We start from the raw sequence: 57,671 nt of genomic DNA, 5'->3' as shown, positions 1-57,671 counted from the left end.
ATGAGCAACTGGCCCTGGTTGAGCCATTGGCGATTGGAGCACATGCTGTATCACGAGCTCAAATCACGGCTGGTGAGCGCGTGCTGGTGATCGGCGCCGGTCCCATCGGTCTGGCAGTCGTGCAATTTGCCCTGCTCGCTGAGGCTAAAATATTTGTCGTTGATATCAGTCCCAGCCGTCTGGCCTTTTGCCAGAGCCAGTGGCCTGACATCACCTGCCTGGATGGTTCTGCTGATCCACTTGCGGCCCTGCAAAGCATCGTCGGGGATGATCTTCCGACGGCAGTTTTTGATGCCACTGGCAATCCCCATTCGATGCGCAATGCCTTCAACTATGTCGCTTATGGTGGACGTCTGATCTTTGTCGGGCTGTTTCAAGGCGATCTCTCATTTCATGATCCGACCTTCCACAGTCATGAGATGACCTTATTGAGTAGCCGCAACGCTACAAGCGCGGACTTTCAGCGTATTATCCACTATCTGGAAGAGGGTCGTATCAATCTGGACCCCTGGATTACGCATCGTGCTACTGCAGAAACAGTCGTTGAAGAATTTCCTGGCTGGTTCGACAAGAACAGTGGCATTATTAAAGCGGTTATAAACTTCGCTTAAAATTGCAAATATTACGATATATAGACCTGCCTCCACATGCGTGGTGACAGGAAAAGTTCTATAGCAAAGCAGCTAGCTTCCATAGCAGATAGAGGATTGATTATGGCAAGTTATCACAATGATGTAACGCTTCCACCTTTGCCTGGCTTTGATATCTATCCATCATCGATTGTGCAGCAGGACAACATCAGCTACTTTCTGGTCGGGAGGGAGGATGGATCACGCCAGCTAGCCATTAACGCACCGATAGGAGCATCCCAGTTAGCGCAATTTGAAGGCACATCCACTCCCAGTGAGGATGGACAAACGACGCTCCTGCTTGGTCCTTTAAACGCTCACAATGCGCAGGCGCTCCGCAATAGCTTCGACTGGCTTCGTCCCAGCGTGCAGGGACTACGTACGGGGATTGGATTGGGAGATCGTCTGGGATTAGCGACACCTGGACACCTGCGCGCAGTCCGCGAAGTTGGACATGGATTGGTTCCTTTTCCAGCTCAGCAATCCATTCGCGAGATGAGCCGCACCAGCCGTACCGCGCAGCAGGTCATGGATGATGCACTGTGGGGAATCTTTGCCGAAGGCTGGCGCGCTGGCTTCGGAGCGGACGCAGATCACCTGAAAACACCACAGGATATCGATACCTGCCTGGCAGCCGGTTATACTTTCTATACCTTTGATCCCGGCGAATATGTCGATGATCGGGCTATACAAGCATCTCTGGACGAACTCAAACAACTGGCCGATCAGTTGCCCTGGCAGCATCTCGAAGATACAGTGACAGAGCTGGCGGCACGCTATCTTGCGCAGCCCGTCCAATGTGAAGACTACACGATCAGCTTCGATGAAACCAGCTTGCTACGCGCCGCCGCCAAATATGGTCGAGCGGTCTCCCATGTCGCCCGCATGTATCGTCATCTTGCACAGGTAGGCACGGCTGGAAACTGGGAGGTAGAGATATCGGTTGACGAGACCACGGAGCCCACCACCCACGCTGAACATGTCTATATCGCCAGCGAACTGCGACGCCTGGGAGTACAGTGGATCAGCCTTGCGCCACGCTTTGTAGGCCAATTTGAAAAAGGTGTTGACTATATCGGCGACATTGCGGCCTTTGAGGATGATATCCGTGTCCATGCCGCCATTGCCCGCACGCTCGGTCCTTATAAGATCAGCCTGCACTCAGGCTCGGATAAATTCAGCATCTACGCGCCAGCCGCTCGTCAGACACGAGGAGTTGTCCACCTCAAAACCGCTGGCACCAGCTATCTTGAAGCCCTGCGCACTATCGCCACGCTTGATCCCGAACTTTTAAAAGAGATCTATGCGTTCGCCCGGCAACGCTACACCACAGATCGAACCAGCTATCACGTCTCAGCCAGCCTGGAGCGCGCTCCTGAACTTGAAAGTTTAAACAACGAAACGCTCCCTGAACTCTTAGAACAGTTTGACGCCCGCGAGATTCTCCATGTCACCTTCGGCTCGGTACTCACCGAGAAAAAAGCCGACGGAACCTACCTGTTCTATAATCGTCTCATGCATAATCTGCGCAGCAATCCTCAAGCTTACGCCGCAGATCTCAAAGCACATTTCCTGCGCCATATACGCCCATTTATACAGGAGTAATTTGTTCGCGTAACACCTATGGATTGAAGTATATGAGAATACATCCTGTTCTTCAATCCATAGACGCTACTCCAGAAGATTGCAAAACACCCCTCGACCAATATTTATTATTTCACAATAACAGTCAGATTCATGCCAGGATGAACGGTACAGTAAAGGTGAAAGGTGCCATCAGTATTAAAAGGACCGATGAGATGCTGAGTACCATCCGTAACACTTAAATCTACAGATGGTGCACCGGGCTCTAGTTTTGGGCGCGGCTCACCGTTGGACCAGATGCCATTTTGAATGGTATGAATGATCTGACCGTTATCGTTGACTAGAATAATAGAATCACCTTTCTTCATCGTGATGGAAGACTGGTCAAAATTGGTTTCACCCATATGTACCACATTGGCATTTGTCGTACCACAGGCAGTAAATAATATACTGAACAATCCCATACAATACAGTATTAAGATTACTTGTTGATACCGTTGATAACCTGTTTTATGCACAACGCGTTCCTTCTTAACGTTCCTTCTTAAACAGAATTGTTTGTATAAAGACACAGCTCTTTATAGCTTGCTTCTCTACTATTTATCGGAAGCTGAGATCTTCTCGGTCAGGCAGGTAGCCATTTTCCTCTTTTGATTATAACGCATGTATTTAACTATACCTATTTTACGGCTATACTCAACCTCCCCGGCCCCAAAAACAGCTACCCTTATTTATCTCCTTCTTGTTCCGATCGTAAGCAATAAGAGCTACTCGCGGCTACCAGTAGCAAAAGGCAACACATGACTACCTGGCATAATTTGCTGCAAAACCTTAGGAGAAAAATAGGGATGTATCCCGATAGACAGATGCCGACAAAGGACGTATGCTATTGACAGCAGATTCTATCAGTAACATGGTTTGCTTGCCTATGGTACGCCCCATACGGTTATAACTTTCAAAGTAGAGAAAGGAATGAGCGCTTATTATGGCTTTATCACAGCAACGTTTCCGCCTGCTGGGCGCAGTAATATTCAGCCTGGGACTATTTTTCGCCCTGGCCGGGACATCGATGGCGCAATCATTGCACGCGATTGTTCATCAATCCAATCCAGCGATTAATTCGGTCATTGCCAAAGCTCCCACGACCATCACCGTGACGGCTCTCGAAAATATGAAGCCAGGGGCCGCAAATAGTAATCTCCAGGTCTATGGCCCGGATGGGAAGCTGGTTAACGATGGCAACGCCAAAGTCAGCCTGAACAATCCTATGCAGATGTCTGTCGCCATCAAGCCAGAAAAGGCAAATGGCACCTATATCGTGCGTTGGACAACCGTCTCGTCTGATGATGGCGATCCCGCTCAGGGCGCGTTTGTCTTTACCGTTGGCACATCCGCAGCGGGCGCCAGCTCAACGCAGACCCAGCCAACAGCTACCCCCAAACCTGCCAGCACCTCCACAACCACTACTACCAGCAACGGCACACCGCTCTGGGTCACTATTGCTACCGGTGTTGTCGCCTTACTGGTAGGAGCTGGAGCAGGATTCGGCGCCAGAGGTGCCCGCAAAACAACCACACCGGTAGCCGAGCCAACCAGGACACCTGTTAGCTAGGTCGGATCATAATAATGTACGCATTCCGGCTCATCCAGCTCATGTACAGCCATAGGTCATGGATCTCGATTGATGGGTTAAAGAGAAACGTGACACGAGAGAATATGCTATAGTAGCAATGAAGCGGCGTTATTAATAGCGCTTGCCAGCTCTATCGTTAGCTGATAAACACGCTCAAGACACGTTGTGAGAGAAAAGGATGAGCCGATGTCAACGACCGTTGATTGTACACATCTTAACCAGATTAAAGATGTCACGCCAAAGACAGAAGGCTGTGAGGAATGTTTGAAGTCAGGCGATAGCTGGGTTCACCTGCGTGCCTGCCTCACCTGTGGACATGTGGGCTGTTGTGATTCATCGAAAAACAAGCATGCAACGAAACATTTTCATGCCACCCAACATCCCATTATAAGCTCATTTGAGCCGGGCGAGGATTGGGGCTGGTGCTATATTGATGAGGTTGAACTCGATTTTAGCTAGCCAGGCCCAAAAACTGCTTTCATTTCCTCATAAGCCTACCGAACATTCACCATATCCTCACTGGCTTGCCACTGGTAATGTGCTACAATAGTGAGGATATAGTTTGTTCGTCATTCACTGCATTCACTGCACTTGAATTCGTTAAGATACTATTATTGCCTTTTTCTGTTTGATCATGCACGATGCCAGATTATTTTCTACTCGAATAATGCCACAGGAGGTGCGCAATGTCCACAAACAAGCCAGCAACTCAGCCCAGGAAGAAGGGCAATCGTCTGCAACATTACTTCACGGAACTTCATGTCGGTCTCTATCGCCGTACGGGTGGGGCAATTGGTGGACGAATGGGTGGAAGGAACTTGTTGATCTTAACAACTATCGGTCGCAAAAGTGGGCAGGAACGCCATACCCCGCTTCTGTATATACAGGATGGAGAACAATATGTCCTGGTCGCATCCAATGGCGGCGCGCCCAGTGATCCACAGTGGTTTCGCAACATTGAAGCTCATCCCGAAGCCAGAATCCAGGTTGGCAAACAAATTATCGTAGTGACCGCTCACAAAGCAAATCCAGAAGAGCGTAGCCGCATCTGGCCTATCATTACAGGTCATTTCCAGAATTTTGCCGACTATCAAGCACGCACCACACGTGAAATACCAGTGGTACTTCTGACGCCAGTCGCTGCATCCTGACCCACAATAGCCATAGGTATCAATCTTCCTGACTGGTCTGGGATTGCGCTACTGAAGCTTGGAGTTTTGGGATCGGAGCAGTGGCGCGCTCCAGATTGGTGATCAGGATGAGCGCTTCCGACGCGGATTGTCCACAGGTCTCTACACTGGCCTGGAATGCCCGGCAGACCTGTGGACGTTCAGGCCGGCCAAAAATCTGGCAACGATTATCACTGCTCAAATGAACACAACGTACACCGGCTGGCTTGCCATGCGGCATACCAGGAATGGCAGATGAAATTGAAGGGGCGATACAACAAGCGCCACAACCAACGCGACAATCCATCACACAGTCTCTTCTTTCATGGATATATCCATGAACATCAATACATACATGAGATGGTTATTGTATCACGAATTTAGTTACAAAGTGTTTGATTCCTATGCCCTCCATGATCTCTGTACATGAGTTTTCGCACCTACGGTGCACCATACAATAAAAAGGGCGCAGGGGTGCAAGCACCGTAATACTCTGTCAAGCTTCATTTGAAGGGCAGGGGTGCAGGGGATGCAATCCCCTGACTGGGTTCCAGGGCTGCGCCCTGGCCTCTTCCCCCCACCTGCCCGCGTAGCGGGCAACCCATCAAATGAAGGATGACAGAGTAGTAGGTGCGAAACTTCATGCACAAAGAGAGACCACGGGAGGCTGAGCCTCTCTTATAGAGACACATATGGAGCTTCCATAGTTTCCATGGCATGCTTGTATGTTTCGACCGTGATAATCGATGCTTCGTCATTGCCTACCAGCGTTTCAAGCTGGCTCTGGCAGTCAGCAATGACAGCATAATGATGGGTGATAACCTCGTGTTTCGCGACTGCCGCAAAGTCATGCATCAGACGTTGCATAGCTTCGCATTCCAGAGCAATCTGTCGACGCAGTTGTTCTACTTCACTCATCTCCGATATCCTTATTATCCATTCCTTGCCTGCTTATATCTACCAGCTCTTTTCAGCATCTTTCCAGACTGGCTTATAACGACAGAAAGGAAGCATACCAACGGCCACTATCTTTGATAGTGCGTTTCTGGGTAGCATAATCAACATACACGAGGCCAAAGCGTTTGTTATAGCCTTCGGCCCATTCAAAATTATCCATTAATGACCAGGCGCAATAGCCGATTACAGGTGCGCTGGTTCCCTGGGTCAGACTGCGTCCGATGGCCGCAATATGTCCCTGTAGATACTGGGTGCGTTGTGTATCTGCGACATGTCCATTCTCATCCAACTCATCATTGAAAGCAGAACCGTTCTCTGTAATGAGTATAGCAGGGACCTCGGCATAGTTTTGTTTCAACCAGGCAAAGAGATCTGATAAGCCCTGGGGATACACCTCCCAGTTCATCTCGGTGATGACGGCATCGGAAGGATTCGGTAAAATATCACTGATGATCTGTGGCTCACCCTGTGCATTTTCTGTCTGCACCACACCAACACGGACAGGATTGTAGTAGTTAATACCCAGGAAATCGATCGGAGCGCTGATCAAAGCCAGATCCCCTTCCCGGATATCGGGTGCCTGACATTTCATATTGGCAAAGAAGTGCTCTGGATAATGTCCTTTGAAGAGAGGATCCAGGAACCAGCGGTTTCTGAAATCTAACTCATGCTCAACCCTGGCTGCTGTCTCAGGGGCCTCATCCATGGCGTAGGTCGGGAAAAGATTGGGGGCGATACCAATTTTAGCGCTATCCTTGAGAACCGAGCGCAGACGTGGCAGCGCCAGGCCATGGGATAAGAGCAGATTGTGTCCCGCATTAATGGCGGACTGCTCATCCTTGATACCCGGAGCGTGGAGGCCGTTGCCATAGCCCAGATAGGCCGCGCACCAGGGTTCGTTATGAGTGATCCAATGCTCGACGCGATCACCCAGATGGCGCGCCACAATCTCAGCATAATCGGCAAATGCATATGCGGTCTCACGATTCAACCAGCCACCACGATCTTCCAGGGCGGTCGGCAGGTCCCAGTGATACAGAGTCACCAGAGGCCGAATATTCTTTGCCAGCAGGTTATCCACCAGACGGCTATAAAAATCGAGTCCACGTTGATTGACGGTACCAGTACCAGTCGGCAAGATACGAGGCCAGGAGATAGAAAAACGATACGCTTTTAAGCCCAACTCCGCCATCAAGGCAACATCTTGTTCCATCAAATGATAGTGATCGACCGCGATATCGCCGGTATCCCCCTGATAGATTTTACCCGGCGTGGCCGCAAAACGATCCCAGATCGAAGGGCCACGCCCATCTTCCCGAGTTGCACCCTCAATTTGATAGGATGAAGTCGCTGCCCCCCAGAGAAAATCTGTCGGGAACTGGGCTGCCAGCGCCTCATCTGTACTCACTTGCGTATTTCCAATAATTAAGTCGCTCATTTGGCCTCTTCTTTTTGTAGAGCTTTTGCATTATGGATGGCATCAGCTTGAATAAAGGAAGCAGGTTTCCTATCTGCTTCGGATTGATCATACAAGAAACAGTTTGTCCAATGGCCTGGAGCTACCTCAGTGCGGCCTGGAACCTTCTCTTTACAAATCGCCATCGCATGTGGACAGCGAGGATGGAAACGACATCCTTGCGGGGGTCGAATTAAACTCGGGATCTCACCACGTGCCGGAACAGCATCATTGGCCCCCTCATTCATTACTTGCTCAACACGCTGTGGATCAGGTGCGACAGAAAGCAAGAGCTGAGTATAGGGATGCTTCGGCGCCTGGATGACATCATCGCTAAGTCCGCCTTCAACCATTTGACCAGCATACATCACCAGGATATCTTCAGCAAAATAGCGTGCGCTGGCAATATCATGAGTGATGAACAGGAAAGCCAGGCGTTCCTCAATCTTCAGCCGCTCCATCAGATTCAGGATATCCAGACGGATCGAGACATCCAGCATCGAAACAGGCTCATCAGCCAGTACAACTTCAGGACGGGCCGCCAGAGCACGCGCAATTGCGACGCGCTGGCGCTGACCGCCACTCAATTGGTGCGGATACTTCGTGATAAACTGTTCGGCAGGTGTCAGGCTAACCTTATTTAATAGTTCTATCACTTGTTCAGTCACTTCGCGCTCATTTTTTGCATGGCCGAAGACACGCAGCGGACGACTGAGATGATAGCGCACATTATGTACTGGATTTAAAGAAGAGAAGGGATCCTGGAAGACCAATTGGATGTGGCGTCGATAGTCTCGCAACGCCGCTCCACGCTTCTTGTAGTTCACATCGTTCCCACGGAAACGGATCTCGCCAGAGGTCGGATCGTAGACCCGCGCCAGCATACGTGCGACCGTCGTTTTACCACTGCCGCTCTCACCCACCAGGGCCGTGGCCCGACCAGGATAGAGTGCCAGCGTCGTATCCTCTACCGCATGCACTGAGGCGGAACGGCTACCAAGCTTCATTTGATTGATCGGAAATTCTTTATGCAGATGCACTGCTTCTAGCACCGGCTGTTGCTCATGATCCATGAAATTGTTCATCGAACAACACTCCTTTCTGGTTTCACCTCGAATCCCTTTGCCAGGTCAGCAGGCTGGGGAATATTCCTACTCCCAATTATGGTCGGATCATAGAGATGGCAAGCGGCAACTTGCTCTGGAATATCGGCCACAATCGTACGCAATTCCGGCACTATCTTCCGGCAGGCATCAAAGGCCATGGGACAACGCTGGGCAAAAGGACATCCAGCAGGCACATTCCGCAAATCCGGGGGAGTGCCAGGGATACCAATCATCTTGATGCGTGGACCATGCAAGGTAGGGAAAGAGTGCATCAGGCCATAGCTATAGGGATGCCGTGGATGTTGATAGAACGCATTACGTCCCGCCACTTCAATCAATTTTCCAGCATACATCACAGCCACCCGGTCAACCAGCTCCAACAGGAGCGAGAGGTCGTGGGTGATGAAGATCAAAGCCGTGCCTGTTTCTTTACATAATGAGCTGATTAGATCGAGAATCTCGCGCTGCACCACCACATCCAAAGCGGTTGTCGGCTCATCCATGATGATCAGATCCGGCTGAAGGGCCAGCGCAATCGCAATGGTCACCCTCTGCCGCATCCCACCACTCAACTCATGGGGATAGCTGCTTAAGCGATCAGGGGCGATACCAACCATCTTCAAAAGGTCCTGGGCGCGTTCGTGGCGCTCCTTAGCACTTTTCTCAGGCTGATGCGCCGCCAGGACATCCATAATCTGCTTGCCGATATTCATCACCGGATTCAACGCATTCATGGCGCTCTGGAAGACCACCGAGAGCTCATTCCAGCGGAAGAGACGTAACTGGGTGGGGGTCAAACCAAAGACATTGATGCCATCTTCCGGCACTATCTCCGTTGCATTCTTTGCCTGATGGGATGCATCCTTTAATTTTACTTTTTGCATCAAGGATGTGAACTGGCCAGTTCTAGCGGCATCGGGATAGTAGAGAACCTGTCCGCCGATAATTTCGGCAGGTGGGCGAAGCAAACGTGCAATCGCAAAGGCCAGCGTCGATTTGCCGCTGCCACTTTCGCCCGCCAGGCCCATGATCTCACCACGTTTCAGCTGAAAGCTGACATCGCGCACCGCATGCACGGCCCCACTGCCTGCCAGATAATCAACGTTGACGTGCCGCACGTCCAGCAACGTCTCCGTATGAGGAGCTACCATTATGCCACCACTTCCTTCTTACGACGCGCAAGCTTCCGTTTGGATTCCACGCGCAAACGAGGATTTGCCACTTCATCAATACCGTTATTCAAAAAGGCCAATCCTGCGCACAACAAGCTCACACAGACGCCAGGGGGAATGAACCACCACCAGCCGCCTGCCAGCATGGCCTGCTGACTCTGAGCCCAGAAGAGCATCGTCCCCCAGGTCGACTGGGATACATTTCCCAGGCCCAGGAATTCAAAGGCCACATCAGCGCCAATAGTATAGACGAAGGTGCCCACGAAGCTCGAAGCGACCACTGAAATAATATTGGGCAAAATCTCAAAGAAGATAATGCGCAACGGCCACTCACCCGAGGAACGCGCAGACTCTACAAAGTCTCGTGAGCGCATTGAGAGCGTCTGTGCTCGCAGCACCCGCGCTCCATAACTCCAGGAGGTGAACGTCAACAGGATGGTAATCAGGATAGGACCTTTGATATTATTAGGCGCGAAAGATGCAATCGCGATACCCAGCGGAAGGCCAGGCAAGATCAGGAAGACATTGATCACAAATGAGAGGATATTATCTACCAGCCCACCAAAGTAACCAGAGAGTAATCCAAACAGGATTTGGAGGATCGTCGAACCAATGGCGGCGATAAAGCCAACCAGCAGTGAGATACGCGCCCCATACACCAGTTGTGCGAAGATGTCCTCGCCCTTGGAAGTGGTGCCTAACCAGTGCGCAGCCGAAGGTGGCTGAAATAGATCATTGGAAAAAGCGGTCGGAGACATATGCGCTAATAAGGGACCGAAGATTGCCATCAAGATGAAAAAGACCAGGATGCAAGTGCCCGTCGTCATTTTCCAGTTCGAGGTCAACCATTTCAATATATTGTGCACGATAGTAATTCCCGCCACAGGATTTTGCTGCTCGGGAGTAACAGGTTGCAGAGCAGTTGCCATTATTTATGCCTCCCCTTGCCGTACTCGTGGATCAAGCAAGTTATAAACGACATCGGCAATCAGGTTGGCAGCCAGCACAGCCAGGGCGATTATTAAGAAACAACCTTCAACCAGGCTATAATCCAGATTATTTACGGCATTATAAAACACATAACCAATGCCAGGATAGTTGAACACCATTTCCGTCAGCAGTGAACCACCCACGACCTGGGCCAACGAGATCGAGAAGCTGGTAATACTGGGTAAAATCGCATTCCGTGCGGCATAGGTCATGATCACCCGACGATACGACAGACCCTTGGCCTGCGCCATCAATACATAATCTTCTGAAAGGGTTGTTACCATCGTATTACGCATCACCAGCACCCAGCCGGAGAGCGAACCCAGAATAATCGTCACAGCCGGTAAGGTTCCGTAGTGCAACGCACTCATCAGAAAGTCAAAAGAGAAACCTGGATCAACGTTGTTGATATCATAGCCACCGCTGATGGGGAACCAGCTATGCAGGAAACCACAGAAATACAGCAGAGCCAGGGCCATCCAGAAATAAGGAATTGATGAGATGAAGGTCAAGATGGGTGGAACGGTTGAATCCAACGCGCCCCCACGTCGCCATGCAATGACAATTCCAATCAATGTCCCGATAGCAAAGCTCAAAACGACGGAGATACCAACCAGGCCAATAGTCCATGGAATATGGCTTGAGAGCACCTCCCAGACAGAGTAGGGATAATTAGAGATAGAGATACCCAGATCTCCATGTAACAAATTGCCGAGATATTGCAAATATTGTACAAAGATCGGCGCATTGCTCAGACCAAACTGCGCTCGTAACGCATCAATCGTATGCAGGCTTACGTTCTGCCCTTGCATTTTCACCAGATATGCCTCAATCGGGCTCCCTGGCATCAAACGTGGAATGATGAAATTGAGCGTTACGGAGGCCCACAATGCAACCACATAGAAGCCCAAACGGCTGATCATACGGCGCATGTCACCCCTCCTTTATAATTTCTTTTTTACAGTATTTTTTGATAGCAGCACACGACTGGAATACACAAGCAGCCGAGTCGAAAAAATGTGGGGAGTCCTCCACCTCTTCCTGCAATGGGAGAAGTGGAGGAACAGACCAGAGTGAACAGAGACTACTTCACTGGTGTCAGATGCAGAACAACATACTCATCGTCAGGATAGTTACCAGAGTAACCAAAGGCAAAGGAATTGTCCTGAGCAGGCCAGCCGGTGAAGTGGTTTGAGGTGTACTCATACCAGTATGGATTGTAGCTCAGAGGAATGGAAGGCAATTGCTCAACCATGATCTTCTCCAGGCCATCCAGAGCCCGCTGCTGTACGGCAGGATCTTTGGAAGAGTTGTACTGCTTCAACAACGTATCAGTTGTAGGATCACTCCAACGCTCCCAGTTGGTTGGTGCAACCTTGCCAATTGGGGCAGTTTTGCTGCTATCCAACAGGTCAGAGTAAGCGTAGTAAGGGGTAGGGCCAGAGTCTGTCCAGCTCACACCTGCATCATAGTTACCTGTTTGCAGGTCAGTCTGATAAGCAGTCTGTGAAAGTGAGCTCTGTGAAGCATCGATACCGATAGCTTTCAGGTCGGCGACAATCAACTGCGTATCGGAAACCCAGTCATTCCAGCCAGTCACATCGATCAAGGTCATCGAGAGTTTCTTGCCGGACTTGTCATGGACGAAACCATCGCTCCCTTTGGTATAACCAGCCTGGGCCAGCAGGGACTGAGCGGTAGCCGTGTCCTTAGTAAAGGTTGCATTGGCATAGGCAGGAGTCAATTGTGCCTTGCCAGCTGGCAAGACCAGACCGGTTGGATTGGCAGGAGGAGCATAAGGAGTAGCTTTAGCCTGCAGTTCCTGGCGGTCAATAGCATCGCTGATAGCTTTACGAACATTCACATCGTTGAACGGTGCTTTCGCAGTGTTCAGATAGAGCATAACGGTGTTGCTAGGAGTAAACCAGTAGTGGTTGTGAGCAGGATCTTTCTTGGTATAACTGGTATCGAATTTAGGATCCCACGCGACACCCAACCAGTCGAGATCACCTTTAGCCAGCTCCAAAGTAGCTGTAGCGTTGTCGGCAATAGCAGGAACGCGAATCTCATCAACCTTATCCTGACTGGCAGTCCAGGCTTTAGGATTCTTGTCATACGTGATCTGCGCAGCAGAGAATTTACTCAGGACAAAAGGTCCGGTCACAACTGGATTGGTATTAGTGTATTTAGCAGGATCGCCACTGATCGTCGACCAGATATGCTGTGGAACGATGAAGGTCTGAGATCCAATATACCAGAGTGTGGTGGTCGATGTTGTCTTGAAGTGGAATGTTACTGTGCTATCATTTGTCGCAGTCACATCCTGGATATAGTTCAACCACAGGCTACTCAGGTCCACATCAGGATAGGTCTTCAGCTCGTTAAAGGTGAAGGCCACATCATTGGCGGTAAAATCTTTGCCATCAGACCATTTGACATTCGGGCGAATGTGGAAGGTCAGGGTCTTCAGGTCATCAGACTGGGTCCAGGAGTCAGCTAGCCAACCCTGTGGCTTTCCAGTATAGCGGTTTGTGTAAAGCAGTGTCTCATACAAGAAACCCTGTGTTCCATAAGCCGATGTCTGGTTATTGACGAGAGGGTTAAAGTTATTTGGATTGTCACCCTTTGGGGCCTGGTTGACAGTGAGAATACTTTTCTTGGCGCTATTTGTCCCTGTATCCGTGTTGGTAGTGCCACCACAGGCGGACAATAATACCATCAGGGCAAGCAACGCTGACAGAGTCAGCAACCCAATATGCTTGCCGGAACGACGATGATTCCTGGTGTAAGACTCCTGTTTAAGGAAAGTCATACAAACCTCCTAGCAATGGAAAATTCAAATCTCCAATGATTAATAAGAACTATCTCGAACGAGATACCCGGTATCAGGCAATGCAACCATGCTATTGCGCCTGATCCACTCCTACGCTGCCATAGGTATGAGTGGGGGAAGGGGCACAGCCAGACGAGGCACGCATAACCAGATTGGTCGCCAGTCTGACATGTACAGGTGCCACAGGGAGCGCATTTACTCCCTGTATTCTCGGCGCCGATTTATGATTCCAGGGCCGAGTTTGTGGCTCGGGTGGATCAATCATGCTCAAGAGCACTTCAATCGAACGCTTGCCCATTTCATACAATGGCTGCCTGACGGTGGTCAACGGTGGTTGCGAATGAACCGAAAATGAAATATCATCAAAGCCAACAACCGCGACATCTTCAGGAACCCGTAAGCCGCTTTCAACGACAGCTGACAATGCGCCATAGGCCATTAAGTCATTGCTGGCAAAGATCGCGGTAGGACGACATCCTATCTGCGCAAAAAATTGACTTGCACACTCCTTTCCGCCAGGAGTGGTAAAGTCTCCTTGCAGAACAAACTCCGGCTCAATCTCGACCTGCTCTTCGGCCAGGGCATCGCAATATCCCTGATAGCGATCCAATGACACTTGATATTTCAAGGGCCCCTGGATATGCGCAATGCGCCGATGACCTTGCTGAAGTAAATGGCGCGTTGCCTGATAAGCTCCTGTACGTTGGTCTGCACCAACCCAGGAAACATCATCCGGCGGCACTCCCTGGTCATCAAACATCACCACTGGAAAGCCTTGCCGACATAAATCGGCCAGATGCGGTGTGGCCTGCCCTGGATAAATCGCCAGCAGGCCAGCGGTGAGTTTGGTTGCCTGGATACGGTCAATTACTTCACCATAGTTCTTCGCATCATTGCCAGCATTACTGCTATACAGAACGAGTTCGTACGGAGTCTGGTCTACCACTTCCGCAATACCACGCATGATTTCTGGAATGAGTGGCCAATGTGAGACAGAAACGAGTGCACCAATCAAGCGACTGCGCCCGCCAGCAAGCCCGGCTGCAGCAAGGCTAGGAAAAAACCCCTGCTCGTCCATAATGTGTAAGATACGTTCGCGCGTCTCAGGGTTGACGTCCGGTCGATGATTGAGCACCCGAGACACGGTCGTTTTGCTCACACCTGCCATTTGCGCGATATCTTGTATGGTGATCTTTCCAGCCATCAAAGTCCTTCTTCAACAGATTTACGGAATACAGATCCTGCTTCTTGCGATGAAGCAACCACTGTTGAAAACCCTACCGTTTTCGATACCGTTAGCGGTTTCGGTAACGTTTTCATAGATGAAGTTTAATCTCAGAACCGTTTTTTTAAAGATGACGAAAGTTGTATTTACCTGGTTTATTTTCTCTTCTTTTTTTACCTTCTCATACTTAACCTGATCCGTTTCAAGTACCGCCCGGTTACCTAACAGGCCACAAAAAACAAAAAGTCCCAGGAGCAAACAGGCAGTGGAAAGTTCGGTTGCAGGCGTGTTTAGCCATAGATGGTTCATTTTTACCGGAAATAGTGTGGTGATAGAAAAGGATCTATTGTATACTATGGTTAGGTAACCTGCTAAAGGATCTCTGATTGTGGGATTGTCTGCACCTTTATCGTAAAGCATGGAGTACGCAAGGATAGAAGCGGTCTGGCAGAATGAGGCACCAAAAGTTACCGAACTTACTTATTGACACCAACGTTGGTGTTGTGGAACTTTTACTGAGATAACCTATTCTTTAAATTTAGAATGAGGAGCAATGGCACGCTCAACGCCCACCGTACGGACTAATATCCTCTCCTATCGAGAACAAGATCAAGAGTATCATCTGGCAGTAGATTCAGCGGACTGGTATTCCTGGCTTATGACGGCAACAACGTTTGCATTCAGCAGCGCAGCAGGCAGTTTTACGGCTCGCAAAGAGCAGATAAGCAATCAACGCGGCGGCTGGTACTGGAAGGCGTATTGCCGGCGTCAGGGAAAACTTTTGCATGCGTATCTGGGCAAATCAGAAACATTGTCGCTGGAACGCCTGCAAAGCGTCGCGGCTGAATTGACGCAACAGCAGGTCCATCTGAGCACACATGGGGCGACTACACCGATCCCAGGAACAGTGCCAGGCACGCTGACAGGGAATATTCCCGCGCTGCCTACCGTCTTGATTGGGCGTGAGCAGGAGATTGAGACCGCCTGTACCTTACTGCACGAGACGACACGCCTGCTGACGATTACTGGTCCGGGTGGAGTAGGCAAGACACGGTTGGCACTGGAGAGTGCGCAAATTCTGAGAGAAGATTTCCTTGATGGTATCTTCTTCGTTTCTTTAGGCCCCATCACTGATCACGCCCTGGTTGTACCAACAATTGCTCAAGAACTGGGCTTTATGGAAGCTGGTGAAGAACCACTACTGGCGCGTGTCAAAGCCTATTTGCACTCCAAACAGATCCTGCTTGTACTGGATAATTTTGAACAGCTTATGACTGCCAGCCCCTTGCTGGCCGATCTTTTGTCATCCTGTCCACAGCTCAAGTTGCTGGTTACCAGCCGCGAGGTGCTCCATCTACGGGGAGAATATGAGCTGATAGTGCCGCCCCTGGCCTTGCCCGATCTGCAACAGTTGCCTGATAATGAGACCCTCCTGCATTATCCAGCCATTGCCCTTTTTACCCAACGCGCAACCGCGATGAAGGCTGATTTTGCGCTCACGCCAACCAATGCCGCTATCATCGCCGAGATTTGCATCCAATTGGATGGTTTGCCGCTGGCGCTAGAGCTGGCTGCGGCCCGCATCAAACATCTGCCTCCACAGATGCTACTGACACGCCTGGAACATCGGCTGCAAGTTCTGACCGGCGGCCCCCGTGATCTCCCGACACGCCAGCAGACGCTGCGCGATGCGCTCACCTGGAGCTACGAGCTGCTCACAACCCAGGAACAAAAAGTCTTTCGAGCCCTCTCCGTCTTTATCCGCGGCTGTACGTTAGAGGCAGCAGAAGAACTCTGCGCCACACTGTTCGGAACGGATGTACAGGCATTAGACGTCATTAGCTCCTTGATCGATAAGAGTTTATTACAACAAGCAGAACAAATAGATGGTTCGCTCCGCCTGCGCATGCTTGAAACTATTCGAGAATATGGAGAAGAGTGTTTACGCACGGAGGGCGAGGATACACAGGTACGACAGGCATATGCCATGTATTATCTGGCCCTGGTAGAAAGGGCCGAGCCACAATTAAGAAAGGGAGAACAGGCCCTCTGGCTCCAGCGGCTGGAAGAGGATTATGACAATCTGCGTGGAGCATTGGGCTGGCTGATTGAGCAGCCAGAATTGCCCGCACGAGCAGCCGCACTGCGTTTCTGTGGAGGATTATGGCGCTTCTGGCGAATTCGCAATCGCCACCGTGAAGGCTATCAATGGGCGGAAAAAGCGTTGCGCCAGAGCAAGCAGGACCAGATTGAGATCCCTATCCGCGCCAAAGCCTGCTTCGCAACCGCAACTCTCGCTGATAGCCAGGGGCACTATCAACGTAGCATCGAACTCTTGCAAGAGAGTCTGGCACTCTACCAGGCGATAGACGATCAAGCGGGCATTGTGGCAACCCTCAATAGATTGGGCACGGCCTACGCGCGCACGACTCCGGTCGAGGCGCATGCACTGTTTGAACAAAGCCTGCAACTGGCACGCCAGCAGCAGGATCTCTATGGGATCGCCGATGCGCTGGGCACATTGGGCGATGAAGCCTTTGCACAGGGCTTTTTGAGCGAAGCCCGGGCCTTCTTTGAGGAACGGCTCAGTATTGCGCAACAACTGGAGGATAAGCGTAGTAGCGCCTATTGCCTGGATAGTCTGGGACAGATCGCCGCTAATCAGGGTGATTATCCCCGCGCCTGCGAACTGTTTCAGGGCAGCCTGACACTTCATCGTGAGGTGGGGGACCGGGTAGGCATTATGCTGGTACTCCTGCCTTTAGCCATCGTGACCCTCTATCAAGGCGACTATGCTACTGCTGATTTCCTGTTAGAGGAATGCCTGATTGTCTCAAAAGAATTGGGCAACCAGCATAAGGTCGTGCATTATTTAAAGAAATTTAATACCAATGCTCCTTTTTATGATCAATGGCAGCCGCTGCCAACCTCACTCACAACGGAGGGGAGTAGCACCATTGCCTATGAAGCAGGCGACGATGAAGGGATGGCGACTCGTCTGTTTACCCTTGGCTGTATCGAATTTACCCAGGGTAAATTCGCCGACGCCCAACAATCTCTGGCTGAGAGTATGGACCTCTTTCAGCAGTTGGATAACCGTGTCATGATCGCTGCTGTATTCAGTATACAGGGCCATCTGGCAGCCCATCAGGGGCACTACGCTACGGCGCATAGCTTGATGGGGGAGAGTCTAACGCTGACACGTGAGATGGGCGATCACTGGACATTATCCTCACGCCTGACACAGCTTGGCCTGGTAGCGCTCAACGAGGGCCAAAATGCGCAGGCCCGTACATTGATAGAAGAGAGCGTACGGGTAGCAAAGAAAATTGGCGATCCACGCTATATTGCCGAAGCCTTGCATCTTATGGGATTACTGGCTCTTTATGAAGGTGACTACGCCAGCGCACAGAGGTTGCTGGATGAGTCTCTGGCAATGCAAAGCGAGATGCGTAGCGGTTTGACCAGAGCCTATTTGCTGGCAGATTTCGGTCTGCTAGCTATTCACCAGCATGATTTCAAAAAGGCGAGTCAATTAATCGAGGAGAGCCTGATACTCTGCCAGCGTACCGGCGACCGTTGGTTTATTCCATCCTGCCTGGAACGCCTGGGAGAGGTGATCGTGAACCAGAACGCGGCCGCACGCGCTGTTCAACTATGGGGGGCCGCGACGACATTGCGTGAAGAGATCGGTGCCCCTATACCTCCCATCGAAGACCAACTCTACCAACACTCACTGGCAAGCGCACGTCAACAACTGGATATAACCCAATTTAATGCTGCCTGGCAGGCTGGTAGAGAGATGTCTTTGGAACAGATACTGCGCTTTTATGACGCGAAAACTGCCTCAATGCCAGCCCAAACACCTCCCTCCACAGATGTCGTCGTGAATGAGAAGCCGTTAGAGAAGCCACCGGTCCTCACAGGACGCGAAAAAGAAGTGCTCCAACTTCTCGCCAGTGGCCTGCCAGATACGCAAATCGCTGCCCAACTCATCATCAGCCCGCGCACCGTACAGACGCACTTACGCACGATTTATCACAAGCTAGAGGTCAGTTCGCGTAGCGCAGCCACTCGTTATGCGCTTGAACATGGACTCACCTGACGCAACGCTTATTTACAGGCGCCAATCAAAGCTATGCGTAGGTAAAATAACCTATATACCTGGTAACCTCGCTCTATAAGACCTCTTCTATAACACAAAAACATACGCTTTTTCGCCGATGTATTACTCCAGGTAATTCAGTACAATACCAGATACACACTTTTCATTTCGACGCAGAAGACGCAGAAAAGGATCTCAGTACATGGTTCGTAGAAATATTCCAGTCGTTGTTGACACATATTTATGGCTCTCGGATCAAGCATCCGAGGAGACTCGCTCTATCGCTGTAGCTTCACATGAGTGGTTTCGCTGGCTGGCTGATGAGCAGAATAAGTCTTTTTCATTCAGACAAGATGGTGCGACGATGACGGTACGCCATGAGCGCCAACGCAATGGCTGGTACTGGTATGCCTATCGCAAACCCGCCGGGCGCATCTATAAAGCCTATCTGGGCCGTCCAGCCGAAATAACATTGCAGCGCTTGATTGAGGCTGCGACCATGCTGGGGCAGAAAGCTGACAACGATATACTGAGCCTGCAAGCGTCACAGGGACAGATCACGCAGAACACCCTGCATTCTTTGTCTGAGCCATTATTGGCAGAAAAATTCATTATCCCGGTCACAGCCGCAACTATCCCACGTCCTCATTTATATGCACGCATGACAGCAGGCACACAGAGTAAGCTGGTTATCCTCTCGGCGTCCGCTGGTTATGGTAAGACCAGCCTGCTGAGCAGTTGGTGTCAGCAACAGGGTCGCACCTCCAACGCAGCACACGCCTGGGTCTCGCTAGACATACTAGATAATGATCCTCGCGTATTCTGGACCCATATCCTGACCGCCCTGAACATGGCTCAGCCTGGCCTGGCTGCTTCAGCATTGGCCTTACTACACGCTTCTCGCATTAAAACGACCGGCATGCTCTATGTCATCAAAACATTGCTCAACGCCTGCCAACAACTCACACGAGACATAGTATTGCTACTTGATAACTATCACACCATCCAGGCAGATGAATTGCAACAAGAACTGACCTTTCTGCTGGATCATCTTCCGGCACGCCTCCATCTGGTCCTGGCGGGTCGCACAGATCCACCACTGCCCCTGGCACGCCTGCGGGTAGAGGGTGTCCTGACCGAGTTGCGGCATGCCGATTTACGCTTTAACGCCAGCGAGACTGAATTCCTGCTGACCAAACAACATGATGCCGCCACCGCTCAGAAAGAATACATCCAGCTTACCGCACAGACTGAAGGCTGGATCGCTGGCATTCAGCTTGCCGCGCGCCATCTCAATGAGGGTGAGGGTACCACATTTACCAAAAATCGCTATCTACAAGAATACTTGATCGAAGAGGTCTTGCTTAAACAAACACCAGAGATACAGCAGTTCTTGTTACAAACCTCAATTTTGGAACGTTTGCAGGCGCCGCTCTGCGATGCACTTCGTGAGCAGGATAATAGTCAATTGCTCCTGGAAACAATCGAGCAATTGAATCTCTTTATTGTCCCGCTGGATGAAGAGGGTCAGTGCTATCGCTATCATACGCTCTTTGCCGAGGCATTACGCCATCGTCTCCAACGTACGCAGGCTACGCTCGTGCGCGATCTACACCGCCGCGCCAGCCGCTGGTATGAAGTCCAGGGACAATTGGTTAGCGCCATTTATCACGCCACACAGGTGGCGGATAGCGAGAATGTCAAACGTTTACTCGACCTGAAAATCAGTGCAGATGAAGTCAAAACAGCCAGCCAACGCAAGCAGACAACAACTCATTGGATCGACTTTATCGCTGTACCCGAACAGACTATCACGCCACCGCTCGACTATGTCACCACGCCGCACACCTCCCTGATACTGCTTGATCCCGACCGGGCCATCCTGCAGAAATCTAGTATGGCTATTCGATCAGCCGAGGAAGCGGAGGATGATACGCTCTTAGAGCCGCTCACCCGCCGCGAACGGGATGTTCTGCAACAACTCTTGCGAGGGGCCTCCAATCGCGAGATCGCTCAATCCCTTATCATCAGTGAAGGCACCGTCAAAAAGCATGTCTCTAACATTTGTAGCAAACTTGGCGTCCAGAGCCGCACCCAGGCCATGGCAAAATCCATTTCCCTGGCGCTCCTCTAACGCGCTCATTTGCTTCAAACACATGCCAAAGGCGAACACCAAAAAAGATAGCCCTGGGCGTTTATCCTGTGCGCAACACGTGTTTCACATCCTAATATAGGTCATTTTGCCCTTTGACATCTCTAGCATGAACGTGTAATATGAAATAGCGTATTGCATTGCTATGAGGTTTTGAACATTTCGTATTTGCACAGAATGAGGAATGTCCCATGGATAGAGAAGAGCCAAAGCAACTGGGGAAATATATCTTGCATGAACGCCTGGGGCAGGGAGGTATGGCTGAGGTGTGGAAGGCGTTTGATCCTCAGCTAATGCGCTTTGTGGCAATCAAAATCTTGCATGCCGATCTGCGTACCACTCCCGACTTTATGAGTCGTTTCCTGCGTGAGGGTCAGGCTATCGCATCGCTACGTCATAGCAATATTGTGCAGATCCACGATATTCATGTCTCCACACCCGATCAGGAGGATGCCCTTGCCTATATGGTGATGGATTATATCGAGGGACAGACACTGGCGGATTATATTCGTCAAACAGCGCGCATCGGTCAGTTTCCTTCGCCAGTAGAGATTGTCAATCTCCTGGCATCGATCAGTCAGGCCATTGACTATGCACATCAGAATGGGATTATTCATCGGGATATCAAGCCCGCTAATATTTTGTTGGATCATCGCAACACCAGTCAAAATCCAATGGGTGAGCCGATTTTGACCGATTTTGGTATCATGAAGATGGTGGGGGCGGAAGCATTAACTACGACTGGAACATCTCTGGGGACACCATTGTATATTTCACCCGAATTAGTACAGGGGCAGACCGGCAGTGCTAGCAGCGATATCTATTCCCTTGGAATCGTCCTCTACGAGATCTGCACAGGGACACCACCGTTTCGGGGCGAGACCTATTATGCCATTATGCTGCAACATGTGCGGGCAACTCCTCCCCCACCCAGCCTGATCAATCAACGTATGCCAGCGGCGCTGGATGATGTGATCAAGCATTGTCTCGCGAAAGAACCCGGCCAACGCTTCACGAAAGCAGCTTCGCTGACAATTGCGCTGGCCCAGGCTTTTCAGGTACCCATCCCAGACCAATTACGATCCACGCTCCTTGAAGAACGTACCCTGCTCCCACAGCCAGATCCAGGACCGAAGGAGAAACCAAATCACGATGTGCACATTCCTCCTTCATTGAATGAGTTCCCTAAACAACCTGAAAGCAAAACGAGAACATCAGTACAGCCAGTCGAGGCTGTTGTTGCACCTCAATATAATTATGAAACACAGCCACACTTTACCCCCGACTGGTTGCCATCTGGATCAGCTCCAACGGTCGTTGCGCCTACACAACCGCAGTTAAATCCACCCACCACACCAGTCTCATCATCCATCTATACAATACCTCCCATTCAGGCGAACCGTCACGCTCCCAAACATCAACCTGCACGACGCTGGTCTCTATTGGTTACCAGCGCGGCTGTGCTGCTTATCTGTTTCGTACTATTGGAAAGATTCAGCAACCTTATACCCGGCAACGCTACTCCCAACACCATTTCATCAGGCACAACGGTAGGACAGGTTTCATTTTTCAGTACCCGTCAACCCGACGCAGCGGACAATCTCGGTCTGAGTGATGGGATCAAAGTACAACTGCAAAATCTGCCACGACCAGCGGAAGGCAATACATACTATGCCTGGCTTGAGGATAACCAACCAGAAGATCCTGTTATTCTCCTGGGCCCTCTCCATCTCACAGGAGGAACGGCAACAGTTACCTATCAAGATCCACAACGCAGTAACTTGCTGGCTACTAAAAGCAAAATACTGATTACCGAAGAAAGCATCAATCCCCCTCCTTCCACACCCACACCGGATACTACCTACTGGCGCTATAGCGGGACTATTCCTCAAGATGCCTCAAAGAGTGATCATAAGAGCCAGCTTGATCATCTGCGTCATCTGCTTGCCAACGAACCCTCGCTCAACAAAGTGGGATTAGCAGGCGGCATCGATTACTGGTTCCTCACTGACATTGAACAACTGCAAAAGACAGCCGTGCACATCAAAGATCAACAGAACAATGGCATCACACGCCAGGATTTAACCAACATACTCTACTATCTGGATGGTCCTTGCGCACAAAGGGAAAACACAAATACGCGCCTGCCCACCATGCCCGATCATCCTACAATTGGCTCTACAACCCGGGTCAGCCTGCTCGACTGTAACCAATCCCCATTAGCGGAAGGGCATGTTACGCATATTGGCAACCATCTCAGCGGCATTGTCCAGGCTCCAGGTGCGACCGCTACACAAATAAAGCAAGCGGGCGAGATACATACACAACTCGCTATGATCCATGTGTGGCTAAAAAATATCCAGCAAGATATCCAGCAACTATCCAATCTCAGTAACAAGAAATTGCTGGCGGCTCAGACGCTACGCAATGATCTCGTTCAGCAAAGCACTTATGCCTTGAATGGTCATACTGATCCAAAAACACATGTATATCAACCCGGGGCCATCCAGTTGTGTAACCAGATAGAACAACTCGCCAGCATCAATATCAACCCTTACACGAGCACGAGCACGAGCACGAGCACGAGCACGAACCATTAAAACTGAGCATGTCAGTTGGCGACTATGGCGGGAAAGGGAAATCTTTCAATTCCTGGAGATAAGGAGTGACATTCATCCCCGGTCCAAGCTGGTCGTCTGGTACTGACAGGCGTTCAGCCTTGCTCAACAGTGCGAATTGGAGAAGATCAACCGCACGCTCCAGCGTCAGAACATGGGTATTGACGGTGAAATCATACAGCAAAGGATTACTGAGGTCTTGATGATATTGATGTTGCACAGCACGCTTGCGCCCTTGCTCGATATAATGAATGCGATCCACAGCATCACTGCGGGAAAGTTGTTCGCGGCGCATGACATAGATCACACGCTGCTCGAACGGACAGATAATACGGACATGCAGTACATCGCGCTGGGAGGCCAACAAGAACTGTGCTCCACGTCCCACAATCACAACATGGCCGGCAGCAAAAGCTGCGGCGATCACCTGCCTGAAAGCGGTACGATAGATCTTGTCATCCATACCCTGCGGAATGCCTGGTATCGTCGCCGACATGGTTGGTTGAATCAACTGGCAGGCTCGCAGTAACGCATCACCCAGACTCTCCTCATTTTCATCATGCTCCTCCGCCTCGGACAGGCTGATACCAAGCTTGTGAGCTACCTGCTGCACAACCGCATGATCAAAGAGCGTCCAGTTTAGTCGTTGCGCCAGACGTGCCGCGATCTCACCACCACCACTCCCATATTCACGCGACACAGTTACCGCCTTCATCTGCGCCACCAATTGTAGGTGATCATCCCGCATTGAAATTCTCCCGGTTCTCCTGCTGAGAAGATCCATCCCGTTGTTTGATAAAGGATGAACGCGTTGAGGACAGATCAGATGTAGCATCATTCATGGGCGAAACCTCTTTCAACAGCCTGGCGTGCTCCCCCCACAAAGGGATCTCAGGCAACCAGAAAACCAGTACCAGACCAACGATGAGCAGGATCAGGCTGATCATAAATCCATTGTGAATACCCTGGATTAAACCCCCTTTTACGGCCGTAATGATCTGATTAAAGAGGTCCTGACCCTGTGGTCCCTGACTCGCAAACAGTCCTTCCGCCTTCGACAACGCATCTGTTGATAGTAATACCTCTGGATTATTGAAGGGAGCCAGATTAGCGGGTAATACCGTACGAGCAGCGGCGGGGATATGCTGCGAAAAAGATGGCAGATAGGTAGCATTTAAAACCGAGCCCATCAAGCCCAATGCCAATGTGCCACCAATCGAGCGGAAAAAGATCAGGGCCGCAGACGCCTGTCCGATCCGCGTAGGCAGCGCATTCTGCACAATCAACGAGTAGAGGGACATACTGGAACCTAACCCGAGCCCCAGCACGATCATAGCTACAAAAACCTGTTGGCTGGATGAATGGATGTTGAGCAAGACCAGGAGTCCCTGACCAAGCAGCGCCAGGATTGCGCCGCTAATTACCGCCCATTTGTAACGCCCGCTACGCGAGACAAGTTGGCCCGCCAAAATGCTGGTACAGACCGAGGCCAGCATTAAAGGAGTCAGGGTCGCGCCACTACCCGTCGCAGTCAGTCCCAGCACGCCCTGCATATAGAGCGGGACAAAGAAAACACTGCCATAGAGCGCCATATTTGTCACCATCGTGATCACGGTAGAGATGGAAAAGATGCGATTCTTAAACAACACGGGATCGAGAATTGGCTCGCCAGCACGGCTGGATAGACGCGCCTCATACCAGACAAAACCGAGCAAGAAAATTACCGCAAAGGCTAGCATAGCGATAATTTGCGGCGAGAGCCAGGCAAAATCAGAACCACCCAGCGAAAAGGCCAGTAAGAGCGGGACAAAGCCAAGGATCAGGAGGAGCGCGCCCAGATAATCAATCGTGGTACGCCTACTACTGGCGGCAATCGGCGGCATCACAAAGATCAGCACCAGCAAAGCAATCAGGCCAATTGGCAGATTGACATAAAAGACCCAATGCCAGGAAACATATTGTGTTAGCCAGCCACCTACAAGCGGGCCAACAATGGCCGAGATACCAAACACGGAACCGGTCGCCCCCTGCCACTTGCCACGTTCACGCGGCGTAAAGAGATCACCAACAATCGCGATGGCCAGCGAAAGCAATGCGCCCGCACCAATGCCCTGGAAAGCCCGAAAGCCTATCAACTGATCCATGGATTGCGAAAAGCCTGACAATGCCGAACCCAGCAGGAATAAGATCAAGCCAAAGATAAAAACTGGCTTGCGCCCAAGCTGATCAGAAAGCTTGCCATAAATGGGCACCGTTACCGTCGATGTCAACAAATAGGCAGTTGAGGCCCAGGTATAGCGATCGAAGCCATGCAGGTCAGCGATAATACTCGGCATCGCCGTTGAAACGATAGTAGAATCCAGTGAAGAGAGGAACATCACCAGTAACACACCCAGCATCGTCAATAATTTCGTACGCTGAGAATAATCGTAAGGGGATGTGTTTAAAGAGACAGCGCCAGTTGAAGAAATAGCATCACGATCAGATTGAAAATTTTGCTTACCCATAGCATGATCTCCTTATAATTAAGGCGACCTCCCTGCCAGGTAACGCGACTCATCCTGCGATACAATGATATAAAAAGTGAACATTGTGTAGAAAAAAGAATACGACGTATATTGATTACCGTCGACACCTTTATTCACGTTCAACATCCCTTTCATGTAACAAAAGACCTCACCTTCACCGTGAGGTCTTCGTTGCGGGATATAACCTCACGGTGAAGGTGAGATCTTCACCGTGAGGTTACATTAAGCGAGGGACTTCTTTCTCACCTCTCTTGAACTATCTACACATGTAATGCCATAATGCACAGGAAGAAATGATAGACACGGGCGGGCTGGGCTGGACATCAAAAATCTGGATATTGTACGATAAGCATATTTATTGTCTCTACCAACAAGGGATTTTTGCCGAGTGTAGGGGATGAGCACATATGGAACAGTTGAGCGTACAGATCAACGATACGTCGTTATTCGCTACAGCCTTGCCGCGACAGCTTGGCATCGCCTTTCACAATATTGGCAGCGGCGTCTTGCGTGCCTCCAATCCAGAGATAATCCTGAAGATCAAGGCGCATTACGGCGAACGCTGTGGGCATATTCCCTGGCAATGTGACCATGTACGGCTGCTGGTAACAGAACATACACCCGCTGCTCAGGAGCAGATCGCCTATCAGAGCCAGCTCTTCGGCAAGCAGATGCAGGCCGCGACAATCGAGGAACTCATCCGAGATCAACAGGACCTGTCACTAGAGCAGGCCGCGCTGATCGTTCCCTACATCAATGTACCCGAAGATGAGAGCTGGCTGCAGCAGATGCTACCTGCGGAAAGCTGGGGACTGCCCGGCCAGATGGTATCCATTCTCAAGAACAAAGCCGACTTTTATTGCCTGCTCGATGATTATGCTCTACCAGACTTTCAGGCGCCTGATTATCGTATTGCCCCGATCACAAATCTTATCCAACAAGCAAGCGACTTTTTAAAAGAAATCGCAGAACTATACAGAGAGACCAACCTGACACAGTATCCACTGGGCATCATGCTGCGCGCCGCCGAGTCCGATGGCAATTACGGTTGCTGCTTGCTCTATCAACGTGGAGCCGTCATCACCCTCGTCCCCAACGGGGATGTCAGCCTGACGAGTGACTATATGAGGTGGCCTGCCGCCCTGGCGGCTGCCCAACAACACCTCCTGGCAACGATGGATATCAGCAAAGAGACACGTATCGTGCTGAGCCGCTATATTGAGTTCGCCGATTCGCCGGGCATGTCAATGGTAATCATGCAGGGACAAATCGCGTCTTTACGCTGGAATGGGCAGATCCAAAAAGAGGGCAGTAAAGCCTGCGTCGGTACCACCACCTATCAGCCCCAAAACGCGCTGATCGCGCAACTACGGCAGGAATATGAGGATCAGACCATTGCCTGCTTTGAACAACTGCTCCGCCTGACCGCTCGCAAGTGCCAGGTTGAATTCAACAGCCTGTGTGGTCTCGCCAATATCGATATCATGCTACCTGGCCCACTGGAAGAGGAGTTACTGAAGCAACGCGGTCAAAAAGCCACGCTCTATATCGCCGAATGCAATCCCCGCTGGACCAATTATACCGATGCCATTATGAGCATACTGGGTGCCAACCGAGAAATACCCACGATTAATACCATGCGAGCAACCATTCAAAGAGAACTACAGGCCTTCGACAAATATGAATTACCCGCGACAGTTGATCCACGCCGCCTGCGTGATCGCATCGCCGAAGCAGATGAGAAATTGAAATATCATGGCACCAGGATCATTTGCCGCATGCCAAAAAATCCATTAGGAGTAATTTTTGCTGGCGATGTTGCCCACGCCCAACGCGAACTTATCCATATCATTCAGGAACTCGCTACGTCATAAACACTGACATACCCACGCTCTGACCTGTGCAAGGTTGGCGATCTCTTCGCGATGCGATATAGTAGTGGAAGTAATGGGACCTTACAGGATGGTTCAAGCTGGCTCTGGCCTCATCTGGAAGCATAGAACAGAAAAGGATTGGTGAAGGTGCGTACTTTTATTACTTGTATGGGCGAGTGCTTGATTGATTTTTTGCCGTTGCCTGAGAATGCTGGGATTCCTGGCTTCCAGATGTTTCCCGCTGGCTCGCATTTAAATGTGGCGGTCGGTGTGGCGCGATTGGGCCAGGCTTCAGCCTTTGCTTGCAAGATGGCCGATGATTATTTCGGACACTTTCTACGCTCCTATATAGAGCAAAATAAGATTGATACACGCTATTTGACGACGGTTGAAGGCTTGAGTACGCTGGCCTTTGTGGCAACGGAAAACGGCCATCCAGCCTTTACCTTCTATGGCGAGGGGACGGCTGATGCATTGCTGACACCCGCTGATGTGCCTGCCGCTTTATTTGAAGAGACACGCATCCTGCATATCGGCTGTATTAGCCTCTTACGCGGCTCGACTCCAGCCACGATTCGCGCCACGTTTGAGCAACTCAAAGGCAAGGCCTTGCTATCGCTCGATCCTAATCTCCGCCCGCCACTGGTCAAGGATGAACCGGCCTATCGTGCGCTACTCCAGCATTTGATCTCATTGACCGATGTCTTGAAATTGAGCGATGAGGATCTCTCCTGGCTACTCCCCAATCGTTCGCTAGAGGACGCGCTGCAGTCCTTGCTGCAACAGGGCCCTGCCCTGGTAGTCGTTACCAGAGGAGCACAGGGGTCTTCAGCAATCAAGCAAGGTGGCGAGCTGTTTCACGTCCCTGGTTTCGCGGTCCCGGTCAAGGATACGGTTGGCGCGGGTGATACATTTTGCGCTGGCTTATTAACGCAGTTGGCGGATCGTAATCTTGTGACCCATGATGCCCTGACAGAACTACAGCAGGACGAGTTAACCTCTATCTTACGCTTCGCAGCCGCCGCTGCCGCCATCAATTGTACCCGTACAGGAGCCAATCCACCGACACGCGACGAACTTATCCACTTCCTGAACACCCAATCCTGAAGCTCTCAGAGAGTGCCAGCCTCCCAATACCAGCGGGATCTTGCTGCTCCCTGGCTGGCAGGCGCGCACGCGCCTGCGCCCTTTTTATTATGTGATGTAGAAAAGGTTCGAAGAACCTTTTCTACATCACATAATAAAAATCTGTTTGAGCACCGCAGGTGCGAAAACAAATATGCTACCCGCCCAACCGGGCTATACAAGACGAAGATTATTGCCAATCAGAAAAGGCTCTGGTACAGTATTCTCAATGCCTGATCTCATTTTATGCAGTTTTGCTACCTGCATGTGCCATGTAGGGATAATGGCAGGATGATCAGCCCTCTAATGAACTTCTATAACAAAACAACAAAGGACCTGATAACTGTGCCCAAACGTTTTTTTGTGCCCACTGCAAAGGCTCCGCAAATACAGTCATCCACTGATACGGTAAAGCAGATGAGCGTAGCAGATATTCTGCCTAAAATCTGGCGTCTGTTCTGCTTGTCCGGTAGTCTGACATTGCTGACAAGCGCATTTCTGGGAACCAGGCAGTCATTCCGTGTCTGGCAGCGTGGAGAGCAACAGCGTATCGAGCAGGATGGCAGGATAATTGAAACAGCGGTTGGCCTGGTTGAGTATCAGGTTGTGGGCCAGGGGCCAGCTATCCTGTATGCACATGGTACTCCCGGCGGGTATGATCAGGGATGCGCGTTTTCCCAATTTTTCGATACCAGCAAATGTATGCTGATCTCGCCTTCACGTCCCGGCTATTTGCGTACGCCCCTGACTTCAGGTGCCTCTCCTGAGGAACAGGCGGATCTCTATGCGGCCTTGCTGGATGCATTGGGAATCGAACAGGCAGGTATGATTGGTTTTTCGGGCGGCGGCCCTTCAGCACTCCAGTTTGCCTTACGCTATCCCGAACGCTGTAGCCATCTGGTGATGATTGGCGCGATTGTGCGACGCTATTGCCCACAAGAAACCCTGCAAGCACAGCCATTCTGGCAACAGCACCTCGCTCGCCTCACCGAATATTTATTAGTGTCTGATCTCTTCCTCTATTGTATTCTGCCGCTAATCCGTCTCTTGCCCTTTGGACATATCATGGCGGGAATGCTCTGTTCAGGAACTATCTATCATCTACGCAAGGCAGGCTATGAGAACGACCAAAAGCATTTCGCGGCCATGGAGGAGTATCCTCTGGAGCAGATTGTGGCCCCGACCTTGATAGTACATGGCACTCATGACGAGGATGTGCCTTTTAGTGACGCTGAATTGCTACTCGCGAAAGTGGCACGCGGCAGGCTAGTTCCTATGCTCAAAGGCAATCATGCCACCTTCTTTTTGCAAGCCAAAATACTCATCCCCATCATACAGAAATTTTTCCTGCAACCTGAACGTGAACCCCTCCATAGCTAACATTCCCCCTCCATCTGTGTCGGGGGGACAGTACACCTCGCGGCTGAGCTCTCTCCCTCGTACGATTCAGGGGGCCTCACCGTAAAGGATGGGCATTCTATGTGTGAGAGGAGGGTCCGCCAATAGTGCCAGATAGTACTATGATGATATGTGATCAAGAATCTGTGCGCGACTACGCTCAAGCGCCTTCTGGCCTCTAATCGTGAGGACATTGTAAGTTGACACTCATCTATAGGCAAAATACAATAATGTCGTACACATAAATAAAACAATACAACGGACAACGAACCATCAGTGCCTCATAGATGATTTGCGCATTGCCGCGTATTATGCACTCGTAAGAGTTTGCTCCAGAGATCTGATTCAATAGTCGCTAATAAACCGGCAGCCAACGGCCACAGCACAGTCCTCCATTTTTATCTTTGGTTATCAACGAGTATCATGACACGGCGGGAGATCTTTATGTACAATAAGAGCGTCTATCAACAAAATTGGCAAGCAAAGGAAGTCTGTCTCAGACCAGAACAGTTTCCACAATGCCAACGGCTGTACACGTTCTTGCGACGCCCCTGGGTTGGGTATATTGCCTGTATCCTTCTGACTATTTTGAATGTGCTGCTAGTCCTGGCTGAGCAGCATATGGCAATCAATATCATTCTGCCTGGTGGACAATTAGTGATACAAATCGCACTGGTCGCCTATCTCTGGGGATTTTTGCCCGCGCTGCTCATGCTTTGCCTGGGGTTAATTGTGATTGATGCTTTCTTTATTTCTGACCTCTCCTCGCTCTTCGCGGCGCATAGTCTCGATGTCACGCTGCAATTCATCACGTTTGCTGGCTTCGCGTTGCTGATCGCGGCCCTGTTCGCCCAGCGTGAAAAGGCGCTCCGTCTGGCAGCTCAGCGTGAAAAAACGATCTGCGAAGCACATCAGCAGCTTGAAAACTATTTAAGTGTGATCAGCCATGAGTTAAAAACGCCGCTCACTGGCACGCAGGGGCATATTCAACTGGCAAAACGGAAACTCAAAAACCTTCCAGCCCTGCTAGATGAGGAGCATCCAGACCGCCAGATCATACAGAGAGTCTATAGAAGCCTCGAGCAGGCTCAGAAACAGACGATGATCCAACACCGCCTCATCAATGATCTGCTCGACGCCTCCCGTATTCATACCAATCGTGTCAGCTATACCATGAAAATCTGCAATCTCACAGAGATCGTGCAAGATACGGTCCAGAGCGCCCGCCTGACCAATCCACAGCGCTGCATTAAGCTTGAGGTGGATATACAGGAGAAAGCAATCATCCGAGCGGATGCGGATCGGATTGGACAGGTATTGAACAATTATCTGAGCAATGCCTTGAAATATGCTCCTTTAGAGAAACCAATTCATGTATCCCTGTACAGAGAAGGCGAGTCAGCATGCGTCGCGGTACAGGATGAGGGTCCGGGATTAAATGAAGAGGAACAGAAAAATATCTGGGAGCGCTTCTATCGCGCTAAAGATATCATGCCGGTAGCACAGGATGGTGTCTCACATGTTAATCTGGGGCTGGGACTGTATATCTGCAAGGCTATTATCAGGGATCATCAGGGACAGCTCGGTGTCACCAGCCAGCCCGGTGCAGGCTCAACCTTCTGGTTCAGCCTGCCACTGGATCTCAATAAAGGATAGCTGATCAGGAGATGGGTAGTTCTTCCTGCGGCTGGAGCACGGGAACCGAGACCTGAACAGTATTGGGATATTTGATACCGCTGCCAGTGTTCAATAATACCACACGTTCAGTAGCCTTGATCCAACCGGATTGACGAAGCTGACGTGCGGCAACCAGAGTCGCGGCCCCTTCCGGGCAGACAAAAAGTCCTTCCTCACGCGCCAGATCGGCCTGGGCCGCCAGGAGATCAGTATCGCTGATGGACAGCGCGCAACCGTTGGTCTGACGGATAGCATCCAGGACAAGGAAGTCTCCCAGGGCTTTCGGGACATTGATGCCAAAGGCAATCGTGTGCGAATTCGCCCAGGGCTCGGACACATCCTTCCCTTCCTGCCAGGCCTTCACAATTGGTGCACATTCTTCGGCCTGCACCGCAACCAGACGTGGCAAATGCTCACCAATCCAGCCCAGTTGCTGCAACTCGCGCAGCGCTTTATAGATACCAATAATGCCCACGCCACCGCCGGTGGGATAGAGAATCACATCGGGCACCTGCCAGCCAAACTGTTCAGCAATCTCATAGCCCATCGTCTTTTTGCCCTCGATACGATAAGGCTCTTTCAAGGTCGAAGCATCATACCATTGATACTGCTTGACTGCACGACCGACAATCGCACCGGCATCGCTGATCAGGCCATTGACCAGGAAGAGATGCGCACCACTGATCGCACATTCGTTCCGGGTAATCAAGGGAGCCGCCTCTGGCATCACGATATATGCAGCCAGGCCTGCACGAGCAGAATATGTGGCCCAAGCCCCGCCAGCATTCCCATTGGTTGGCATTGCCAGCGTCTTGACGCCCAGCTCTTTCGCCCGCGAGACACCCACAGCAGCTCCACGCGCCTTAAATGATCCCGTAGGGATAGTACCTTCATCCTTGACATAAAGCTGTGGCAGATCCATCCTGGCCCCAATACGGGGCAATGGTAGCAAGGGAGTCATCCCTTCACCCAGGGTGACAACATGTTCGGGCGAACGTACAGGCAATAACTCATGATAACGCCAGAGCGATGGCTCGCGTTGCCGCAACTGCTCTTTTGACATTTGCTTGCCCGCAGCCTCCAGATCATAGTGGACCAGCAACGGCGATCCACACTGGCAGAGATGTGCCTGCGTATCAGCATCATATACTGTCTGACAGCGCGGGCAAGCGAGATGATGAAGAAAACTAAAAGGTACAGTCATAGTTCCTGATTTCCAGTATAAAGAGATGCAGAAACATCAACATGCATTCTATGAAGACACTTCTGCTCTCCAATTGACGAGTATAGGTAGAGTTTGATGCAAGGACTGACTTCAGGCCGTTGCGTAGAGTGCAAAGTTACGAGCAAGGATACTGGCTCCCTGATCAACCACAATCCCTGCGGTTCCACTGGCATAAGTGGTATCGCTCACGGAGCCAAATGCCTTTCCATTTGCATAAAAGCTAAATTGCCCACCCTTGACGACGACAGCCAGCTTGAGAGTAGCTTGCATATCGGAAAGCGTCCCTTTGGTAAGCTCCTTCTCGGCACCTGTATCATTAGTATACACCGAAACGATCCAGGTCCCATCGGGTTGGATGAGTAAGGTATACGTCCCTTTTTGATTGCTACCTGGTTGATTACGAAAATACAGCCCAAATTTACCGGTTGAACCAGAACTCTGCTGCAACTCTGCCTCAAGCACATAATCGCTGGGATAGTCTTTTCCATCAGGCAGCGCGGTGAGAAAGAGGCCCTGCAAGACCAGACTTTGCGCGGTGCTGGTCAGTTGGGTTTTGTTGGTCAGGCAGGTAATACTGACAGTATTATAAGTATGCCACGTAGCGCTTCCCGTATCGCAGGTAGGACCAGGAGCGGTCGCCTGATAGAGTAAAGTTCCCGTTTGGAGAGGAGTAGCTGGTGCAGTTGTAGCCGTGACCGAGGGAGTAGCAGCCGCGGTTGCCGTTGCCGTTGCGGTTGCTTTCGCGGTTGCCGTTGCCGTTGGCGTACTGACTGGAGTAGCGGTTGCTGGTGTCTGATTGGCAGTGGCGGATGGAGTGGTTGAAGGGCCCCCGGTTGTTTGTGAATGATTGCCTTCAAATCTGATGGCAGCAAAAACACCACCAAAAAGCAACAAAATCACCAGCAAGCCGCTCAAGATAATCCAGCCTGTAGGGCTTCTGCGCGGCTCGTTCCTGGTGGGCGGCTGTATGGGGCCACGGGTGGCATAAGGATAGTAAGGTGTTTCGGTGTTTGAGGGAGCGGTCGGATAGCGCGGGGGCGCGGCATTATTCTGGATTGGCGTGGCATAAACTTGCGGCTGAGGCGGTGGTGATGGAGGGAGGACACGTACTGTTTCTTGCTGATAGGCGGGCAGTACCAATGGTGGTTGATCACGCGGAGCAGTAAGAGCTGCATGCAGGGCCAGGGCCTGGCTCATGTCATGGACAGAACTATAGCGCATCTCGCGCTGCTTGGCGGTAGCTTTCTGAATCACAGCATCCACGGCAGCAGGGATCTCCGCTTGCAATGCATGGAGCGCTGGCAGAGGTTCACTCAAATGTTTGGTGAGTACAGTCAGAGGCGCCCCACTAAAAGGAACATGACCACTCAAGAGGGTAAAAAGTACCACGCCTAATTCATAAATATCAACACGATAATCCACGGGATCGCCGCTCGCCATCTCAGGAGCCATATAATCAGGCGTGCCTAGCAGCATACCAGTCTGTGTCAGGGTCATACCGGGTGTAGTATCTTCAATCAAGCGTGCAATTCCAAAATCCGTCAGGATCAAGCGGCCATCAGCATGCAACAAAAAGTTAGCTGGCTTCAAATCCCGATGGATGACGCCCTGCGCATGCGCATAATCCAGCGCGGACGCCGCCTGATCCATATAAGTCATCACTTGAGGTAAGGGCAAAGGTCCTTCGCTCTGCAACAACGCACTCAGGCTACCTCCAGACAGATAGGGCATCACCAGATAAGCCAGGCCATCCTCTTCACCATATTCATAGAGGGGCATAATATTCATATGCTCAAGACGGGCGATCACATTGGCTTCACGTCGAAAACGTGCCAGAAACTCCTGTGTCTCCACCTGATCGAGATTGCCCAGATCCGAGCGCAAAATTTTGACCGCTACCTTGCGGGAAGGCCGCTCCTGCTGTGCCAGATACACGGCCCCCATACCACCGCGACCGATCAACTTTTGCAACGTGCATGTGCCAAGGGTACGACCAATCAGATTATCAGTATTTCCCTGCATATTGCTTTACAGCTCCCATACCATTATTTTTAGCTCATTGCTTTTGTTCCATCGCTATACCGTGGCTCTCCGTCCTTCCGGGTGGTGGAAGAGGGAAGGGGCGAGGACACCTCGCGCTCCGTCTGGGACTGCTGCCCCTGCACCCCGCTTTCACTCGAAAGGATGTAGACCCTATACCGTCTGCTTCTACTACTATTCTACGCCATCTACGCGAAGAATGTAAATCTGACATGCAAAACCTCAAGATCACTATCCTTGCGCTACCATGATAGCTGCTGGATAAGTTCAGGGGCGGCGAGCAGGCGGAGTTTCTGGGCACGCGTCCATTGCTTCACAGCATATTCAACGCGTAGCGCCTCGCTTTTGGTAGGAAAAGTCCAGGAGTGCATAAGGACGACCGGCAGACGGGCGCGAGTATAGCGCGCTCCTTTGCCAGCATTGTGCATAGCCAGGCGGCGCGTCACGTCGGTAGTGTAGCCCGTATAAAAAGTAGTATCGCTGCAACGCACAATATAGACATAGTGAGTGGTAGACAGAATAACATACTCCTTCAATCATTTATATCTAGCAATAACAACTTACATTGAAAGTATATAACAATGGCACTATTGATATGCCTACCTGACAACCATCTCAAAAAAGTACCTCTATAAAATAGGCAACTTCTGGAGAGAACGGTCACAGATGCAGGCGTGATAAAATGCAGTCGGCTGTATCTATGCCGTCTCTACCTACTCCCATATAACCAACGAATGGTTTCACTCTATCTTTATTTCAAGGAGATACTTACCAATGGAGCTGAAGCATCCTACAAATACGGTACAAGAAATTCAAACGACATCCGCATTACCGCGGGGAGCGGTCGCGCTCTGGTGGTTGGGTCAGGCAGGATTTGTACTCCGTGCGGATGGAATGACGATCCTGATCGATCCTTTTCTACGTGAGATGGAAAATCGGGCTGTGCCGCCCCCCTTCACAGCCGCAGAATGTCCCCCGGTTGATCTGATACTTTATACGCATGAGCATATCGATCATTTAGATATTCCGACGCTTGAAGTATTAGCAAAGCAACCCACAAAGCCGCGTATTCTGGCCCCACGCCCGATCCTGGATCAGCTATTACGAGCAGGCGTCGATCCTGAAAGCTTGCAAGGCGTGCAGCCCGATGAAGAGATAAAGATTGGCGCAGCCACCATCTATCCAGTGCCTGCCTGGCATGGATTGAGCTTTCCACCCGTGGAGTATAGTTTTGGCAAAGAGATCAGTAACGGTCTGTATCGCTATCTGGGCTATGTTGTTGAGCTCAATGGCGTGCGCATTTATCACGCGGGCGATACGCTGGTCTTTGATGGCTTGAGCGAGAGATTGCGCGGCTTCCAGATTGACCTGGGCTTGTTGCCCATCAATGGCCGTAGCTACTTCCGGGAACAACAGAGTCTGATCGGCAATATGGATGAACGCGAAGCCGCTGACCTGGCCGCCGCCGCCAACATCATGGCTGTTATCCCTGCGCACTACGAGGCATTTTCCACCAATGTCGGTCGTCCCGGCTTCTTTGTCGACTACATCGTAGGCCATCATCCCGAACTGACCTGTTATATCCCCACCCACGGCCGCCGCCTGATCTACAATAAATAGAAACCATCCTCCACGGGCAAATAAAAAGAATGCAGGGGAAAATCACAAATGATGGAACATGATTATCCTTATTTTAGTTTTATTGCTCGTGAAGGATGCTTCTATGGGGATTTGTTCGCAATCAATGAAGGAGGATTCAGCATTTATAGTTGAAGTCGATAGGTATCCTTAAAAGTTATTATGTATGTGTTTCTCAACATAAGAGGATGCCTATGCGACAACGGGTGAAAACACTTTTTATGTGGAGTGTACTCATTTTGATGCTCATGGCAGCGGTGAGTGGTGTAGGTAGTATCAGTTTGCAACATCAAGCTGCACCAGCGGCGCTTTTACAGCCATATCATTCCATAGCCCAATCCAGGACACAGGCCCCCCGGCAATCACAAAGGATGCTCGCTCGTGTTGCTGATAACACGAGCGGACATATGCAGATGATCAAGCAGGCGATAGAGGATAGCAGGCTGGGGAAAAACCAACGCACGCCGGTCGCGACAGCTACGCCGGCCACATCTGAGAATCAAGCACAACAACAACAACAGGATCTCACCATCCCTCCCGATGCGCTACCAACTGATGCGGTGAAATTCATTCTCATCAATATCACAAATCAATGGATGTATGTGTATCAGGATGGTGCACAGATTGCCAATACGCCGATTACAACGGGACGTCCCGGACTGGATACACCTATCGGCACGTTTCATATCTTCAATAAAGCCAGTCCTACGACCTTTGTTTCGATGTGGCCTCCTGGGTCGCCCAACTACTTTGCACCAACGTATATCAACTTCGCCCTGGAGTTTTTAAATCCCGGCTACTTTATTCATGACTCGCTCTGGCGCAATGTCTATGGCCCTGGCTCCAACACGCCCCATTATGTCGCCGGCTATGGCACGGAATCCGGCTCACATGGCTGTGTCAATGTCCCCTACAGTACCATGTCCTGGCTCTATAACTGGGCAGATATTGGCACAACCGTACAACTTTCTTATTAGAATGTATCAGACGCCCAGTACCAGCGGGATCTTGCTGCTCACTGGCTGACAGATGCTCTTCTTCTCGTTGAGGTTGGAGGCAGGCCCGGCCTGCCTCCAACCTCAACTTAAAATCCCCGCCTTGTACGGCAAACAGGATTCCAGCTAGAAAGAGACGTTGACTCTTTCTAGCTGGAATCCTGTGCTATACTACCTTTAGAACATCTTTCACTGTCTATCACGTCCAAAGTAATCAGGACTATAGAGAAGGATAAAAATAGTATGGCGAAGCACTATGCGGCCAGTATAGGGCAGGCGTTTCAGTACAAATATAGCTCCACTGAAACCTGTCTGGGCGGTGTGGCCCTGGCAAACTATCAAGATCAGATTTACATGGCCTGGACCGGGCGGGATCACCATCTCAATCTGATGGCCTCCAGAGATGGTGGAAAAACTTTCGATACACACTCAAAAATGATCCTACCTGAGCGAAGCTATAATCGACCCACGCTGGCTGTCTACCAACATCAACTCTTTCTTTCCTGGATCGATATCAATGGACATATCTGCCTGATGCATACAAATAGTGATGGAACCATCTTTCATAAACTCACGAAATATATCTCCCATGAGACCACCTATTCAGTATTCTTCGCCGCCTTCTCTGCCATGCGAAGCGAGAACTATGCAGGCCCGATCCTGGCAGTTTGCAATCAACAGCTCGTGGTAGCCTGGACGGGACAGGACCAACATCTCAACCTGATGCGTTCCCTGGATGGCGGACACAGCTTTGACAGCAGCACGAAATATACCTCCCCGGAAAGCAGCTATTCATCTATAGAAAGAGCGAGAACACTCAATTCCCCTCGGCCCGGTCGCGTCATCAAGAGTTATCATCCAGGGCCAGGACTCGCAGTATATAATGAACACCTCTTTATGACATGGATTAGTCAGGAGCGCCTTCTCAATCTTATGTGTGCTACTGATAACAGTATTTCTTTTGAGAGCTCCACCAAAACTACCATCAGGGGGCAAAGCAGCCATACAACCCCGGCCCTGGCAATCCATCGAGGACAGGTTATCCTCGCCTGGAGCGGCTCCAACGACTGGAATCCAACCCTCAACCTCCTGCTCTGTCCCGCTGAAACGCCCGACTTTAACCATCCCGGCCAGCACATTATCTTCAATGACACCAGTGATCAGGCTCCGGCCCTGCTCAGCTATCACGACAAAATCATTATCGCCTGGTCAGGGATTGTGAACCATCAAATCAATCTCGCCGCCTACGCCTGTTAGCATCCAACGAAAGGCTTTGTGCTCGACACCAAAGCCTTTCCACAAGCACTCTCGCTATATTCCTGTAATGAATGCTATAAATGGCATGGGACTATGTTATAATGGATAACGCTAGATAATATCAGTAGAAAGTGCTTTAGAGCTATGCCAGATCCACAACCCATTACAATCGAGGAAATAGTAAAACGGCTGGATATGGAGAAATTGAACGGCAATCCAACCACGCTACTGCTCGGTTCGCGGGCAGGAGGATTATTTAGGAGCGCACATTTCTATACTGTCTTTCTTTCCTTTGGCGATCCTGGTTATGCCAATCTTTCGCCTCATGAAAAATTCAAAGAATGCTATAACCTTTTTCATAAGTACATGCGTCAGTCCAGTGAAACGAGCATCCATGCTCTCTTACAGGCATCCGTCAAAGATTTAGAGATTTCAAAAGGAGATGTCGGTCTGGTTGAACTTGTCCAGCAAGGCTATTTCAGCGAAATCATTACCACCAACATTGATGATCAACTTGAAAAAGCCTTCCAGCAAGCTGGCTTACGTGAACCATTTGATGTAAAAGTAATACTACCCGACAAAGACATACAGGCAACACAATATACCTCGAAATATCGTATTACCAAAGTGTATGGAGACCTTTTGTCGCGGCGCTATGATATAAAGGTAAGGCTTGATTTCCTGGATGGGGAGCATCGTCATGAATTAGAAACATATCTGCGCCGCGCTCTGGCCCAGAATATTCTAATGATTGGCATCGATCCCAGTTGGGACGCCGATATCCTCAGCCTCTTTCCCGAAAAAGCCGGCACCATCTGGTTTATCAACGAAGAAGATTTACAGGATAAACCGTTGATTGCTCATCTCTTTGCACATAGAACCGTCAGCTATCTCACAGGACCCAGGGGCAGCTATGAAAACTTTATCAATATACTCTATCGCTATCTCGGGCCGAGCGTCATTCCCATTCATCATAAAACAACCTTCGAAATTATGGCACTACTGGAACAGATCCGGGATGAACAGCAAAAAACTCGTGAAATTATAGATTCAACCGTCGAAAAATTCCTCACTGAAATGCGTCATGAATTAAAGCGGTCTTTACAAGAAGTGTACACGCAGCAGGCTATACAAGCAGAAAACGGGGCTCCCAATTTAAAAGAAAGACAAGGACCCGATATTCCCCCGGCGGGATAGCACCCATAGTGCGCTCACATCGGTCCTTAGTGGAGGTGACATGGAACCTTTTGTGAATAGAGAACCTGAGTTACGACTCGTCGACGAGGCTTTTCAGACACTGCTCGATGGAGATCGTCTCCTACGCACTCCAATTATCGAATTCCAGGGTATCGGAGGAATCGGCAAAACATTCCTCTTACAGAAGATACTGGAACATTGTCGTGCGCAAAATATCAAACCGCTGCTGATCGATGTCGGCAAAAATCCTGACACGATTGGGCAAGAAATTATCAAGCAGGTCAGAACACATCTTCCTTCAATCGACGAGACAACTGATATATCAGCGATCAATGCAACCAGGATGCTTTTACGGGAGGAACCAGTTGTGATGCTGCTGGATGCGGTTGACACAGCCGATGACAGACAGCAAAAACAAATCACAGCCATGTTGCGTGCTTTACTCGATGATGAGAAATTTTTTGTTATTTTGACCAGTAAACAGTTGCTTACCTTTGGACAGGAACGCTCAGTCGCCCGCAAGCTTACCTCACATTCGTTGAAAGCAATTGAACGCAAAGATTGCAATATGTATGTCACAAAATTGAAGCATCAGGTCGATCCCGAAGTGCGCGACATGGTCTTTGACTGGACACGTGGATATCCGCGCGCGATGAACGTGATGGCCCAGGCCATTGATAGCGGCTCTGATCCACGTACCCCACAAGGCAAGCAGGATATTTTGACGCTCTTACAAGAAAAAGTCATCAATGAAGGTGTGCTGGCTCAGAGTAGCGAAGAAGATAAACAGCGTTATCACATTATTTTACAGCTATTTTCTATACCAAGGCGCTTTAATCTTGTTTTGATGCAGGATCTTATTGAAAATTTTGCCAACGAGCAACGGCGCGACAATACCATGGATTATATTCCCCTGTTACGAGAAATTAATGACGAGGCGGATAATATTTTGCATTGGGATATGGCGCGGGCTGGCTACTGCATTGACGAGCCGCTGCGCTTTATCTTTCTTCTGCTGGTAAAAATGGAACGGCCAGACTGGTATCGCACAATTCAGGAGTTTCTTGCGCACACCAATTTGCAACTGGCAACGGACATTAAAGTTCCTGAACGGAGCTTTGATCGCGTACGTTACGTACGCGAATGCTTTTATCACACTGCCTGCTTGCCAGAAACGCCAGAAAAAGATGCCTTGCTGGAACAAGCACTCAAAATTGTCATGCAGGAAACACCGGAAGAGATCATGCAGTTCGCCACAGAGTTTGCACAAGATGAAGAACTGCGGGAAGAATTAGGGGATCATTTAGCAACACTTCAAGCGCTGATCGGCGAACGTTTATAGCCCATCTATTCTAAACAAGTAAGAGGTGGTCACATGTCTCAGACACAAGGCGCGAGCCATTTCATTGGTCGTAGCGCAGAAATAGAAACCTTTCTCGGCTGGCTCGCAGATCCAAATGGGCCCGCGACCTTGTATATCCATGATGCGGCAAAAGAAACGGAAAGAAAAGGAGGCGTCGGCAAGACCTGGCTATTGCGCCGTTATGTCGAACTGATCGAAGAACTGTATGCGAAAGACATCGTGGTCGTGATGGTCGATTTCTTTAATATCGGCGATCGTGACCGTGTGTTCCTGGCTGAAAAGATCGTGCAAGGGATCGAGGAACTGTATCCTTCCTGGAGAGCCACGGAATTTCGTGAAACCATCCGCCACCATCGTGACAAGCAGGCGCAGAATACAGCTACCTCTGGCACGCTTCGCGCAACAACTGAGCTTCGCGAAAGTGCCAATGCTGCCCTGCTCGACGATTTACGACGCCTGGATATCCAATTGGAGCATTCAGACGAGCAGAAAACATTGCTGGTCATCTTTGACACCTTCGAAGAAATTGAGGCAACCCCTGAGATGGCCGTCTTACGGCGCACCCAGCAATTTCCTGATAGCTACACTTTTAAACATATGCGAAGCGTGGTCGCCGGTCGCAATAGCCTGGACTGGATGCAAGCAAACTGGCAAGGGCGCACAGACGAGGTCCAGGTTATTGAACTGGCACCCTTTAACCAGTCCGAAATGTTAGAATATCTTGAAATCGAATCCATCTATGACCTGACCTCCGATGAGACAACCGCCAGAGAACTCTACGAACGCACTGAAGGACGTCCGATCATCCTGGGTCTGGCGCTCGATATACTGAATCGGCGCATTTTAACCATTGATAAACTCCTTACAATCCCTGGCGACGAATTTGAACGCTTTCTTGTCACGCAGGTTCAACAGATAGAGAATCCCATCAACTGGGATATTCTCTTCATGGCGCATGTTTATCATCGCTTCAATATGTCCATCCTGGAATGGCTGTTAAATCAACTCAATATGAAGCAGGAAATACGTACCATCAGTCAGGAAGAACTGATCACTAAACTACCAACGCTCACCTTTGTCCGCAAACCCAATTCTGGCGCTGATTTTGTGCTGCACGATGAGATGCGCCGCCTGGTCAATCAATATTGCTGGGGTATGCAGGATAGTGATCGGCGCTTTCGTAAAACGATCAGCAGCTCTATGATCAAGTACTTTGAGCATAAACTATCCCAGGAAAAGAATGAACAGAAGCGCCAGGAGTATATTATCGAGGAACTCTATCATCGCCTGTTTGTCGATCTGGACGACGGCATGAATTACTTCATTGAAAACGTGCGTGAAGCAAGTTTTGTCTTTAAGATGGCTTTTTCTCATCTACTGGTCCAGGAGATCCAGAAATTCACTGCTGAACTTTCACCAGCACAATACAATACCTTACAGTTACGCATCGTCAAACTGCTGCGTTCAGAAGACAATTATGCTGCTGCCCTGGAACTGATCGAAAAACTGTTTCAGGAAGCGGATGCGCTCTGGTTAGAGAGCAACAGATCAGAGTTGTACCGCGAACAGGGGGTCTGTTATATCGCGCAAAGCAAGCTGAAAGCCGCTACCGATAGCTATCTGGCCTGCCTGGAATTGGAACGCTCCCTGCCCAACAACGACTATCAAATCGCTAATATCTTTACGAGCCTGGGAAGAATCCATCAACGGCGTGGACAATGGGCCACCGCGCTGGATTACTATCAAAAAGGCATTGAACTCTTTCGGAAGATAAATTATCGCTATGACTATGCAACTGTGCTCTCAAACATCTCCGTCATTTATCTGCGTCAGGGCAGAATCGAAGAGGCATTGCAGGATTGTAAAATTGCCTGGCATTTGCGTCAACAATTAGCACAGGCCGGTGAAGCGGGCGAACCAATCGTCGGCCTGAGCCTGCACACCCTGGGACAAATTTATCTGGCCGCCGGTAACACTGTCGAGGCAGAAAGGGCTCTGCATGCCGCGCAAGATATTTTTGTACGTAACAATTACTATATCCGATTTGCCATGATTTATAATCGTTTTGGTCAGGTTGAGCTCCAAAAAAACGACCTCCAGAAAGCGCTGCAATGGTTCGAGCAGGGCGAAGAGGCAGCCAGGGGAGTTGATCAAGAACAGTATATTAATAGTTTAAATAAACAGGGTCGCATCTATCTCGCCTGGGGCCAACAACTCCTGGAGGAGCATGAGCATGAGCAGGCAGTAGTTCAGATGAAACGCGCTCAGAAGCTCTTTGAGCGCGCCATTACAGAGGCCGCCCTCGTGCCTGATTACTTTCAACAGACGGAGAGCTTGATCGATCAAGGGATTACCGCCAGGGCGCTGGGACAATTAGAACAGAATACGTTCTATCTGCAAGAGGCTGAAGAATTAGCGACAAATGAAAACTATGTGGCTTTGCTGGGAAATATCGAAAAAGAGCGGGCGGAAATTCAATATCAACAGGGGCAATATGAGCAGGCTTTTCAACATTTTTCTCACTATTGTCATCACATGGCTGAATACAATCAGAACGAGTTTATCAATGCCATTCAAAGAACCATTGATGCTCTCCTGGGCCTGCCACAAGCTGCTATGGCCGCGGCGGTCCAGGTATTGTTGGACTACTGGCAATCTCAACAGCTGGAGGAAACATATCCAGCATTGATCAAACGAGTAACCGACCTGCGTAACTGGATGTTTATATAAGGCTGTACCATTATCAAAGAAGGATGAGGATACAGGTTAGTGATACATATTTGGCTCGACACAGCGCTCCTGGCACAGATCACACATGCGGGAAATGCTAGTATGATGTGTCCCAATGAATGTAGTAACCACAACGCAACGCCTGGCCTGGGCCATAACGCCACGAATACCCATGCAGCGGTGAGCGTACCAGTAGCCCTGACATCTACCGTACCAGAGCTCATGCAGTTATATCAACATACCTTCGTCATCGCCAATGCATTGCACATCCAGCATGATCAGGATAAGCGCTGGCTCATCTGTAATCCCACTGGCTCCGGCAAGCTAGCGGTATTGGATGAGCCAGCCTTCGCTTTACTCCAACGTTTTACCCTTCCACGTACGCTTCAGGAAGTATGCGAAGAGGCAACAATCGAGCCGCTAAGAGTAGCACGAGCGGTATCCTTGCTGACAGAACTGGACTTTTTACAAGATCTTACAGCTCGCGCAGCGTCCACACAGGCCACATCCCATTCTTTACAGGATGATAAGCAAATGCTCGCGGTCTGGCTGCATGTGACAAATGCCTGCAATTTACGTTGTCATTATTGTTATGTGGCAAAAGATAGCGAGCATATGGCTGAGGATACGATGAGACGTTCGGTTGATGCAGTGATCCGCTCGGCTCTCCTGAATGGTTATCAGGGCATTCACCTTACCTATGCGGGCGGTGAAGCAACACTGCGCCTGCCACAGGTGATCGCAACCCATGATTATGCTCTACAGCAGACTGAGATACATGGCCTGACACTGGTTGCGGGCATGATCAGTAATGGCGCGGCCTTTCCAGTACGCATGATCGAGCAGTTGAAAGAGCGCCATATCAATGTCGCTCTTTCATTGGATGGTATCGCTGCCGACCATGATCAGCAGCGACCATTGATCAATGGTGCGGGCTCGTTCGCGTTAGTGGATCGCACGATTACACGCTTGCTACAACATGGATTGGTGCCCAGCATCAATGTGACCGTGACACAGCGCAATCTGGCCCGGCTCCCAGAGTTGCTCGGCTATATTCTTGCACGCGATCTGCCATTTGGACTAAGCTACTATCGGGATAATGACTGCTCATCTCGTCTGACGGATCTCCAGTTCAGTGATACCCAGATGATTCAGGGCATGCATGCGGCGTTCACCTATATTGAAAAACACTTACCCGCATCCACGCTGCTGGATGCGCTGGTTGATAAGACAAAGATGTACGGTTCACGTACGTATCATTGCGGTGTAGGGCGGGACTATCTGGCAATTAACCAGCGAGGAGGTATCGCCAGTTGTCAGATGGAAATCGCCAATCCGCTGACCACGATAGCAGCAGAGAATCCCTTACGGGTTATTCGTGCTGAACGACGCGGCGTTCAAGCGGTCGCAGTCCAGGAAAAGGAGGGCTGTCGGGACTGTGAGTGGCGCAACTGGTGTTCAGGCGGCTGTGCAATGCTCACCTACCGCATGACCGGACGCAGCGACATCAAGTCACCCAATTGCGCAATCTATAAGGCACTTTTCCCCGCTGCCCTGCGCCTGGAGGCGCTACGCTTACTCAAATATGTGTCGCCAATCGAAATATAGACATACCCTATCGAAAAACAGGCCAGACTATCAACAAGCTACCCACCTGCAATCCTATAGATCGAAGACAATAAATATAAAAACTATCCTATCTAACAAAAATTTTGTATATGAGACGCCTCATCTTGCTACAAGGAGTGAATGGATGGAACCACCATACCAGTTGACAGAATTGGCGCAAATCATGGTGCAGCGCCTTCAGGAATCCCCTCCTCGACCATACAACCTGCTCTTATCGTCCACACTCTCATTAACACCGGGCATGTTACAACGGATCGCGCATACCCCCAACTGGCATGGCTTCTGCCAATATTTGCGCCATCGTGGCTATCCCGATCGTCTGATCGCACTCAAGCCACTGGCAGAGGAGCAGGATCAACAGCAAGCAATCGGCTATCGTGCCCTGGCGCGCCTGATCATACAAGGCTACTTCCGCACCATCCTGACCACCAACCTTGACTCCCGACTGGAACATGCTCTCGAAGAGCTACTCATAGAAGAGGGAAAAGATCCATACACAATTCAAACTCTGATAGTAGATCGACACAATGATGGCTATATTGCGCAGCAATTGGATGAGCCTTTACAGGGGACGCAATTGGTGCGTATTGTGAAATTGCATGGCAGCTTGCAGGATAGGGTGCTTCCCGAGACGTTTCCAGAATTTTTTGAACCCCGTCCTGCCCTGAAAGGGCCTATCAGGCGCACGCTAAACCAGGATCTCTTGATCGTTGGTGGGCTGGAGCTTGATATTGATATATATAAACAATTCGATCAAAATCACAAACAAACAAGCACCTATTATGTGGTGGAGCAACCACCTGTGGCGGATGATCTGATACTTCACTTGCTGGACAACCGAGCGCAGGAAACGGAAGCATTTACTATCGCAGGGCCATATGGCGCGTTTGCCAGCTTCTTTACGACCCTGGAAAAACTGCTTTCAAACAAGCAATCAGATACAACGCGGCGTTCCAAAGGCACTACTGAGCAGATGGTCACATTACCCATAGACCAGACAAGAGCCGATCAGCCGTTAAGGGCAGATGTATTGTTGGTGACGGTGACAGAGACAGAGACGCAGGCGGTTTTTGAGACATGCAAAAAGAGACTGAAGCGCCAGCCACAGAGCTATCCTATCGCCAACAATGTCTATCACGACCTGGGCATGATCAATGGGGCACGCGTCTTTCTGCTACAAACCGAGATGGGTGCCATCGGGCCGGGCGGCTCTACGTTAACCATCGAAGAGGGTATACGCATGCTCCATCCATCATCGATCATTATGGTGGGGATTGCTTTTGGTCTGCGTCCAGACAAACAACAGCTAGGAACGATTCTGGTTGCCCATAAGATTCGCCTCTATGATCAACAACGTGTAGGCACCGACCCTCAGAATCCTGCGCAGGAGGTCATCATTCCGCGTGGAGATAGACCATCCACCTCAACCTTTCTGATTAACCGCTTCAAAAGTGCGCAATTAAGCTGGAAAGGGGCCCGCGTAGAAACAGGCTTACTTTTCTCAGGTGAGAAGCTGGTCGATAATCAGGCGCTATGCGCTCGGTTACGACAGATTGAGCCGGAAGCGCTCGGTGGAGAGATGGAAGGTTCAGGCTTGTATTCGGTCGCGCAACGTTATAAAATTAACTGGATGCTGGTTAAGGCAATCTGCGACTGGGGAGATGGAAATAAGGGAAATCAACATAAAGAGCAAGATCAGCTTCTGGCTGCTAGAAATGCCGCGCAATTTACTCTCCATACCCTCCAAAAAATGAAATTTATTGATTAATACTTTATAGATAGTATAGAGATGGAGCCAGGAAATAATATGCCATCATCTCATCAAGCGCAACAGCAACAAACGCAATCCTTATCATCCGACACGGCGAAGCATCGGCGGCGTGTGCGGCTGGCCTGGCTCATCGCGAGCATCTGTGTCATGGCCGTGATTATTATAGTGCTGGTAGCCTTGCTGGTCATTAAACAGCAGGGAGTGCTGACGGGTGGGACAACACTATCAGTTTTGGCGCTCGTCGTAGGTATGGTTGTCAGTATCCTCACGCTACTGGTCAATTTCTTCCAATGGCACAGCTCGACAGTTGCCACAGGCGAGGCTGCGCAGCCAGCCCTGCAAACTGCCCCCTTGCCATATGAACAACCAGTACAGATCAATGCGCTCGCCACGTCATCTACCATGACGGCAACGTTGGAGGAACGCCCGCCAGAAGCACAGATGGTACGCCAGACCAGTGGACTACTGATGCCAGACGTTAAAAAGGGAACGGAACCTCCGCGGAGCGATTGGGGCGAGGCACCCACGGCCGAGCATTTCTATGGTCGGACGCATGAATTGGCAACTTTGCAACAATGGATTGAACAGGAGCGTTGCCGGCTGATCGTCATCCAGGGACTGGGCGGCGTGGGCAAGACTGCGCTGACGCTGACACTGGCACAACAGGTCAGCCCACACTTTGATATGATCTTCTGGCGTACATTGCAGAATACGCCACCCCTGATTGATATTTTAACGCACTTCTTTCAGCTCTGGCCCGATCCTATGCATCCCACCATTCCACAACATATCGATGCACAAATTATGCTGCTGATCAACTATTTACGTCGCTATCGTTGCCTGCTGGTACTGGATAATTTTGAGTCGGTCTTACAGGATGGCAATAATGCTGGCTATTACCGCGACGAGTATCAGGGATTTGGTCGCTTGCTAGAACTGGTGGGCAGTACCCAGCATCAAAGCTGCCTGTTGCTGACGAGCCGGGAGAAACCGCGTGAGCTGGCGCGTCTGGAAGGGAAAGCGCTTGCGGTACGCTCGCTCCAATTGCAAGGGGTAGCGCAACGTGAAGCGCGCAACATTCTCTCAGGAGAGGATCTGTTTGGGAATGATGAGACATGGCAGCGTTTTACCCATCTCTATTCGGGCAATCCATTGGCAATGAAGCTGGCCTCAGAGCCACTGCGTGAGCTATTCCATGGCGATATTGCCGCGTTCCTCGCCCAATCAGAGCTTATCGTAGGCGATATGCAAGAATTATTGGATCAACAATTTCAACGCTCATCGCCCCTGGAACAAGAGATCCTCTACTGGCTGGCTATCGAGCGGGAGCAGACCAGCCTGGAAACGCTGCGCTCCGATATCATCCGTGTCATTCCTGCGGGCATTTTCATCGAAGCCCTCAAGTCGCTGCGGCGGCGTTCATTGGTCGAGAGCCATAACAACGCCTTCTTTTCACTCCAGGCCGTGATTATGGAATATATAACGGCACGCCTGCTCCACCAGATACAACAAGAGCTACACAGTGAGACGCCACAGCTCTTTCAGAGCCATGCGTTGATGAAGGCTGAAAGCAGAGATTATCTACGCCGGACGCAAATCAAACTCCTTCTGGAACCGCTGGCCTCCTATATGCACATCACCTTTGGACCAGAGGAGAGCAAACGCAAATGGGAACGTTTACTCGATCATTGGCGCTTCAGCACCATCTCCAACACTGGCTATGGCGTAGGCAATATCCTCAATCTCCTCATCCAGACAGGCGGTTCTCTGCAAGGCTACAACTTCTCGCATCTCGTAATTCGACAGGCATTTCTACAAGATGTCCGACTAGAGGATATAGATTTTTCCGATACCGATCTGGCAACCTGTAGCTTCACCGAGTCATTTGGAAATATCCTCAGCCTGGCGCTCTCACCAGACCAGACCTGGCTGGCTGCGGGCACCGCGAATGGAACGATTGAGCTCTGGCAACTGCCCGCCGGGACACCGCTCTCGAGCCTGACCGGGCATACAGATTGGATTCGCACGATTGCGTTCAGTCCCGATGGGCGCTGGCTGGCGAGCGGGAGCGATGATCAGGGAATTCGTCTGTGGGATGTTGCTAGCGAGCAGTGTATCAAAATTTTTCAGGGACAACAAGGCAGGATCTATAGCGTCACGTTTAGTCCCGATGGCACACTACTCGCCAGCGGTGGCGATGATCAACTGGTCTACCTGTGGGATATCGCCAGCGGACAGTGTTTGCATACATTCGCAGGCCACAACGAGTTAATTCGCTCGGTTATCTTCAGTCCCGATAGCTTGCTCCTGATCAGCGGGAGCGAAGGGACCAATGTTATTGTCTGGGATCTAGCTACCAGGGAACCTGTACATAATCTGCAAAATACGCAAGGACATATCTATTCCCTTGCGCTCAGTTCTGATGGACAGACAATCGCCAGCGGTAGTGATAAACAGATTGTGCGCTTCTGGGATGTTGCAACAGGTAAATATAGGAATATAGCAACCGAACCGGTCAGCCGGATTAGAGAGGTCGCGTTTAGTCCTGATGGCAGGCAGATTGCCGGTGGAGACGAAAACTATGCCATTCGTATCTGGGATGTAGAGAGCGGACACAATCTAGCGATCCTGGAAGGGCATCGTAATCGCATACGGGCCATTGTCTATAGCGCCGATGGCTCGCTGATTGTCAGCGGAGGTGACGATCAGGCCATTCGTATCTGGGATGTGAAACATCGGCAATGCATCATGACCTTACAGGGACATAGTAGCTGGGTCTATGCCGTGGCTGCCAGTCCTGATGGTCGTGTACTGGCAGGGAATGGGGAGAACCTCACCGTCAAATTCTGGGAGATAGCGAGTAAACGTTGCCTGAACAGCGTAGATAAACACAAGAGTTGGATCTATAGCATGGCCTTCAGCCCTGATGGGAGCACGTTTGCCACTGGTTGCGATGATCATATGGTTGGTTTCTGGAATGTGCATGACAATTACAGTCTACGCAAGCTCACCAACCAGGGAGGGCGAGTACGCGCCGTCGCCTTCAGTCCCAATAGCAAACTACTGGCAAGTGTCGGGGATGATCAGGAAATACATCTATGGGATGTCCAGACGGCCCGGCACCTCTATGTGTTAACGGGACATCATGATCGCATCCGCGCTGTGACTTTTCTGAATGATACAACCCTCGCCAGCGGCGGCAACGAACGCGATATCTTCCTCTGGGATCTCACGACGCGTCACTGTAGTGAGCGCCTGCCAGGACATAAGGGCAAGATCCAGGCCCTCGCCTTCGATGCCCAACGAAATCTACTGGTCAGCGGAGGTGACGATCACGATATCTTCCTCTGGCAACTTCACCAGGAACACAATAATCCCATCAAGACGCTCAGTGGACATAGTGATCGTATCTACAGCCTGGCCTTTAGTCCTGATGGCAGCCTGCTTGCCAGCGGCAGTGAAGACCATACCATCCGTCTATGGGATACCAGCGACTGGCATTGTCTGCACACATTGCGGGGACATACACAACGTATACGCTCGGTCATCTTCAATCCACAAGATGCCACGCTCTTAAGCGGTAGCCACGACGGCACGATCAAACAATGGGATGCACAGAGTGGAAACTGCCTGCAAACATGGCAAAGCGATCGACCCTATGAACGCATGAACATCACAGGAGCGCGAGGGCTAAACGCCACACAGAAAGCGATGCTCATCACCCTCGGAGCACAAGAAAACACGGAAGAAAACCAAACAAAACAGACCTTAATGTGAGATAATAGAAAAACTGAACAGTTTAAATACTTCTCGTGCTATTTCCACACTACCACGAGGAGAAAGGGTATGTATGACGCGTACAACTATTCATGAGCTCCAATGCATTCCACTTTTTTCAAACATGGACGAAGAGGAACTCCAGGAATTACACTCGATCATGACGGAACAAATCTTCCAACCCGGTCAGATTGCCATGAAAGCCGGTGAAGTTGGCTCAGCCTTTCATATCATCGAGTCGGGTGAAGCTGAGGTCTGGCTCACCGATAGTGATGGAAAGAAGGTCATGCTTGACCTGATTGGTCCAGGCAAATTTTTTGGTGAACTCTCCATGCTTTCAGGGGATCAGCGCTCCGCAAGTGCAACTTCCCAGGGAGAACTGGTCACGCTGGCACTGGAACGTGAAGAATTCTTTGCTTTCTTACGACGCCGACCGGACGCCAGCCTGGACGTACTCACAGAACTGGCCGAACGGCTCAAACACACGGACGACATCCTCCGCACCCGCGTAAGCAAGAATCCCAACGATGCAGCAGATGAACATATTTCCAATGGACAACGTCTTGCCGACGCTATCGCTGAATGGAGCGGCTCCATTCCTTTTCTGCTCCTCAACGCCGTCGTATTTGCCCTCTGGATTCTGATCAATTCCCTGGGACCGGCCATGCTGCGTTTCGATCCCTATCCCTATCAATTCCTCACCATGTCCGTCTCATTGGAAGCTATTTTCCTCTCTATCTTCGTCCTCGTCAGCCAGAATCGGCAGGGGGCCAAAGATCGTCTCAAGGCTGATCTAGACTATCAAATAGATGTCAAAGCAGAATTCGAGATGACGACCATGGCAGAAGAAATTCGAGATATTCATCGTCAACTACATCTGATGCAGCACGAGATCCTGAATAGCACACGCCAGCCCATCCCAGAAGCCCAAAACCGCAGCTAACTCGCTGAAAGGCGCTAACAAGGTGTTTGATTCCCATGCTCTCCACCATCTCTGTGCATGAGTTTTCGCACCAATGGTGCTCAAACAGATTTTTATTATGTGATGTAGAAAAGGTTCGAAGAACCTTTTCTACATCACATAATAAAAAGGGTGCAGGCGCGCACGCGCCTGCCAGCAGGGAAGCAGTAAGATCCCGATAGTGATGGGAATCAAACACTTTGTTAGCTCGACTTTGTACATGGTTAGGCTTTTGAGCCTGCTCAAAAGCCTAACCATGTACAAAGTCGAGATTAGAAGACTTTAGCATGCCTGCCAGACACGAACGGTGCCATCCGTGCCGGTGGAGGCAATAGTAGTGCCATCGGGCGACCATTGCGCGCAGTAGACGGGGGCGCGATGCCCTGTATAGGTGTAGAGGTGGGCACCGCTACTGGCATGCCAGATCTGTACAGTATGATCAGAACTGGCTGAGGCAATCAAGGCGCTGCTTGCCGACCATGTAACGGCATGCAGCTTGTCTGTATGTCCTGTATAAACCATGCGTTGTGCCCCGGTCAAGGCCTGCCAGGTCCGAATGTGCGGATTATGAAGACTAATCGCGACCAGGCGGGTACTATCAGGGGACCAGCGCAATTGACTCACGATAAAGTCATAGCCATACTGCTCAACATGAATGTTTTGCCCTGTCTGGGCGTTCCAGACATAGATCATCCCATCTTCGCTGGCTGAGGCAAGATAGCGACCATCAGGCGACCAGGCCACGGTATATACAGGCGTCGTATGTGAACTATAAGAAAATACTTCGCGCCCTTGTAAGGCAGAGATGATGACAATACGTGCTTGCGCTGAGAGGGCAAGAGCCAGATATTTACTATCGGACGACCAGGCAACATCTTCACACTCACGGCGCGTGATCATACTCAGATTACCCTCGGCATGAAATACATCTAGTACCGCTGCTTGCGAAATTGTCGCCACATACATACCATCAGGTGACCAGTGCAGTGACTTCACTGCGCTCACGCCTCCTGGCCGTTGCAGCCGTGTATTACCCTGACGCACAGACCAGATATGCACATGCCCATTCAATCCCCCAATCGCTACATCTCGATTATCGGGCGACCAGGCTAATGCCGTCAGGACCCCTGAATACCCTCCAAAGGTCACCAACAGCTTGCCGATCGAGGCTGAATAACGGTTGGCGTCTGAGATGCTTGAGAGGCTATCGGGCACAATCAGCGTTGACTGCTGCTCTACCACGATCGCGGGCATAATCAGCGTCGATGGCTCATAAGCAGGCTCCCGAATACCAGAAGGAGCAAAAGAACTAGCCAGAGGATTCCCCTGCTGAGCCTGCTCTAAAGCCGTCAGGAACATTTGCACATCGGGAAAACGCCGCTGTGGATTCTTTGCCAGTGCCTTGAACAAGACTTGCTCAACCAGGGGAGAGAGCTCAGGAACACGTGTCACCAGCGCGGGAGGAGGATCAGACCGATGTCCACGAGCAATCTCAATTGGATCATCGCCTTCGAAGGGACGGGTACCACTCAACCATTCATAGACCAGGACAGCCAGTGCATATTGATCGCTAGCTGGCTCAGCCTGCCGGGTAATTTGTTCGGGAGCCATATACGCAACCGTATCCACCGCCTGGGAACGCGAGAGAGAGGCGAGCTTCTGCACATCCCCGACCACCCCAAAATCACTTAACAATAGCCGATGCTGCTCGCCGACCAGGATGTTTTCCGGCTTAAGATTGTGATGCACTCTTCCCTGACTATGTACATAATAAAGCGCAGGCGCAATCTGCTGTAAATACGACAAAACGAGATCAAGATCTACTATTGACCCACGTGCATGCAGGTTACGCAGGGTCCCACGACGTGCAAAATCCATAACCAGAAACGGGACTCGCTGGTCTGCGACATCCTCCACGCCTACATCCAGAATACGTAGCAAATGGGAATGCCGCAGTTGCACAATAGCCTGGGCCTCGCGCACAAAATTGCCCATCTCAGGCGATGACATAGCGGACCGCATAACTTTGATAGCAGCCTGCGTATCCAAAAAAACATGTTCGCCAAGATACACATCGGCAAAGCCACCACTGCCAAGCTGTCGAATGAGCTGATAATTCCCCAACCGCTGGCCCACTCGATCCATCATAGTCATACCTCTGACACCGCTGCAACTATTTCCATCAACGACCAGTTCACGGCAATGCATCGATCATTCAAGTCAGGAAGGTTATTGAGTTCTAAATAACCTTCCTGACATAGGCGATAATCAATGTTTTTATACAACTATACTACCATAAAAAATTACTGTACGAAAAAATACATATATTCTGTTATACGGAACAATAAAAAAAGACGGGACTGGCTTGATATTGTATTAGTTAGCGGTCGTATAGGCTCTATCATGCCAGCGTAAAGCATGCTCACACAACTGCTGCTGATTGGCTAGCAGCCAGTTCTCACGCCATAAAGAATGCGCCACACGAACCTGAATCTGCGCCTCCGAGGTGGTACCGGCCAGATAGCTGCCGATGCGATGGACCAGGGATGCGGCATCGCGCAACCGAAAGAGCTCCGGCAACGCCAACAACTCACTATCCTGCAAAGGAAAGAGCGATTGATAGGCCCGCCCCACGGCATCGATAATCTCCCACTCCCTGCCCGTCCCCATCCGATCCACAGGCCACCAGCTGAGCATAACTGCCAGATCCAGGGCTCGAATATCACAGGTCGCAAATTCAAAATCGAGCACTGCCAGCACGCCTTGCTGATCGCTTAACAAATTGCTTGCATCGACATCGCGATGGACCAATTGCAGAGGCAAACGAGCATAGAGCTCAGCTATACCCTCCATGATACCCATCAGATACGTGCGTAGCTGCCTGATATGCTGCGGCTCAACCGGTGAGCGCACTAGCGCTGCCAGAGGATCAGTCGCCAGGGGATGTCTGGTCGTGAGATCGCCAAAGATAGTAGGGGCAACTCTATCCACGCTCAAAGGAATATCAGGACAGTTAGCCAAGGCTCGTGTCAACTGTGCCAGAGCCTGACCGGCCTGCATAGCGCACGCAACAGTATCTTGTCTGGATTGTGAACCGGGCAAAAAAGGCGCGAGCGTAGCGAAGCCAGCCCCCTCCAGCGGAACAATGTAATCTCCTGATTGGGAAGGGAGATAATGCGCTACTTGATAAGGAAGATCCTGCGTTGAAAGCCACTCCAGGATAGCTTGCTCATAGCGTACACGCGGCCGCAAAGCTAGATCGCTATATATATATAACACAAAGAACTGACCATCGGCAGTCTCTATACGCCATACAGACTTATTTGTACCACCCGTCAGAGGAGAGAGTGTACAGGGGCCTGCTAAAGGCCAGGCCCGCCAGACATCTTCTTTATTCAAGCGATCAACTCCATATTGACAAATAAACTCAGCGCCGATCTAGTATGCCATGAATTCTTTAAGTTGACAAGCTATAAAAACATCAATTATCTCAATGTATCAGAACGCTATTTAATAGAAGGAAAGGCTAGTGCCTTTTATTGAGTCAGTGCCTCTTGAAAAGAAAATATGCAGAAAGAACTTGCGGTGAGGAACTGGTAAATAGTATGATTATGCCTGATACGTGCATCTTCACGTTTGCATTAGGCTCTCTATTGGGGATTGAGAGGAGGGGGAGTTTGTGAGGGCACCCCGCTTTCACCCACAAAGATGGAGAACCTTGCAAATGTCATTCTCACCGCAAGCATGAGATTTAACCAGGAGAATAATCAATCCATGAATACGAATAGTGGTATACGTTGGAATGAACAGGACTCTGCGACATTTATTGATACCAGTTCGATCTTTGTACCCGGGCGAAGCGAGCAAACGGAGACGCTGCTACAATTAGTGCCTGCGCAACGCGATGAGCACTTCACAATCGTAGAATTGGCCTCAGGCGAAGGAATATTAGCGGAAGCGTTGCTGGAAGCGTTTCCCAACTGCCACTATCTGGCGCTCGATGGCTCGGAAGTAATGCGCAAGCATTTGAGCAAGAAACTGGCTCGCTTCAACGCACGGCTGGAGGTACGGTCCTTCGAAATAGCTGACCGCGAGTGGCGTACGACACTACCGCAGGCGACACGTTGTATTGTCTCATCGCTCTGTGTGCACCATCTCAGCGACGAGGGCAAACGTCAGCTATTCCAGGATATGGCTCAGCAGTTGGAACCCAATGGAGCATTGCTATTAGCGGATATTGTACGGCCAGCCAACGCCCGGATTGCCGCTCTCTTTGCGCACCAGTATGATGAGATTGTGCGTGCGCAAAGTCTCCAGCAACGCGGCGATTTAAGCGGCTTTACAGCATTTCAAGAAGAGCAATGGAACTATTTCCAGTATGATTATAATGATCCGACCTCCTACGATCTCCCATCTTCGCTTCCCGCACAACTCCAATGGTTACAAGAAGCAGGCTTCAAAATCGCTGATTGCTTCTGGATGCAAGCCGGTCATGCCGTCTATGGAGGCTTTATTTAAAGATCAATTGGTCAAAAAGAGGAAACAAACAGTTTTTATTGTGTGGTGCAGGAAAAGGGTGTCGACGCACCTACGGTGCTCAGACTAATTTATAGTGTATGGTGCTGTAAATATGCTATACACATTTACAGCACCATACACTATAAAGGGCGCAGGCGCCTGCCAGCAGGTCAAACAGCAAGATCCCGCTGGTCGTGGGAATCAAACACTTTGTATGATAGTGTTTGATTCCCATCAGAATGCCGATAAAGAAAGGAGAAAGATCAAAGCAGAAGGAGCAAAAGAGATGAGAAGAAGTCAGCATCGCGTCGCCATGACAGGCAAGCGGCCCGCCTATCC

Annotated in this window: 41 protein-coding genes (1 of these 41 running past the window's edge); 24 read left to right on the top strand and 17 right to left on the bottom strand. The window is 50.4% G+C overall.

What is annotated here, in order from left to right:
* Positions 1-611, top strand: the 3' portion of a protein-coding gene (locus F1593_RS10180; protein WP_149401450.1) for a zinc-binding alcohol dehydrogenase family protein. The gene continues 412 nt to the left of window position 1, outside the view; only the last 611 of its 1,023 coding nucleotides appear in the window; the start codon falls outside the window, past its left edge; it ends in the stop codon at positions 609-611.
* Between the two features lie 102 nt (positions 612-713).
* Positions 714-2,234, top strand: a complete 1,521-nt coding sequence (locus tag F1593_RS10175; RefSeq protein ID WP_172632021.1) for a tagaturonate epimerase family protein — start codon at positions 714-716, stop codon at positions 2,232-2,234.
* Between the two features lie 107 nt (positions 2,235-2,341).
* On the opposite strand, the gene F1593_RS10170 is transcribed toward F1593_RS10175, so the two are convergent.
* Entirely contained in the window at positions 2,342-2,617 is a 276-nt protein-coding gene (locus F1593_RS10170; protein ID WP_235932539.1) for a cupredoxin domain-containing protein, read from the bottom strand.
* A gap of 581 nt (positions 2,618-3,198) precedes the next feature.
* On the opposite strand from F1593_RS10170, the gene F1593_RS10165 reads away from it, so the two are divergent.
* The 3 genes from F1593_RS10165 (at position 3,199) to F1593_RS10155 (ending at position 4,997) form a co-directional block, all read left to right on the top strand.
* On the top strand, positions 3,199-3,825 hold the full coding sequence (locus F1593_RS10165; RefSeq protein ID WP_149401448.1) for a copper resistance CopC family protein: 627 nt from the start codon (positions 3,199-3,201) through the stop codon (positions 3,823-3,825).
* A gap of 207 nt (positions 3,826-4,032) precedes the next feature.
* Complete coding sequence (locus tag F1593_RS10160; protein WP_149401447.1) at positions 4,033-4,305, top strand: ubiquitin carboxyl-terminal hydrolase 14; 273 nt, start codon at positions 4,033-4,035, stop codon at positions 4,303-4,305.
* A 227-nt stretch (positions 4,306-4,532) separates the two neighbouring features.
* Positions 4,533-4,997 (top strand): nitroreductase family deazaflavin-dependent oxidoreductase, encoded by a 465-nt coding sequence (locus tag F1593_RS10155; RefSeq protein ID WP_149401446.1) that lies wholly within the window; start codon positions 4,533-4,535, stop codon positions 4,995-4,997.
* Positions 4,998-5,016: 19 nt separating this feature from the next.
* Here F1593_RS10155 and F1593_RS10150 read toward each other — a convergent pair whose 3' ends face one another.
* The 9 genes from F1593_RS10150 to F1593_RS10110 all read right to left on the bottom strand — a co-directional run bounded on the left by F1593_RS10150 (position 5,017) and on the right by F1593_RS10110 (position 14,733).
* Positions 5,017-5,322 carry a YkgJ family cysteine cluster protein gene (locus F1593_RS10150; protein ID WP_149401445.1) on the bottom strand — a complete coding sequence of 102 codons (306 nt, stop codon included), beginning with the start codon at positions 5,320-5,322 and terminating at the stop codon, positions 5,017-5,019.
* Between the two features lie 371 nt (positions 5,323-5,693).
* Positions 5,694-5,933, bottom strand: a complete 240-nt coding sequence (locus tag F1593_RS10145) for a hypothetical protein (protein WP_149401444.1) — start codon at positions 5,931-5,933, stop codon at positions 5,694-5,696.
* A 73-nt stretch (positions 5,934-6,006) separates the two neighbouring features.
* Positions 6,007-7,410: a GH1 family beta-glucosidase gene (locus F1593_RS10140; RefSeq protein ID WP_149401443.1), complete on the bottom strand. Its 1,404-nt coding sequence runs from the start codon at positions 7,408-7,410 to the stop codon at positions 6,007-6,009.
* Positions 7,407-8,513 carry an ABC transporter ATP-binding protein gene (locus tag F1593_RS10135; RefSeq protein ID WP_149401442.1) on the bottom strand — a complete coding sequence of 369 codons (1,107 nt, stop codon included), beginning with the start codon at positions 8,511-8,513 and terminating at the stop codon, positions 7,407-7,409. The genes F1593_RS10140 and F1593_RS10135 overlap by 4 nt, the downstream gene beginning before the upstream one ends.
* Positions 8,510-9,685, bottom strand: a complete 1,176-nt coding sequence (locus F1593_RS10130; protein ID WP_149401441.1) for an ABC transporter ATP-binding protein — start codon at positions 9,683-9,685, stop codon at positions 8,510-8,512. The genes F1593_RS10135 and F1593_RS10130 overlap by 4 nt, the downstream gene beginning before the upstream one ends.
* Positions 9,685-10,635, bottom strand: coding sequence for an ABC transporter permease (locus tag F1593_RS10125; RefSeq protein ID WP_149401440.1), 951 nt, complete (start codon positions 10,633-10,635; stop codon positions 9,685-9,687). Before F1593_RS10125 ends, F1593_RS10130 begins: the two co-directional genes overlap by 1 nt.
* A gap of 3 nt (positions 10,636-10,638) precedes the next feature.
* A complete protein-coding gene (locus F1593_RS10120) occupies positions 10,639-11,628 on the bottom strand; it encodes an ABC transporter permease (protein ID WP_149401439.1) in 990 nt (329 codons plus the stop codon).
* Positions 11,629-11,780: 152 nt separating this feature from the next.
* Positions 11,781-13,508 carry an ABC transporter substrate-binding protein gene (locus F1593_RS10115; RefSeq protein WP_149401438.1) on the bottom strand — a complete coding sequence of 576 codons (1,728 nt, stop codon included), beginning with the start codon at positions 13,506-13,508 and terminating at the stop codon, positions 11,781-11,783.
* A 91-nt stretch (positions 13,509-13,599) separates the two neighbouring features.
* Complete coding sequence (locus tag F1593_RS10110; RefSeq protein ID WP_149401437.1) at positions 13,600-14,733, bottom strand: LacI family DNA-binding transcriptional regulator; 1,134 nt, start codon at positions 14,731-14,733, stop codon at positions 13,600-13,602.
* A gap of 574 nt (positions 14,734-15,307) precedes the next feature.
* On the opposite strand from F1593_RS10110, the gene F1593_RS10105 reads away from it, so the two are divergent.
* The 3 genes from F1593_RS10105 to F1593_RS10095 all read left to right on the top strand — a co-directional run bounded on the left by F1593_RS10105 (position 15,308) and on the right by F1593_RS10095 (position 23,611).
* Positions 15,308-18,859, top strand: a complete 3,552-nt coding sequence (locus tag F1593_RS10105) for a tetratricopeptide repeat protein (RefSeq protein ID WP_149401436.1) — start codon at positions 15,308-15,310, stop codon at positions 18,857-18,859.
* A 202-nt stretch (positions 18,860-19,061) separates the two neighbouring features.
* Positions 19,062-20,993, top strand: a complete 1,932-nt coding sequence (locus F1593_RS29725; RefSeq protein WP_149401435.1) for a LuxR family transcriptional regulator — start codon at positions 19,062-19,064, stop codon at positions 20,991-20,993.
* Between the two features lie 209 nt (positions 20,994-21,202).
* A complete protein-coding gene (locus F1593_RS10095) occupies positions 21,203-23,611 on the top strand; it encodes a serine/threonine protein kinase (RefSeq protein ID WP_149401434.1) in 2,409 nt (802 codons plus the stop codon).
* A gap of 22 nt (positions 23,612-23,633) precedes the next feature.
* On the opposite strand, the gene F1593_RS10090 is transcribed toward F1593_RS10095, so the two are convergent.
* Together F1593_RS10090 and F1593_RS10085 are read right to left on the bottom strand one after the other, a co-directional pair.
* Complete coding sequence (locus F1593_RS10090) at positions 23,634-24,377, bottom strand: cytidylate kinase-like family protein (protein WP_172632020.1); 744 nt, start codon at positions 24,375-24,377, stop codon at positions 23,634-23,636.
* Positions 24,367-26,136, bottom strand: coding sequence for a DHA2 family efflux MFS transporter permease subunit (locus tag F1593_RS10085; protein WP_149401432.1), 1,770 nt, complete (start codon positions 26,134-26,136; stop codon positions 24,367-24,369). Before F1593_RS10085 ends, F1593_RS10090 begins: the two co-directional genes overlap by 11 nt.
* A 428-nt stretch (positions 26,137-26,564) precedes the next feature.
* Here F1593_RS10085 and F1593_RS10080 point away from each other — a divergent pair, with 428 nt between their 5' ends.
* The 4 genes from F1593_RS10080 to F1593_RS10065 all read left to right on the top strand — a co-directional run bounded on the left by F1593_RS10080 (position 26,565) and on the right by F1593_RS10065 (position 32,210).
* Positions 26,565-28,031 (top strand): hypothetical protein, encoded by a 1,467-nt coding sequence (locus F1593_RS10080; protein WP_149401431.1) that lies wholly within the window; start codon positions 26,565-26,567, stop codon positions 28,029-28,031.
* Between the two features lie 147 nt (positions 28,032-28,178).
* Complete coding sequence (locus F1593_RS10075) at positions 28,179-29,138, top strand: carbohydrate kinase family protein (RefSeq protein WP_149401430.1); 960 nt, start codon at positions 28,179-28,181, stop codon at positions 29,136-29,138.
* Positions 29,139-29,501: 363 nt separating this feature from the next.
* A complete protein-coding gene (locus F1593_RS10070; protein ID WP_172632019.1) occupies positions 29,502-30,536 on the top strand; it encodes an alpha/beta fold hydrolase in 1,035 nt (344 codons plus the stop codon).
* A gap of 462 nt (positions 30,537-30,998) precedes the next feature.
* Entirely contained in the window at positions 30,999-32,210 is a 1,212-nt protein-coding gene (locus F1593_RS10065) for a sensor histidine kinase (protein WP_172632018.1), read from the top strand.
* Between the two features lie 4 nt (positions 32,211-32,214).
* Here the strand turns inward: F1593_RS10065 and F1593_RS10060 are convergent, their stop codons facing one another.
* The 3 genes from F1593_RS10060 to F1593_RS10050 form a co-directional block, all read right to left on the bottom strand.
* Positions 32,215-33,435 (bottom strand): threonine synthase, encoded by a 1,221-nt coding sequence (locus F1593_RS10060; RefSeq protein WP_149401427.1) that lies wholly within the window; start codon positions 33,433-33,435, stop codon positions 32,215-32,217.
* Between the two features lie 111 nt (positions 33,436-33,546).
* Entirely contained in the window at positions 33,547-35,478 is a 1,932-nt protein-coding gene (locus F1593_RS10055; RefSeq protein ID WP_149401426.1) for a serine/threonine-protein kinase, read from the bottom strand.
* Between the two features lie 260 nt (positions 35,479-35,738).
* Complete coding sequence (locus F1593_RS10050) at positions 35,739-36,014, bottom strand: GIY-YIG nuclease family protein (RefSeq protein WP_149401465.1); 276 nt, start codon at positions 36,012-36,014, stop codon at positions 35,739-35,741.
* 256 nt (positions 36,015-36,270) lie between these two features.
* On the opposite strand from F1593_RS10050, the gene F1593_RS10045 reads away from it, so the two are divergent.
* From F1593_RS10045 to F1593_RS10000, 10 genes are all read left to right on the top strand, one after another.
* Positions 36,271-37,116 (top strand): MBL fold metallo-hydrolase, encoded by an 846-nt coding sequence (locus F1593_RS10045; RefSeq protein WP_149401425.1) that lies wholly within the window; start codon positions 36,271-36,273, stop codon positions 37,114-37,116.
* A 212-nt stretch (positions 37,117-37,328) separates the two neighbouring features.
* The gene (locus F1593_RS10040; protein ID WP_172632017.1) at positions 37,329-38,111 is read left to right on the top strand and encodes a L,D-transpeptidase; all 783 of its coding nucleotides are present in this window, start codon (positions 37,329-37,331) and stop codon (positions 38,109-38,111) included.
* A gap of 261 nt (positions 38,112-38,372) precedes the next feature.
* Positions 38,373-39,386 carry a hypothetical protein gene (locus tag F1593_RS10035; RefSeq protein WP_149401423.1) on the top strand — a complete coding sequence of 338 codons (1,014 nt, stop codon included), beginning with the start codon at positions 38,373-38,375 and terminating at the stop codon, positions 39,384-39,386.
* A 144-nt stretch (positions 39,387-39,530) separates the two neighbouring features.
* A complete protein-coding gene (locus F1593_RS10030) occupies positions 39,531-40,583 on the top strand; it encodes an SIR2 family protein (protein ID WP_149401422.1) in 1,053 nt (350 codons plus the stop codon).
* Between the two features lie 52 nt (positions 40,584-40,635).
* Complete coding sequence (locus tag F1593_RS10025; RefSeq protein WP_149401421.1) at positions 40,636-41,925, top strand: NB-ARC domain-containing protein; 1,290 nt, start codon at positions 40,636-40,638, stop codon at positions 41,923-41,925.
* 33 nt (positions 41,926-41,958) lie between these two features.
* A complete protein-coding gene (locus F1593_RS10020) occupies positions 41,959-44,676 on the top strand; it encodes a tetratricopeptide repeat protein (protein ID WP_149401420.1) in 2,718 nt (905 codons plus the stop codon).
* A 39-nt stretch (positions 44,677-44,715) separates the two neighbouring features.
* On the top strand, positions 44,716-46,284 hold the full coding sequence (locus tag F1593_RS10015) for a radical SAM/SPASM domain-containing protein (protein WP_149401419.1): 1,569 nt from the start codon (positions 44,716-44,718) through the stop codon (positions 46,282-46,284).
* A 145-nt stretch (positions 46,285-46,429) separates the two neighbouring features.
* A complete protein-coding gene (locus F1593_RS10010; RefSeq protein ID WP_172632016.1) occupies positions 46,430-48,073 on the top strand; it encodes a phosphorylase family protein in 1,644 nt (547 codons plus the stop codon).
* A 39-nt stretch (positions 48,074-48,112) separates the two neighbouring features.
* Positions 48,113-51,853 (top strand): AAA family ATPase, encoded by a 3,741-nt coding sequence (locus F1593_RS10005; protein WP_172632015.1) that lies wholly within the window; start codon positions 48,113-48,115, stop codon positions 51,851-51,853.
* 73 nt (positions 51,854-51,926) lie between these two features.
* On the top strand, positions 51,927-52,796 hold the full coding sequence (locus tag F1593_RS10000; protein ID WP_149401416.1) for a DUF1003 domain-containing protein: 870 nt from the start codon (positions 51,927-51,929) through the stop codon (positions 52,794-52,796).
* A 300-nt stretch (positions 52,797-53,096) separates the two neighbouring features.
* On the opposite strand, the gene F1593_RS09995 is transcribed toward F1593_RS10000, so the two are convergent.
* Positions 53,097-54,962, bottom strand: a complete 1,866-nt coding sequence (locus F1593_RS09995; RefSeq protein WP_172632014.1) for a serine/threonine-protein kinase — start codon at positions 54,960-54,962, stop codon at positions 53,097-53,099.
* A gap of 228 nt (positions 54,963-55,190) precedes the next feature.
* Complete coding sequence (locus F1593_RS09990; protein ID WP_172632013.1) at positions 55,191-56,213, bottom strand: phosphotransferase enzyme family protein; 1,023 nt, start codon at positions 56,211-56,213, stop codon at positions 55,191-55,193.
* A 375-nt stretch (positions 56,214-56,588) separates the two neighbouring features.
* Here F1593_RS09990 and F1593_RS09985 point away from each other — a divergent pair, with 375 nt between their 5' ends.
* Together F1593_RS09985 and F1593_RS28950 are read left to right on the top strand one after the other, a co-directional pair.
* Positions 56,589-57,332, top strand: coding sequence for a class I SAM-dependent methyltransferase (locus F1593_RS09985; protein ID WP_172632012.1), 744 nt, complete (start codon positions 56,589-56,591; stop codon positions 57,330-57,332).
* Between the two features lie 112 nt (positions 57,333-57,444).
* A partial coding sequence (locus F1593_RS28950; protein ID WP_216368836.1) for a hypothetical protein occupies positions 57,445-57,671 on the top strand: 227 nt, incomplete at its 3' end.

Origin of the sequence: Dictyobacter arantiisoli, assembly GCF_008326305.1 — a bacterium.
GTDB classification, from domain to species: domain Bacteria; phylum Chloroflexota; class Ktedonobacteria; order Ktedonobacterales; family Ktedonobacteraceae; genus Dictyobacter; species Dictyobacter arantiisoli.
Note: the sequence above shows the minus strand (reverse complement) of the source record. Positions and strands in the feature narration are given on the sequence as shown.

Coding starts and splice junctions, on each gene's coding strand:
- F1593_RS10145 (WP_149401444.1), bottom strand. CDS start 5,933: ATGAGTGAAGTAGAACAACTGCGTCGACAGATTGCTCTGGAATGCGAA.
- F1593_RS10140 (WP_149401443.1), bottom strand. CDS start 7,410: ATGAGCGACTTAATTATTGGAAATACGCAAGTGAGTACAGATGAGGCG.
- F1593_RS10040 (WP_172632017.1), top strand. CDS start 37,329: ATGCGACAACGGGTGAAAACACTTTTTATGTGGAGTGTACTCATTTTG.
- F1593_RS10130 (WP_149401441.1), bottom strand. CDS start 9,685: ATGGTAGCTCCTCATACGGAGACGTTGCTGGACGTGCGGCACGTCAAC.
- F1593_RS10000 (WP_149401416.1), top strand. CDS start 51,927: ATGACGCGTACAACTATTCATGAGCTCCAATGCATTCCACTTTTTTCA.
- F1593_RS09995 (WP_172632014.1), bottom strand. CDS start 54,962: ATGATGGATCGAGTGGGCCAGCGGTTGGGGAATTATCAGCTCATTCGA.
- F1593_RS10060 (WP_149401427.1), bottom strand. CDS start 33,435: ATGACTGTACCTTTTAGTTTTCTTCATCATCTCGCTTGCCCGCGCTGT.
- F1593_RS10135 (WP_149401442.1), bottom strand. CDS start 8,513: ATGAACAATTTCATGGATCATGAGCAACAGCCGGTGCTAGAAGCAGTG.
- F1593_RS10010 (WP_172632016.1), top strand. CDS start 46,430: ATGGAACCACCATACCAGTTGACAGAATTGGCGCAAATCATGGTGCAG.
- F1593_RS09985 (WP_172632012.1), top strand. CDS start 56,589: ATGAATACGAATAGTGGTATACGTTGGAATGAACAGGACTCTGCGACA.
- F1593_RS10095 (WP_149401434.1), top strand. CDS start 21,203: ATGGATAGAGAAGAGCCAAAGCAACTGGGGAAATATATCTTGCATGAA.
- F1593_RS10160 (WP_149401447.1), top strand. CDS start 4,033: ATGTCAACGACCGTTGATTGTACACATCTTAACCAGATTAAAGATGTC.
- F1593_RS10045 (WP_149401425.1), top strand. CDS start 36,271: ATGGAGCTGAAGCATCCTACAAATACGGTACAAGAAATTCAAACGACA.
- F1593_RS10065 (WP_172632018.1), top strand. CDS start 30,999: ATGTACAATAAGAGCGTCTATCAACAAAATTGGCAAGCAAAGGAAGTC.
- F1593_RS10110 (WP_149401437.1), bottom strand. CDS start 14,733: ATGGCTGGAAAGATCACCATACAAGATATCGCGCAAATGGCAGGTGTG.
- F1593_RS10170 (WP_235932539.1), bottom strand. CDS start 2,617: ATGGGTGAAACCAATTTTGACCAGTCTTCCATCACGATGAAGAAAGGT.
- F1593_RS10080 (WP_149401431.1), top strand. CDS start 26,565: ATGGAACAGTTGAGCGTACAGATCAACGATACGTCGTTATTCGCTACA.
- F1593_RS10005 (WP_172632015.1), top strand. CDS start 48,113: ATGCCATCATCTCATCAAGCGCAACAGCAACAAACGCAATCCTTATCA.
- F1593_RS10150 (WP_149401445.1), bottom strand. CDS start 5,322: ATGGATTGTCGCGTTGGTTGTGGCGCTTGTTGTATCGCCCCTTCAATT.
- F1593_RS10055 (WP_149401426.1), bottom strand. CDS start 35,478: ATGCAGGGAAATACTGATAATCTGATTGGTCGTACCCTTGGCACATGC.
- F1593_RS10175 (WP_172632021.1), top strand. CDS start 714: ATGGCAAGTTATCACAATGATGTAACGCTTCCACCTTTGCCTGGCTTT.
- F1593_RS10105 (WP_149401436.1), top strand. CDS start 15,308: ATGGCACGCTCAACGCCCACCGTACGGACTAATATCCTCTCCTATCGA.
- F1593_RS10020 (WP_149401420.1), top strand. CDS start 41,959: ATGTCTCAGACACAAGGCGCGAGCCATTTCATTGGTCGTAGCGCAGAA.
- F1593_RS10125 (WP_149401440.1), bottom strand. CDS start 10,635: ATGGCAACTGCTCTGCAACCTGTTACTCCCGAGCAGCAAAATCCTGTG.
- F1593_RS10090 (WP_172632020.1), bottom strand. CDS start 24,377: ATGCGGGATGATCACCTACAATTGGTGGCGCAGATGAAGGCGGTAACT.
- F1593_RS10155 (WP_149401446.1), top strand. CDS start 4,533: ATGTCCACAAACAAGCCAGCAACTCAGCCCAGGAAGAAGGGCAATCGT.
- F1593_RS10030 (WP_149401422.1), top strand. CDS start 39,531: ATGCCAGATCCACAACCCATTACAATCGAGGAAATAGTAAAACGGCTG.
- F1593_RS10115 (WP_149401438.1), bottom strand. CDS start 13,508: ATGACTTTCCTTAAACAGGAGTCTTACACCAGGAATCATCGTCGTTCC.
- F1593_RS29725 (WP_149401435.1), top strand. CDS start 19,062: ATGGTTCGTAGAAATATTCCAGTCGTTGTTGACACATATTTATGGCTC.
- F1593_RS10165 (WP_149401448.1), top strand. CDS start 3,199: ATGGCTTTATCACAGCAACGTTTCCGCCTGCTGGGCGCAGTAATATTC.
- F1593_RS10120 (WP_149401439.1), bottom strand. CDS start 11,628: ATGCGCCGTATGATCAGCCGTTTGGGCTTCTATGTGGTTGCATTGTGG.
- F1593_RS10085 (WP_149401432.1), bottom strand. CDS start 26,136: ATGGGTAAGCAAAATTTTCAATCTGATCGTGATGCTATTTCTTCAACT.
- F1593_RS10035 (WP_149401423.1), top strand. CDS start 38,373: ATGGCGAAGCACTATGCGGCCAGTATAGGGCAGGCGTTTCAGTACAAA.